Raw genomic sequence first — 57,671 nt, 5'->3', positions numbered from 1 at the left:
ACGCGGGATATGCCGGTACGATTGCGATCGTGAGGCAGAAGCGCGAAGAGCTGCTTCAGTGGTTTACAAAAGGCTACTTAGACCGGATTATGGAAAATGAAGATGGAACACTGAGTGGGAATCTGGAACGGTGGAAAGCATTGGGAGCCACGGAGTGTGAACCGGCAGGGGAGGGCGGAATACTTTCCGCCCTCTGGAATTTATCCGGGGCATACATGACGGGCATCGAATTTTCACTGCGCCAGATTCCTGTCAAACAGGAGACAATTGAGGTCTGTGAGCGGTACGATTTAAACCCGTACCGGCTTTATTCGGATGGCTGCCTGCTCTTTGTCACAGACAACGGCGGTGAGATGGTTCTGGCCCTGGAACGGGAAGGAATCCACGCCGCGGTGATTGGACGGGTGACGGAAGGAATCGGAAGAATCATCCGCCACGGAGAAAGCTCCGGTTACTTAGACCGGCCCGCGGAGGATGAGATTCATAAAGTATTATAAGCAATCATTATAATAAATCATTTTAATCAGGAGGTAAGGTTATGAGAGAGAAGATATTGGCGGTTATTGAAAAAAACAGCAGAATCGACTTGAAGGATCTGGCGGTTCTTTTAGGGGAAAGTGAGGCCGCGGTCGCCAATGAGATCGCCGAGATGGAAAAAGAGCATATCATCTGCGGTTACCATACCCTGATTAACTGGGACAATACCAGTGATGAAAAAGTGGTTGCCTTAATCGAAGTTAAGGTAACACCGCAGAGAGGCATGGGATTCGACAAGATTGCGGAGCGCATCTATCAGTACAGCGAGGTGGAAGCGGTTTATCTGATGTCAGGCGCGTATGACTTTACCGTGTTTATCGAGGGAAGGACCATGAGACAGGTAGCGCAGTTTGTCTCGGAGAAGCTCTCCCCGATGGATTCCGTATTAAGCACAGCAACTCACTTTGTACTTAAAAAATACAAGGATCATGGCACCGTACTCGCTGAAGAGACGCAGGATGAAAGGATGTTGATTACCCCGTGAGAAACCCATTATCTGAAAAAATCGTAGAAATTCCGCCATCAGGAATCCGTAAATTTTTTGACATTGTAAGTGAAATGAAGGACGCGATCTCCCTGGGCGTCGGTGAGCCGGACTTCGAGACTCCGTGGCATATCAGGGAAGAGGGAATCTATTCTCTGGAGAAAGGGCGCACATTCTATACGTCCAACGCCGGTTTGAGGGAATTGAAGGTTGAGATCAGCAGCTACTTAAAGAGACGCTTTGATGTTACATACGATCCGGACCATGAGGTGTTGGTGACGGTGGGCGGCAGCGAAGCCATTGACGTGGCTCTGCGCGCTATGCTGGATCCGGGCGACGAAGTGCTGATTCCGCAGCCCTGTTTCGTCTCCTATGTGCCGTGCACCATTCTGGCGGGCGGTGTGCCGGTTCCGATTCCGCTGGAGGAAAAGGATAACTTTAAGCTGACAAAGGAAAAACTGCTTTCGTATATCACCCCGAAGTCTAAGATTCTCGTTCTGCCGTTCCCGAACAATCCAACCGGCGCGGTAATGACAGCGGAGGAGCTGGCTGTTATCGCGGAGATCGTCATCGAGAAGGATCTTTTTGTACTGACAGATGAGATATACGGGGAGCTGACGTATGGAATGGAGCATACCACCATCGCCTCCTTCCCGGGCCTTAAAGAGCGTACCGTGCTGATTAACGGATTTTCAAAGGCTTATGCCATGACGGGCTGGCGTCTCGGCTATCTGGCCGCACCGGCTGTTATTCTGGAACAGATGTTGAAGATTCACCAGTTCGCCATCATGTGCGCGCCGACCACCAGCCAGTACGCTGCCATCGCGGCTCTGCGGGACGGGGACAAGGACGTGCAGATGATGAGAGAGTCATACGACCAGAGACGCCGTTTTCTCATGAACGCGTTTAAGGAGATGGGACTGGAATGCTTTGAGCCAAACGGCGCATTTTACGCATTCCCCAGCATTAAGCGTTTCGGCATGACCTCCGATGAGTTCGCTACAAGGCTTCTCCAGGAGGAGAAGGTGGCCGTCGTTCCCGGAACGGCGTTCGGCGACTGCGGCGAGGGATATCTGCGTGTTTCCTATGCATACTCCTTAAAGAGCTTAAAAGAGGCGCTGGGACGTATGGAACGCTTTGTAAAGAGACTGGACGGAAAGGCATAGAATCATTATGAACGTTGTATTACTGGAACCAGAGATGCCGGCCAATACCGGCAATATCGGAAGAACCTGTGTGGCCACGGGGACGAAGCTTCATCTCATCGAGCCGCTGGGATTTAAACTGAATGACAAGCTGATCAAGAGGGCCGGACTGGACTACTGGGATAAGCTGGATGTGACGGTTTACTGTGATTACCAGGATTTCCTGGACAGGAATCCGGGAGCAAAGATTTATATGGCTACGACGAAGGGGCTTCATGTTTATTCAGATGTGGAGTATGAGCCGGACTGTTTCCTGATGTTCGGGAAAGAGAGCGCTGGAATTCCGGAGGATATTCTTCTGGAGAATCAGGAGCAGTGTGTGAGGATTCCCATGTGGGGAGACATACGTTCGCTGAACCTGTCAAACTCGGTGTCGATTGTGCTGTATGAGGCGCTTAGACAGAACGGTTTTGAGAAGATGACCATGCGGGGGCAGCTGCACCATCTGCATTGGAAAGAGTAAGTATGACAGCGTGTACAGGATAAGAACAGGTAAGATAAACAGAAAGGAAGGCTGAGTCATTCAGCCCTCCTTTTTTTCTGTTTTATTAAAGATTAGTAGATTTCGGAAGGCTGAATATAAATTCTGTTCCAACGCCCTCTGTGCTGACTACATCAATGTTTTCACCGTGAGACTGGATGATCTCCTTTACGATCGCCAGGCCAAGGCCGGTTCCCTTCTTATCTTTTCCGCGTGATAAATCAGATTTGTAAAAACGTTCCCATATTTTCTTTATGCTGTCCTTCGGGATACCGATTCCGGTGTCCTTTACGGAGATAAAGATCTTTTCGTATTTCCCGGAAGCCTGGATGTAGATGGTGGAATCATGGTGGCTGAATTTGATGGCATTGTCGATCAGGTTGTACATGACCTGCTGAATCTTTCCGAGATCGGCGTAAACCATCTGAATATTGTTGGAGAAGGTCAGGTCGAAGTTGATATTCTTCTCCTCACACGTTCCCTCAAAGGATGCCGCCGTATCCTTGATTACCCGGTTGATGTCGAAATTCGTCCGGTTTAAATAGCCCTTGCTGTCCAGCGTGTTCAGCGTCAGCATTCCCTGCGTCAGCTTGTTTAACCGCTCGGTCTCTGTAATCACCCGTGTTAAATACTTTTCATACATCTCAGGAGGGATGGTGCCATCCAGAATGGCCTCCAAGTACCCTTTGATGGATGTCAGCGGGGAGCGGAAATCATGAGACACATTGGCGATAAACGTCTTCTGGTATTCCTCCATCTTGTTCAGCTCATCCGACATATAGTTTAAGGTGGCCGCTAAATATCCCATCTCGTCTCTGGTATTCACATCAATGTGGTACGTTAAATTCCCCTGAGCGTATTCGTTGGCGCCCGCCGTGATCTTTTTCAGCGGGAAGTATACCGTCTTTGTAAAGACGAGAAGGATGATCAGGGAGAGGCCGAATACCACGGCGAGTGTAATGTATACAATATTCAAAATGCCATCTCTCGTATTCTGCAGAACAGAGAGCGGCATATGGATGACCACATAGCCGTAAGTCGTGTAATTCCCGGTAATGGGGGCGTGGACACTCAGTACATCATAGGTGAACTGGTCATAGAATGTGCCGATGGTATACGACTTGTTGCCGGCCGCCGTGGGATCGAAGCGGTCGATGACCCGGCCGGTCCGCTCTGACTGGTCGCTGTCCACCACAATCTTTCCCTGGCGGTCGATGATCCAGATCTGGGCGTGAAGGTAATGGGCGGATCCCACCAGCTGAGGGTAGGATGAGATCAGATCCATGTCTTTTCCATGGTACATACCGCTGTAGGTGGAGGCGATCTGATTGGCTTCATCGTACAGCGAATCAGCCTGTTCGCGGATCAGGTAGCGCTCCGTCATTCGGGAAGACAGGGTGGCAATTGAGGCAAAACCTAAAAGGCCGAATACCAGGTAGCCGAGAATAAACTTGTAATAAAGGGAATGAGTCATTGTGATTCTCCATTTTTATTGATCTTTAGGTATCGTTCGATATGATAAATTAAGTATAATACTTTTTGGCCATTAAGTCACTACGGATTTTAACAGGACGGGGAGAAAGACTGTTATTAATTTACTTTTCATGGAATAAAACGAATGCTCCGCCCTTCCGGCAGTAAAACCGGTTGGCGGAGCATTAACTCTGTTCTGGAAAATCCGTTTATTTTGCAGGCTGAATATCGGTGACAACGGTATCGAGGTTGTCCGGGGTGGGCAGTCCGTTGGTATAGCTCACGGTTATTTTATCTCCTGACTTGATATCTTTGTACTCTTCACTCTGTGTTTCATCCAGTGGGAAGACGTACGCTTCCTCGCCTTCTTCCGCAACAATGGTAATCATAAAGCCTTTGTTTTCCTCTACAACTCCGGTTACAGTACCTTCGCTGTTCTGGGAATCTCCTGTGGAATCGGAGCCGGAATCGGCAGCACCGGATTCGTCCCTGGTGGTTGTGCTGGCGGAAGTTTCCGTCTTTGCAGATGTAGTCGGGGCAGCAGCTTCCTTTTTCGATGAGCATGCGGCCGCAGATAATGCGAATACCAGGACAGCTGCGATGATTAATAATTTCTTCTTCATAATATTCCTCCATATGATGTTTTTTTTATTACAGAGAATTAGACGTGAAAGAGAAGTAAAAAGTTGCAAAGGATGGAAAAAAATGTTTCAGCCACTTATCGACATGGCGGACAAAGTTATCCACAATAATGTGGAAATGTCTGTGGATTAATTGTTAATATCTGAAAATTGTGTGAACTGGTATGTGGAAAACGTAAAAAAGGGAATGAAGAGTGTGGATAACGGAAAGATATGGGGGAAAGAGGAAAAATACGGAAAGATTTTATTTGAAATAACTTTTTCAAATAATAGTATGGTATTCTTAAAATTGTCTTGCTAAAAAGGAGCCCATATCCCTGGAATCCTGAGCTGCCGCACAGATATCCGACAGTGAATCCCTTGCTGCAGGAACAAAACAGCAAAGGAGGCGGGGAACAAAGAATACATATTGAAATTAAACTACATATCCACGGACCGGCATCCTACATATTGACAGGGAGTTACAAATTGTAAGCGCAATTCTTCCTTGTTAAGATAACAGTAATACAATTGGTCAGATGACTGGAGGAATGGTAACGATGGATATGGAAAAAAATGCAGAGATGGAGAAAAGCGAAAGACAAGACAGACCGGCGATCGTGATGATTACCTGTGATGAACTGAACCGGAAGACGTTGGGATGTTACGGAGGGAAAGCAATTACCACGCCGCATATCGACAGTCTGGCGGAAGAGGGCACAAACTATGAGAACTGCTATACCGTCAGCCCCTGGTGCCTGCCGTCCAGATGCTCGATCCTTACAGGCCGTTATCCGCACAACAGCGGCGCCTACAGCAATTTCCGCAAGTGCGCGCTGGATACGGGAATCAGCAACCTGTTCCAGTCGCTGAGGGAAAGCGGCTACCGCACTTCCGTGTTTGGAAAATGTCATTTTGCACCGGTTCCCTACTCGGAGACGCGGGCGGACCGGACTCTGCCGTATGAGGAGTTCAAAGCATATTACGAGAGTCTGGGGATCGATCATCTGAAACTGGAGGATGACAAACAGGTATCCGTCTGGTTCTGCGATGATTACAGCAAAGAGCTGGATCAGGCCGGATATTTGAAAGCATACCGGGATGCGGTGTGGAATCCGGACTACAGGAAGGTCTTCCCGTTCCCTGGACCGGCAGACTGGCATCCGGATGCCTGGACCGGCAGAAAGGCGGTGGAGTATATTCACAGCTATGAGGAGGAAAAGCCTCTGTTTGCCTGGATATCCTTCAGCGGCCCCCATTATACCTTCGATGCGCCGGAGGAGTATTTGAGTCAGGTGGACATGGCCGGGCTGCCGCCGCTTATTAAGCGGGAAGGAGAACTGGACGGGGAAGACCGTATTCATCACGACAGCTACTTTGGAGGCCCAAACAGCAACATCGATGGCTGCGGCCATGCTGACGGCCATGCGTGCAAAAATTATACCGATGAATACTGGGACCGGCTCAGAAGAAGCTACTGCGGAAATGTAAAGCTGATCGACGACCAGGTCGGAGAGATTATAAAAGCCGTCAAAGCGAAATACGGGGACAATGCCCTGATCCTGTTTTCCACTGACCACGGGGAGATGCTGGGAGATCATGGATTGTGGGGAAAACATAACTGCGCGTACGACGAGGTGTGGCATATTCCGCTTCTGGTAAAGTACCCGGGCCAAAAGACGGGGACGGCGGACCGGCGGCTCGTGAACTCCGTGGACTTCCTGCCGACGTGCCTGGAGGCGGCGGGGGCCGTGATACCGGTCTGCGACGGCAGACCGCTCAGCGATCCGGATTGGGAACGGGATTATACCTTTGCGGAGGGAGAGGGGTATCTGGCTGTCACGGACGGGAGATATAAGTATGTCCACGTACAGAAGGGCAGGGAACACGGAAGAGAGCTGCTGGATCTGCGGGAAGATCCGAACGAGTTTGAAAACCGGATCGCACTGCCCGAATACCAGGAAGCCCTGGCGGCGCTTCGGGAAAAGATGATTGAACATGTGATTCCGGCCATTCTGGCTTAGAGGACGCGGTCAGGGAGAGATATGGAGACAACGCGGTCATCCTGTTTCCGGCAGACCACGGGGAGATGCTGGGCAATCACGGGCTATGGGGAAAAATCATATGTGCCTACGATGAAACCGACGGCCTGAGAAAATACATCCATTTGCAGCGTCAAAATGGAAAGAAAAGAGAATTGATCGATTTGATGAAAGATCCTCATGAGTTTGATAACCGGGTAAGCTGGCCGGAATATCAGGCAGAGGCAGCGCATCTGGAAGAGAAGATGCTTGAACATATGATTCCATCGGTGTTGGCCTGATATTGGGCTGTGGGGGGATAGGAGGGGAACTATGAAAAAAATGAGCTGGAGAAAGAGACTGTTTTATTCCTATATTTTTATCGGGGTGATTCCGCTTCTGGTGTTGGGGGCATTTTTTTATTATGGAAACCGCATGACGGAGAGGAAAGAACTGGAGAAATCCAATTCGGCCATGTTGTCGCAGGTACTCCAGAAGCTGGACTATGTGACAGAAAAGATGAACAGCGCCGCTTACCATTTCTCGGGAAGCGAGATAGAGGACCAGTTAAATGATGTCAGATACGAGCGGACGGAGATCGATGAGGGCCTGGTGGCCTCTCAGCTGATGACATATTCGGAAATCGTGGGGGACACGGAAAATGATGTAAAGCCAATTCTCTATTTAAGAGGGGATAAATCTGTTTACACAATGGATGGGAAGATTCCTTACTCCGAATTTGAAAAGGACATGAACCAGTACGGAGACTTAAACGAGGCTTCGTTTTTCGGAACCATAAATTCGGTTAAGGATGACCGTTCTCTCAAGATTGGGGAAGAGAAGCAGGCGGGGGAAGAATCGTCCATCGTTTATTTTCTGTACCCGATTCCGTATATGAATAATATTCCGATTGCCACGATTGGCTTTGGGTTTGGCTCCGATTCTCTGAATGAGCTGATAAAAACGTATTATACGGCGGATTCTGCCATCTATATTTTCAATGAACGGTATTTAACGCTGTTTCAATGCGGGCAGGAGAACTGTTCCGGGTTAAGCCGGGAGTCGCTTGACAATCTGGCCATAAAGTACAGAAGAACCGGAGGGAAGCTGGTAGAAGAACGGGTGGATGGAGGTTCCTTCATCATTATGAGGGAGATTTCGGCAAATTCCGGGCTGTCAGTGGTGTCGATCACGGACAGTAAGAAATTCTATCAGTCGGGCAGTGAGTTTGCCTCCTGGTATATTTTCCTGATTGCCGTCCTGTTTATAGGTGGAATTCTGCTATCCCTCGTGCTGTCACGGAGCAACTACAAGCCGATTCAGAAGCTGGTCCAGAAAATTGTGGATCAGGACACCATGGCAGATCAGGAGCAGGAAGGAATTAATGAATTTGAGATCATCACAAATAAATGGACCGATGTCCAAAATAAAAATGAAGAGCTGAGCGCACTTTTAAACCGTCAGAGGCCCATGGTGGTGGCCTCCTGTCTGAGGCGGATTCTAAAAGGCAAGTTTAAGACCTCGGAGGAAATGGAGGCGACGCTGAAATCGGCGAATATTAACTTAAGCTACCGCTATAATTTCGTGATCCTGCTTCCGATTCCCGTGGAGGACAGCTTCGAGGAAGATAAAAATCTTCGTATTATGACGGTTCTGGCCGGTTTTATGCAGCCATTTATCCACGTCTACGGCCTCGACATGCTGAAGGACAACGGAATCGCGGTGATTGTCAACTGCGGGGAGCGGACCGCGGGTGAGAAAAATGTGGATATCCGTCTGTCCGTGGCGGACCACCTATGCCGTGAACTGGAGACCCGTTATGAGATTTCCATCCCCTTTTATATAGGAAGAATCTACGAAGATGTCATGGATATAAACCGCTCTTTCTTGGAGTCCGCGGCCATCGCTTCGGATTACCATATGCTGGGAAATCAAAAGATAATTCTGTTTGAGGAGATCGGTTACGAGGAACAGAATATCCAGTATCCCATTCTGGAACAGGCCCTGTTTATCCAGTGTCTGAAACAGGCTAACGAGGAGGCGGCTTTAAAGGCGCTGGACAATATGATCGGGGAGATCGAACCGCTGAAATCGTTTGTCATCACACAGTGCCTCTGCTTCGATATCATCAATATTACGATCAAGACGCTGGACCAGCTAAAGGGCTTTGAACTGAAGAATGTGGATTTAAAGAAGCTGATCACCTTTAAGAGTCTGCCGGAATTCCGCGAAAAGATGGCCGGCCTTACGATCGAGATGTGCCGCCAGTTTGCCGAATTTAAGGACAGCAGAAACAATGAGCGCAAATCAGAAATACTTGATTATGTCAACTGCCATTACGGCGACAGCAGCATGGGATTAGAGAGCGTCGCAGACGAATTCGGCGTATCCTCCAATTACCTCAGCCGGTTTTTCAAGCAGGAGACAGGCTGCTCTTTTATTCAGTATGTCACCATGATCCGGATGGACCGGGCCAGGGAACTGCTGGTGAACAGCAATAAACAGATCAAGGAGATCGTGGCGGAGATCGGATATATCGATGTTGCTAATTTTGTCAGAAAGTTTAAGGGATATGAGGGCGTGACGCCGGGACAGTACAGGGAAAAGATGAGAATATGACATACTGCTTAAAAAGCACATATCCTTGCTGGTACAGGGCTACATATGGAAACGGAATCACAAATTGAAAGGAAGAAGGCAATCCTCTATACTGTGGGCAGAAAGGAGGAGTGAAACGTGAGAGATCAGGAAATGAGAGGGGGAGTATTATGAGGAGGGAAAAGAAACGAAAGCAGGAGGAAGCATTTGCCGTAAGGCTGAAAAAGGACTTTATCCGATACCGCTATATCTATCTGATGCTCCTTCCGGTAGTCATCTACTATGCGGTATTCTGCTACGGTCCCATGAGCAAAATCGTCATTGCATTCCAGAATTTTAAGCCCGCGCTTGGAATTTCCGGGAGCAAATGGGTAGGCATGAAGTATTTTATTGATTTCTTTACCGGGCCGTACGCGTGGAGACTGATCCGGAATACGCTGCTTCTGAATATACTGCAGATTATTCTGGCCTTTCCGGTGCCGATTATCCTGGCGCTTCTTATTAATGAGATACAGTGCCGCCCCTACAAGAAGCTGGTGCAAACGGTCAGCTATATGCCTCACTTCATATCGCTTGTCGTCATGTGCAGCCTGCTCCTAACGTTCAGCCGTTCGGATGGAATCTTTAATGACTTCCTTGCCCTCTTCGGTGTAGAGCGAAGCAATCTGATGGCAAATGCAAAGCTGTTCCGGCCGATGTATGTCTTAAGTGGGATCTGGCAGGAGGCGGGCTGGGGAAGCATCATCTATCTGGCCACTCTTTCCACCATTGATCCCGGCTTATATGAGGCCGCCACCATCGATGGGGCCAGCCGGTTCCAGCGAATGCTTTACGTATCATTTCCCGGACTGGTGCCGATTATTATCGTACAGCTGATTATGAGAGTCGGAAATATCCTGACAATGGGGTTTGAAAAGGTATTTCTCCTTTACAACCCGCTTACATACGACACGGCGGATATTATTTCCACCTATATTTACCGCCAGGGCCTGGAACTGACCAATTACAGCTATGGTACGGCGGTGGGGCTGTTTAACTCGGCGGTCAACCTATTGATTCTCGTGCTGGCGAATCGTCTGAGCAGAAAAGCGACAGGAGAAAGCCTGTGGTAGGGCGGGCTTCCGGAAAGGAGAGAGGAATGAAGAAACAGAAATCTCCGGGAGACAGAATCTTTATTTCTATGGTATATGTCCTGATGGGACTCATGGGGCTGATCTGCCTTTACCCCATGTGGCACGTGGTCATGGCGTCCTTCAGTGATCCCATCGAGCTGATGAGGCACACGGGGGTGATCCTGAAGCCGTTGGGATTCTCCCTGGAGGGGTACCGGGTGGTGATCGAGAACCCCAATATACTGCCGAGCTACTTCAATACAATTGTGTATGTGCTGGTGGGAACGGCCATTAACATGTTTCTCACCATTTTGGGGGCGTATGCGCTGTCCAGAAAAGGGTTCATGCTGGAACAGCCGCTCACGCTGCTGATCGTATTTACCATGTATTTTAATGCGGGACTCATACCGAATTTCCTGCTGGTGAAGGGGCTGGGCCTTTATAATACGATCTGGGCGTTAGTTCTTCCCGGTGCCATTTCCACATGGAACTTAATCGTTATGAAGACGTCATTTCAGTCGATCCCGGTCAGCCTTGAGGAGTCCGCCAGGCTGGATGGCGCCAACGACTTCGTGATTCTGTTTAAGATCATCCTGCCGCTGTCCAAGGCGACGATGGCGGTTATGGTGCTGTTCTATGCGGTGGCGCACTGGAGTTCCTGGTTTAATGCCATGATTTATCTGAGAGATAAGAGCAAATTTCCCCTGCAGCTTGTCATGCGGGAGATTCTGATCGCCAATTCATCCGGCGGAAACAGCATGATGGATACGGATGCGATGTTCCTGGAGGAAATCGTAAAATATTCCACGATTGTGGTTGCGACGGTCCCGATTCTGTTTATCTATCCGTTTGCGCAGAAATACTTTATGTCGGGTGTGATGATGGGGTCTGTAAAAGAGTAAAAAAGTTAAAATTATTGATTGGGAGGTAATCCAAAATGAGAAAGAAACAAATCGTATGTTTGACACTGGCGGCTGCTCTGTTAGGTCTTACCGCATGTGGAAATGCACAGAGCGCAGGTACCGCGGCATCAACTGAAAAAGCGAAAAACGAAGGAACAGAGGGGACGAAGAGTACGGAGACCACGGAAGCGGGAAAAGACGGGGACAGCAGTGAGCCGGTTACCCTGACTTACTGGGTTCCATTTGGCAGCAGCGCGTCAAAATACGTGACCGGTGACAATGACAATGTGGCGTATCAGGAGGCCATGAAACGTCTGGGGATCAACATTGAGTTTATCCATCCGGCGATCGGACAGGAACAGGAAGAATTTAACCTGCTGTTCCTGGGAGATAAGCTTCCCGATATCATCGCCTATGCGGATCGTTATGCGGGCGGTGAATTTCAGGGAATGAGAGACGGGGTGTTTAAAGATCTGACAGAGCTGGTTCCTCAGTATGCGCCGGACTACTATAAGGTATTGACGGAAAATGAAGAGTTTTACAGGGAGTCCACCGATAACAACGGCCATATCGTGAGCTTCAACAACTGCAAGCCCGTTGCCGACCCGCCTTTCCGCAGATGGGTCTTCAAGAAGGACTTATTGAGCGAGCTGGACTGTGATATACCGAAAACGGTGGCGGATTACGAGGCCATGTTTGAAAAGATCAAGGCGAAGGGAATGACTCCTTACCTCCTGGATAAGTTTGGATATGAGGTACAGCTGGAAGGTCTGTTTGATGTTTATTACAATAAAGATAATAACTTCTTCCAGAAAGACGGCGTCGTCAAGTGTGCGCCTCTGGAGGACGGATTTAAGGATTATCTGACCCTGATTAACAAGTGGTATTCAAGCGGTTATATCTCCAAGGATTTCAGCAGCATCAAGGACGCGGAGGCCAATACGCTGTTTGACACGGATCAGATCGGTACCTATCTTGCTCCAACCGTTGCCACCTTTAACCGCGGCGAGAGGCAGGGCTTTGAAGTCGTGTCGGCTCCGTATATCAGGCTGGAAGAGGGACAGCAGCTCCACTGGGAGGAATACAATGTATGGCCGAGAACGCGGGAGCACGAGTCCACGGTGGTCATCAGCAAGGACTGTCAGAACGTAGAAGCCGCCATGAAATTTTTAAATTACGGCTACACGGAGGAGGGCGCCAATCTCTACAACTGGGGCGTGGAAGGTGTCAACTGGAATTGGCAGGGAGACAAGCGGGTGTATAACGACACCATGCTGAACAATCCAAAGTTTGGAACAGAGGAAGCCAGTTTTATTTACAAGGTACATTTTGCGCCGAAGATCAACTACCCCGATGTCGAGTGCCATGCGAACCTCTTAAAGAGTGAGGGAGCTCTGGCAATCCGTATGAAATGGTCGGATGATGATAAGATCGACAGCAGCCTTCAGCTTCCGCCATACCAGCTGGAGGAGGATGAGCAGCAGAGACTGGGTGAAATTATGACTCCGGTCAATACCTATATCGATGAGATGACACTTAAATTTATCACGGGCGCGGAGCCGCTGGATAATTTCAATAATTTCCGTGCGACCATCAAGTCAATGGGAATTGACGAAGCGCTGCAGTTAAAGCAGGATGGACTCGATGCCTATATGGCGAAGGAAGTGAAATAGAGCAGTTCGCCGGAGGAAGCAAAATAGTAGAGAAAGTAGTAAAAATAGTGTTCTGGATTCCATAAAAAATCCTGTTAAAATAGAGTCAGAACTGAAAAATGACACAGGAAAGAGGTTCCAATGAGCAGAGAAAGTAAAAAGCCAAATCTGATATACATTTTTGCAGATCAGCTTCGTTACTCCAGCCTGGGCTATGCAGGAGACTTAAGAGCCCAGACTCCTAACATTGACGCGCTGTGTGCGAAGAGCACGGATATGTGCCGGATGGTCAGCGGCCATCCGGTGTGCGCGCCGTACCGCGCCTCACTGTTTACGGGAAAATATACGACGAGTACGGGAATGGTGATCAATGAGATCCGGATGAATCCGAACCATCACACCTTTGCGGACGTGTTAAATGAAAATGGCTATGAGACCGCATACATCGGAAAATGGCATATGTATGCGTCGGAGCTGGGCAACCATTACAATCCGAAAAACTCCTATATTCCAAAGGGCAGGGACCGGCTGGGCTTTAACGGGTATTTTGCAGCCTATAATTTCCGCCATGAGTATTCCGTGGGGACGGCCTACTATCATCTGGACAGTCCGGAAAAGATTTACTACGACAAATACGAGCCGGACGCCCAGACCGACATGGCCATAGAGCAGCTGGAGCGGCTGGCCCGTGTGGACTCCCCCTTTGCGCTGTTTTTATCCATCGGCACGCCCCACGATCCGTGGGAACCGGATAATGTGCCCGAGGAGTGCTTAAGGCGGTTTGCACATACGGATTTCGATTATCCGCCCAATTACCTTCCGGAAAACGATCCGCACGCCGACCAGTGGGCCCGCTTAAGCGAAGAGGAGAGGAAGTGCCTCCCTGAATGGATGAGGGTATACTATGCCATGACTGCCAATTTAGATGACAACATCGGCCGTCTGAAGGAGGCGGTCAGCCGCCTTGGCCTGGAAGAGAACTCCATCATCGTCTTTACCTCCGATCACGGAGAGCTGTTTGGGGCCCATGGCAGGAGGGCGAAGAATATTTTCTATGAGGAGGCAGTCCGGGTGCCGATGCTGATCCGGTGGCCGGGACATCTGGAGGAACATGTCAGGAGAGACTGTGTCATGAACACGGTGGATATTATGCCGACCCTTCTGTCGCTCATGGACCTTCCCGTTCCTTTGGGGGCGGAGGGAAAGGATTTCAGCATGGCGGTAAAGGGAGAGGAGGTCAGAGACGACGGCGCGCTTATGATGTGTACCGGGCCTACCGCGGCCTGGGGCGACGGGCAGGAATGGAGGGCATTTAGGACCCGGAGGTATAAGTATGCCGTATACCGCTCCGACCAACAGGAGTTTTTATTCGATCTGGAGAATGATCCGTATGAAAGGAATAATCTGGCCGGAGATCCGGAATACCGCGGCCGGCTGGAGGACTTAAAGAGGCAGATGTATTCCAGAATGGAGGCGGTCGGAGACCGTTTTGAGAGCAATACCTACTACCGGGACCACTGGGTAGAAGACAGAATCATCAGACATACCGCAACCATATAGCGAAAGGGGAACTTTAATTATGAAAATAGAGAGAGCAGCGAGTGTACCGCTGATTGTACACGATCCATATTTCAGCATCTGGTCGGGAGGTGACCATTTAAATAACTGCGATACCTCCCACTGGAGCGGAGCACGCCAGGCGGTCCGCGGTTACGTCGTGATTGACGGAACGCCTTACTGTTTTATGGGTGATCCGGAATTCAGTCAGACGATCGGCCAGACCGGGCTGTCCATCACACCGACGTCCACGGAATATCAGTTTGAAAATGAATGGATCACCATGCAGGTACGGTTTACCTCCCCGCTGCTGCTTGACGATCTGCTGCTGGTATCGCGTCCGTGCACGTATCTTGATGTCACCGTTTCCCGGAAGAAGCCGGCCGGCGTCCGCGTGGTATTTGCCTTTTCCTCCGATCTTGTGAAATTTACGGACGGACCGGTAAACGGCGATGTGCAGCAGACAGAGAAATTCCGATATGGCGTCATGGGAAAGGCATTCCAGACCCCACTGGGGCACAGCGGAGACCACACGACCATTGACTGGGGATACTTATATCTGGCCGGCCGTGGCCCGGAGGCCCGATTTGCTTATGACAGCGAAAAGGAGCGGCTGGATGGAATCGTCGAACTGGGAACGGAGTCGGAGAGCGGCGGAATCGTGGCGGCCTACGACGACCTTGTCTCCATCAACTATTTCGGCCAGTGGAGAAAGGCTTATTGGACAAAGAAATATCCCACGATTATCGACGCCATCGGAGCCAGCCTTGATGAGCGGGAGGATGTGCTGAAAAAGAGCGAGGCTCTGGACCGCAGCCTGACCGAGCGGGCAAGGGAGATGGGCGGAGAGGACTATGAGCTCCTGTGCTGTCTCAGCTACCGCCAGGCGGTGGCGGCCCATAAGCTGATTGAGGACGAGGACGGAAATCTGATTTTTCTGTCCAAGGAAAATGATTCCAACGGATGCATCGGTACCGCCGATGTCAGCTATCCGTCAGTGCCGCTGTTCCTCATGTACAGCACGGATTACATAAAAGGGATGCTGCGGCCGGTGTTCCGCTTTGCCTCCTGTGACGTGTGGGAGTATGACTTCGCGCCGCATGATGTGGGCCGCTATCCGTATGCGTGGGGACAGGTCTACGGACTGAATCCGGAGAAAAAGGGAAAGCAGTACCTTCAGGCCAACGGAGCCGTATTTCCGCCCTATTACCAGTATCCGCCGTGTGATGTCTACGATCTGAAGTTTCAGATGCCCGTAGAGGAATGCGGAAATATGCTGATCATGACGGCTGCCTGCTGTGAAATAGACAAAAATGCGGAGTTTGCAAAGCCGTATCAGGGGCTTCTTAAGACGTGGACGGAGTATCTGCTCACCTACGGAGCGGACCCGGGAGAACAGCTCTGTACCGATGATTTTGCCGGCCATCTGGCTCATAATACGAATCTGGCCGTCAAGGCGATCATGGGAATCAAGGCATACGCCAGAATCCTGGAGCTTCTGGGAGAGGACAGTGAGTCGATGAGATACCGGAGCCGGGCGGCTGCCATGGCTGCGGTCTGGGAGACAACGGCCAGTGGAAAAGGCCACACGGCGCTTACGTTCGGAGACACGGATTCCTGGAGCTTAAAATACAATCTCGTCTGGGACCGCTTTTTCGGTGATCCGTTGTTCTCCGGTGATATTATATCCGGCGACCTGGCATGGTATGTCGAAAAATGCGGGGAGTATGGGACTCCGCTGGACAGCAGGAGCAGCTATACGAAGAGTGACTGGATACTCTGGTGCGCTTCCATGGCGGGAGACAAGGAGATGTTTCAGGCGCTGACCGCGCCGGTGGCTGCCTATGTAAGGGACACAGAGAGCCGGGTTCCATTTTCCGACTGGTACGATACGGTGAGCGGCCGATACTGCCACTTTATCGCCAGGAGCGTCCAGGGGGGAATCTATATGCCGATGTTTATGGAGAGATTTAAGAAATAGAAGAACGGAAGCTTTTGCACGTCCCGTGATCGGCGTGCAAAAGCTTTTTGCGGCTTATACCTGTGAGCCGCGATCACAGGGGTAAAGCCACTCCACTAAGCTCGTGAGAAACCTCGCTAAGTGGAGATGACATGTATCGCACGTAAGCGGCCAAAGGACGCCCGCTAAGTGCTCATAACTAGGAGGGAGGATACATATGAGTCTGCATTCCATACAAACAAAAATCATGACGGTCAGCCTGTTGATTGCGGTAGGCACCGCGGTCGCCTCGCTGATCATCTCGTTCTATGCGGAGATCAATACCATTAAATCCACGACAGAGCGGTATACGGAACAGTATATTTCCTTTGCGGACCGGGAATTTAACAGTATGCTGTCCGAGTCGAAGAAAATCGTACTGTCTGTTGCGCTGGCGCAGGAATTTATTTCCCCCAATCTGGTCAGGGCAGGGGAGGAGGCATCCTATAAAGGGTATCAGCAGAAAAAACAGATTAAGAGCTTCCTGGCCGGTTTTCTCTCGCAGAAGGAATACATAGAGGATATTCTTCTGATTACCGGGGACGGACTCATCTATCAGGCGGGATCGGGGATTGTAATGAAGCGGGAGCTGGATACTCCTGCAATGAAGCGGGCGCTGTCCAGCGATTCCATGGAGCTTATCTATGATGCGGAAGGCCAAAGCCTGCTCCTCAGCCATCCTGTTACGTACTGCCAGGGGAACACGAGGGGAGTTATTGTTGTAAAGCTGAATTACGAATTTATCACCAGCGTATACACCATTGACTTCCTGCGGTCGGTCGCCCTCTATCTGTATCTGCCGGATGGACAGCTGTTCTACACCAACAGCGGAGAGGAGGAGAGACAGGGACCGGTGGAAGAGGTCCGTCAGAAGGCGCCCTCTGCCGGCTACGTAAAATGGAAGGGCAATCCCTATTACTATATCCGCTATGTGTCCGACACCAGCCACATGACGCTTATAAGCCTGATTCCGCAAGATGTGCTGCTGAAAGATGCACAGGAACTGAAGACGAAATTTCTCCTGATCGGCGCGGCGGCTTCTGCGGCGGCACTCCTGGCGGCGGCCTATCTATCGAAGCGGATCTGTGCCGATTTGAAATGCCTTTCCGGCGGAATGGAGGCTGTCCGTTCCGGGAATCTGGGCGTGCGCATGAAAATTCCGGCCAGGGATGAGATTGGCGCTCTGGCGGATACCTTCAACGTGATGATGGATCGGATCGAGGCGCTGATGGCCGAGGTGCGGCAGAAAGAAAAGCTGAAGAGAGAGGCCCAGCAGGATGTGCTGGCATCCCAGATTGAACCGCATTTTCTCTATAATTCCATCGACAGCATCCAGTATGTGGCTCACAGCAGGGATGAGAAGGAGATTGAGGCGGTGGCTGCGTCGCTGTCGGAGCTGCTGCGGAGTGTTCTCTCCAACCACAATGAATTTATTACACTGTGGGAGGAAAAGGATTACATAGAAAATTACCTGACAATTGAGCGTTTCAAGTACCGCAGGCCGTTTACCGTTTTGTGGGACGTGGAGGAGGAACTGTGGAGCTATCCCGTGCCCAAGCTTCTGCTGCAGCCAGTGGTGGAAAATGCCCTGATTCATGGCATTGCGGCGATGGATGGAGACGGAGTGATCAATGTGAAGATATACAGGCAGCAGGATACCGTTATTCCCGCGAGCAACGAGCCAAACGGACACGCTGGCGCGTCCATTTGGCGACTGCCGCGAGGGTCACAAACCCCGCCGCGAGCGGCGGGGGTTGTGATTTTGAAGGTGATGGACAATGGAAGGGGAATCAGTGAGGACAAGCTGGGAGAGCTGAAACAACATATGGCCAGTAAAGGAAAACCGGGATTTCGCAGAATTGGTATTACCAACGTGTTTAACCGGATTCAATTGATCTATGGCGACGGATATGGCGGAACCATAGACAGCTGCGAGGGGATGTTTACGTGCGTGGAACTGCGTTTGCCAGCGGGAGGTGAAAAAGATGGCCTTGAAGATTTTACTGGTTGACGATGAGACGGTCTTCAGAACCTGCATCCGGGAGATGAAATTCTGGGAGACCGGGGAGTTTGTGCTGTCCGGGGAAGCGGGAAGCGGGGACGAGGCGCTTGCCGTGCTGGCGGAGCGGGAGATTGATCTCGTGCTCATGGATGTCTCCATGCCGGGAAAGAACGGGATCGTTCTTTCGGAGATCATTTCCCGCAAATATCCGGGAACCGCCATCATCGCCATGAGCAGCTATGATGATTATGATTACGTCCGTGAAATTCTGAAAAACGGCGCGTATGACTATATTCTGAAGAGCCGCCTGTCGGAAGAGTTTCTGGTGCTCACCTTAAAAAACATAGCGACCCGCCTAAAGGGACTCTCCTCCTGGGAGATTAAGGCGGAATTAAGAAGACAGACGCGGGAATGGATCTTCGGGGAAGGGGTCAACCCCTTCACCTCCGATAACAGCAGAAAGGCTGCGGTTATCATCCGGATCAAGGATATGGACCGGACGGCCATGCTTGATGACGGCGGTCTGCTGGAGGGCGTCGCAAAGGCGGCGGAGGCGGCCCGACTGGAGGGCGTAAAGTCTCTGGCCTGCTTAAGAAAGCCGGACTGCATTGTCCTTCTGACCCGGTTCTACGGTGTTATCTCAGAGGCGGAGATAAGAAATAAGCTGGAGTGTATCATGGCCCTGATTCAGGACAGTGTACGCCGCATCTTCCATTTGCGCCTTGATTTTACCCGGTGTCCGCTGTTCTTTAACGACAATTCCCTGAAGAGCTTCCTGCTGCATAAGCTGGAGGAGGCGGGGCCGGAACGGGAAAGCGAGGCCTCTCTTTCCCTGACCATCGGCCAGCATAAACGCCTTCTGGCCGTTGCGGTAGAACACGATGCAGCCTCGGCGGCGCAGCTGATAGAAGAGATATACGGCGGGATTCCTGCCGATCATGCCGGACTCTGCATTATGGTGACGAAAGAGCTTCTGGAGCTGATCGAAAAGATATCGGTGGAATATGAGATTGAACTGGACTTTCTCCCCAGAGAATTCATGCTGTTTCAGTATGCCCGTGTGAAGAGCAGGGAAGCGCTGGTATCCAGTGTATCCGGCCTTTACCGGAATGTGCTGAGAGAGATTAGCGAGAAGGAGGAGAAAAAACGAGGCTATTCTGCCATGGTGCGAAATGCGATTGCCTATCAGAAGGAACATTATAAGAGCCCCATCAGCCTGCGGATGATCGCCGATGGGATCGGCGTGAGCAGTTCCTATCTAAGCCGTATCTTCCATGACGAGACGGGACAGACCGTAACCGATTATCTGAATACGATACGGCTGGAGGAGGCAAAACGCCTGATCCGGGATGGGGTTCCGTTAAAAGAGGTGGTGTCCCGGTGCGGTTTCAGAAACTATGGATATTTTCTGAAAGTCTTTAAGGAATACGTGGGGAAGACGCCGAAGGAGTATCTGGCGAAACAGTAAAAATTGTGGACAGGAAAGTAAAAATAGAAAAGAAAACAGACCATATTCCAATCCTTTTACATGGTAAAATTTTTCTATCAGGAAGTGCTAGTACTGCATTGCGTAATTAACTGTGATAAAACACCCTCTGACGCAGATATCAGGCATTTTATTCACAATTAATTACGCAATGCAGTACTAGAAAGCGAAAGGAGAAGAAGGTATGAAGAAAGCAGCGGTATTATTACTTGGCGGTATCCTGGCAGCAGGGCTGATGACAGGCTGTGGGAAATCTGCTGAAAACGGAAAAAAGGCGGAAACAGAGGGCAGGACGACGGGAGCGGTGACAGAGGAAGCAGGCGGGGAAGAGGCTGCGAATCTGAATATGGAGGGCTTTCCCATCGTAAATGAAAAGATTACCATGACGGTGTACGGCTGCCGGGATCAGAACCATGCGCCCTGGAACGAGGTCCTCACTCTGAACAAATATGAGGATTTAACAAACATCCATATGGACTATCAGGAAGTACCGGCCGATGGATTTGAAGAGAACAAGCAGCTTCTCTTTGCCTCCAATGAGCTGCCGGACATTTTCCTGAAAAGCGATATCAAGATTGACCAGATTGCCACCTATGGGGTGGGGAGCGGACAGCTGATGGTGCTTGACGATCTGATTGAGAAATACGCTCCCAACCTGTCGAAGATTTATGAGGAATACCCTCAGATCAAGCAGGCGGTAACTGCGGCGGACGGTCATATGTATACAATTCCTGCCATCGATATAAGCGCGACGGGCAGCATGGGATTTAAACAGTGGATCAACAAGGCGTGGCTCGATAAGCTTGGAAAAGATATTCCGACGAATCTGGAGGAATTTAAAGATGTCCTGATCGCATTCCGTGACGGAGATCCCAATGGAAATGGCCAGGCGGATGAAATCCCGCTGGGAATTCGCGAACCCGATTCGATCTACCCGCTGGCGGGCAGCTTCGGCCTTCAGTTCCAGATGAAAGATACTTATAATATCGACGAAAACGGAACGGTACATAACTGGCTGTGCGACGATGCCTTTAAAGAATACCTGATTTACTTAAACGATCTCTATGAGGAAAAGCTGTTATGGCAGGATTATTATAAGAACGACAGAGCGGCATGGAGAAGCAATCTGGCCGGAGAGATGTACGGAGCCATGTATATGCCGTATTCGGACGTATTCGTGAACTGCGAGGAAGATTATGTGGGCTACAAACCACTGATCGGTCCGAATGGGGATCAGATGTGGACGGACGCCACCGGCAGTATCAGTATGCTCGGCAGCTTCGCGCTCAGCAATACGTGTTCCAATCCGGAAGCGGCTGTCCGTTGGGTGGATTATTTCTATGGAGCCGAGGGGGAGATGTTTTTCCGTTACGGCATAGAGGGGGAGACCTTTGATTACGATTCGAACCATGTGCCGCATTTCAAAGATGAGATCCTAAACAGTCCGGATGGGTTTATGACGGCTCTTGGCAAGATCAACCTCGTGCCGGGCGGCGGTTTCCCGTGTATGATTACGGATAATACCGACAATGTAGTGGCCAGCGAACGGACCAAGGAGGCAGCCGCCATTCTGGTGGACTACATGCCTGAGAAGGTATATGCAAAGCCGACGGTTTCCATGGAAGATATGGACCGGCTGAACGCCATAGAACAGGATATCATTAACTATAAAAAAGAGGCGGTAGCCAAATTCGTCATCGGTGAGTGGGGCTTTGACAAATGGGCTGAGTACTGCGCTACACTGGAACAGATCGGAATCCGCGAACTGGAGGGAATCTATCAGAAAGCGCTGGATGCCACGAAGTAAGAAGGAGGGCCGGAAGCCGGAGGCAGGGCTTCCGGCCTGTCCGGTATGAAGAGAAAGCTGGAGGTAATACCATGAAACAAAAACAGAAAAAGCTTTGGCTGGATATCCGCAAGAATGCCGGCCTCTACGCGCTGGTGGCGATTCCCATCATCTGGTATATTGTATTCAAATACATCCCCATGTATGGGCTTCAGATCGCGTTTCGCAGATTCAACCCGACGCTGGGAATTACGAAGAGTCCCTGGGTGGGGCTAACCTATTTCAAACAGTTCTTTCAGTCCTATTATTTTAAGGACGTTCTGGTAAATACGCTCTCTCTCAGTGTGTTCACCATGCTCGTCGGCTTTCCGGTACCGATCTTTCTGGCTCTTTTAATCAACGAAATAAAGAGCACAAAATTAAAAAAGGCGGTTCAGAATATCACGTACATGCCTAATTTTCTTTCCATCGTTGTAATTGTCAGCATGCTGAGCCTGTTTTCCAATAAAGAATACGGCCTGTTTAACCAGATTACCGCGTTCTTTGGGGCGAAGCCGGTGGATTTTATGTCGAGGCCGTCGGCCTTCCAGCCGCTCTACGTGTTTTCCAATGTATGGCAGAATATGGGCTTTAACGCGATCATCTATATTGCCGCGCTGAGTGCTATCGACCCCCAGCTCTATGAGGCGGCCTCGATTGACGGGGCTACGAGGATGCAGAAGATTATACATATCTCGATTCCGTGTATCATGGGAACCATTCTGATTTTATTCATCATGAGAATCGGGAATCTGATGAGTGTGGGGTTTGAGAAGGTACTTCTGATGCAGCGCGACGTCACCATCTCCTCCAGCGAGGTAATATCAACGTTTATTTATAAAAACGGTATTCAGAAAGGGCAGTTCAGCTACAGCACTGCGGTAGGAATGTTCAATTCTATCATTAATTTTGCCCTTTTGGCAGGTGCAAATTTTATCAGTAAGAAGACAACAAAAACCAGTTTGTGGTAGGGAGGGGAACGATGAAGATGAAAGGAAAGTATGGTGAGATCGTCAGGAGTGACAGGACCTTTGATGTGATTGCGGCGGTTCTCGGCTGTATTATCATTGTGATTGTCATGGTTCCGCTGATCTTTGTGGTGGCGGCCTCCTTTTCCGATCCGGATCTGGTCATCCGGGGAGAGGTGCTGCTCTGGCCGAAAGGGCTGACGACGAAGGCGTACACCATGGTGTTTGAAAATAAAGACATCTGGAGGGGATTTCGCAATACCATGTTTTACACGGCGCTTGGAACCATAATCAGTGTGACGCTGACGGTCCTGGCGGCTTATCCCCTTTCCAGGAAAAACTTAAGGGGCCGGAATTTTATCATGATGGCGGTGCTGTTTACCATGTATTTCAGCGGAGGCATGGTTCCCACCTATCTTCTGGTGAAGGACTTGGGAATGTATAATACCATCTGGGCGATTCTGATTCCCAATGCACTCTCTACGTATAACCTGATTGTGGCCAAGACCTTCTTTGAAAACAGCATTCCGGAAGAACTATATGAATCGGCCCGTCTCGATGGCTGCGGCAACATCTCGATGCTGCTTCGGATCGTGCTTCCGCTTAGTAAGGCGATTCTGGCTGTTCTTGTGCTGTATTATGCCGTTGCAATCTGGAATTCCTATTTTGACGCGCTGATTTACTTAAAGGATTCGAGCCTGCACCCGCTGCAGATTGTATTAAGAAATATTCTTCTGCTGGGCCAGACAGAACAGATGGGGACAAATGACGTCGGGATGGCGGAAAAGATTAAGATGGCGGAGGCAATTAAGTATTCGGTGATCGTAGTATCCAGCATTCCGATGCTGCTTCTCTATCCATTTGTACAGAAATATTTCGTGAAAGGCGTCATGATTGGCGCCGTGAAAGGATAGGTTTGGAATGGAAAAAAAGAAGAATGTTATTATTATCATGACGGACCAGCAGAGGGCTGATCTGCGTAAGGGCTGTGGATACGAGCTGGACACGATGCCATTTTTGGATGAGTGGGCGAAGGGCGGCGTGGATTTTGAAAATGCTTATACGCCCAATCCCACCTGTATGCCGGCAAGAGTCAGCATGATGACGGGGCGGTACAGCGAATGCCATCAGGTGAGAACCAATCATAACCTCCAGGATGCCCTGTATACAGAGGACCTGCTGGATGTATTGAAGAAGAATGGGTATGTGACGGCTCTCTGTGGAAAAAATCATTCTCACCGCAGTTCAGAGGATTTCGACTTCCATGAGTGTACGGGTCATCTTGGTAATGAAGGGGAAATCAATACGACTCCCGCTGAATGTGAATTTGCCGATTTCTTAAACTCCACGCATCATATGGAGATGCACGTTCCCTCTCCCGGAGGCGTCGAGGTTCAGCATCCCTATCGAAATGTATCGTCAGCGTTTCAGTTCATAGACAGCCTGGATCACGAGCCGTTCTTCGCCTGGGTCTCATTTGCGGAGCCTCATAATCCGTATCAGGTGCCCGAACCTTATTTTAACATGTTCCCTCCCGAGCAGCTTCCGCCTCTCCACAGTACGACAGAGAATCTGGAGGAGAAAGGGGATCGCTATCCATGGATCCGGAATTTGTGGGAGAAGGTGCTGGGGGAATCGGTTGAGGAAAGGATTCTCCGCGCCCGTTCCAATTACCACGGAATGCTGCGTTTGATTGACGATCAGGTAAAACGTCTGATTGAGGGGCTGAGAGAGCGCGGACTGGAGGAGAATACCATCGTCATTTACGTGTCGGACCATGGAGATTTCGTCGGTGAGTATGGATTAATACGGAAGGGGCCGGATCTGCCGGATGTGCTGACTCATATTCCCATGATCTTCAAAGGGCCTGATATTGTCCCTCAGGGAAGGCGTGTTTCGTGTTTCGTAAGTCTTGTTGATATTTTACCAACCCTGTGCGATATGCTCGGACTGGAGGCTCCGCTGGGCTGCCAGGGCAAAAGCTTCCTTCCGATTCTGAAAAACAGGGACATCCCGGAGCGGGAATTCGATACTGCTTATGCGGAGAGCGGATTTTCCGGACAGTATTGGAACGAGCACGATGGACTGACGCTGCCGGCCGAAGATGCGGTATCGCCGGAGTGGGACCGTTTCGACTGTCTCAACACCTGGACCCAGTGCGGGCAGGTGCGGGCGCTGTGGAAGGGGACGTATCACATCCAGGTGGATATGATGGGATCGGGGTATCTCTATAACAGAAAAACGGATCCCTTTGAGCTTTACAATCTCTGGGAAGAGCCGGATATGCAGGGCGTGAAAAACGAACTCCTGACGGAGCTTGCGGCGGCCATGATGAAGGCTGCAGATACTCTTCCTGTGCCCCATAAACGCTATAGGACAAAGGTGCATCCGAAAGGCTACTGGTATCAGGAGTGGTCTTGTGAAGATATGGGAGTGCGAAGGATGAAGGCGATTGGAAGCCGGGGACTGGAATAAGTGAGAATGGGAGGAGGCCGTATCCTGGCATCCTCCCATTAAGTATTTTGCTGCTATACATCAAGTATCTTACTGTTTTACTTCAAATACCCTACCGTTTTACCTCAAATTTATAACCAATTCCCCACACTGTGGTCAATGCCCAGTTGGCGTGATCCTTAATCTTTTCCCGCAGACGTTTGATATGTACATCCACGGTTCTGGTATCTCCGATGTATTCGTATCCCCAGATGTGGTCTAATAGCTGCTCTCTGGTAAATACCTGGTTTGGTGAGGAAGCGAGGAAGTAAAGCAGCTCCAGCTCCTTCGGCGGCATCTCGATGGAGTGGCCCATATAGATGACGGAATAGTTCGTCAGGTTTACAATCAGATCAGGATACTCCACGTAATCGCCCTGCTGGTCGGTCTGGGCGGCCGCCGGCACTGCGGCCTGCTGGTAACGGCGAAGCACCGCCTTGACTCTGGCCACCAGTTCCTTCGAGTCGAAGGGCTTGATCATATAATCATCGGCGCCCAGCTCCAGGCCCAGCACCTTGTCGAAGACCTCGCCTTTTGCGGACAGCATGATGATGGGAACCGGGGACTGAGCCCGCATTTCCCGGCATACCTGATAGCCATCCATGCCCGGAAGCATCAGATCGAGGAGAACCAGATTCGGTTTAAACTCCGGAAATACCCGGAGCGCCTCCTCACCGTCGTTTACAATCATCGTTTCAAAACATTCTTTCGTCAAATAAAGAGAAATCAATTCGGCGATGTTATTATCATCGTCTACGATCAATATTCTCTGTTTTTCTGCCATAGCCAAATCCTCCTTGCGTTGTATTCAAGATTCCCGTTGCTGTTCCCGGCCCCACCGTCCGTTGCTTCCCGGTCTGTCCCGGCCCCGGCTGGCTCATGCGGCCTTTCCTGTGACTTTGCAGGGTATTAGCAATTCTTAACGCGCAAAATTTTTCGTTCAGAGAAAATCCCCACCTGTTTGAGCGCAGCGAGTTTGGGGATTTCCTCTGGTTTTTAGAAAAATTCTGCACGTTTAGAAGTGCTTATACCCGAAACCGGAACTGGAAAGGCCGCATGAGCCAGCCGGGGCCGGGACAGACCGGGAAGCAACGGACGGCGGGGCCGGGAACAGCAATAGATTCCTATTTAAAAGTGACGATCGTTACGCCGGAATCCCCTTCGCCGAATACACCCAGCCGGAAATCTTTGACGTATTTCAGTTTTTTCAAGTGCTTATGGACCGCATTCTTGAGCGCTCCGGTGCCTCGCCCATGTACGACACGAACCTGAGGCAGGTGTGCCAGGTAGGCGTCGTCTAAGTACTTATCCAGTTCCGGAATGGCTTCGTCGGTAGTCATTCCGATCAGATTTACCTCCGGTGAGATGGACAGAGACTTGGACATACGGGTAGAACTGCTTCCGCTTCCTGTCTTTTTCCTGCCGTTGCCGCTTCCAAGAGTCGGGCCTGAGACGGACTGCTCATTTAACAGCTCCAGATCGCTTATATTGACGAGAGAGCGGAGAATCCCCATCTGTACATACAGATCCCCTTTGGGACCCGGAAGAGAACTCACCGTTCCATTTAAATTCATACTGAGAACGCGCACGCCGTCGCCGAGTTTCAGCTTTTTCGGATCGATAGATTTTTGCGGCTCTTTTGCCTGGTTCTTTAAGGACAGTGAGGAATCCACTTCCTTTAATTTGCCGCGGATACGGGCCCGCTCTGCTTCCAGCTCTTTTCCGACACCCGATTCGGAAGCCAGCTTGTTGATCTGGCGGATCGTCTGATCGGCGGTATCTTTGGCGTCACGCAGAATCCGCTGAGCCTCTTCTCTGGCATCGTGGATCATCTTGTCACGCCGCTCGTCAAGACGCTCTTCCTTCTGCGTCAGCCTGGCCTTCAGCTGCTCTACCTCCATCTTGTATGACTCAATCTGGATGCGTTCCTTTTCGATGGTAACCCGATTCTGTTCCAGATGGGTAAGCAGGTCTTCGAAGGTTTCATCCTTGGCCTCTAAGTGGGTCTTCGCATCCTCGATAATGTAATCGGGAAGTCCCAGCTTCGATGAGATGGCGAAGGCGTTGCTCTTGCCCGGGACACCGATCAGAAGACGGTAGGTGGGCTGCAGCGTCTCCACATTGAATTCACAGCAGGCGTTTTCAACGCCCGGTGTGGTCAGGGCAAAGACCTTCAGTTCGCTGTAGTGAGTGGTCGCCATGGTACGGCATTTCATGTTGTGTAAAAATGACAGGATAGCGATGGCAAGCGCCGCGCCCTCGGTCGGATCCGTTCCGGCTCCCAGCTCGTCGAAGAGGCAGAGCGAGCGGCTGTCGGCCTGACCGAGAATCTGTACGATATTGGTCATGTGGGCGGAGAAGGTGCTGAGGCTTTGCTCAATACTCTGTTCATCTCCGATATCTGCAAATACTTCATCAAAAACGGAAAGCTCCGAGCCGTCGAAAGCCGGTATATGGAGGCCTGCCTGTCCGATTAGTGTAAATAATCCGACGGTCTTTAAGGAGACGGTTTTACCGCCCGTGTTGGGGCCTGTGACGACCAGCAGATCGAAATCCCTTCCCAGATGCACGGTGATGGGAACGACCCTTGACGGATCTAAAAGCGGATGGCGGCCATCCTTGATGTGGATGACGCCCTTCTTATTAAAACGCGGCTCGCTGGCCTGATAGTGCCGGGAGAGCGCCGCTTTTGCAAAGATGAAGTCCAGTTTTGTGAGAACCTGGAAATCGACCAGCAATTCGTCCTGATACGGGACCAGCTGATTGCTTAAATCGGCCAGTACCATCTCGATTTCCTTCTGTTCCTGTATTTCCAGAGCGCGCAGGTCGTTGTTCAGCTTTAAGATTGCCATGGGTTCGATGAAAAGAGTGGAACCGGTGGCAGACTGGTCGTGAACCATGCCTGGGACATTGGATTTGTGTTCGGATTTGACGGGGAGACAGTATCTTCCGTCACGCATGGTGATGACTGCGTCCTGTAAGTAAGTTCTGTTGGAATTCAGGATAGAATTCAGCTGTGTGTGAATCTTATCATGAATGTTCTTCATGGAGCGCCGGACGTGGTGAAGACCTGGGCTGGCGTCGTCGCTGACCTCTTCCTCGGAAAGGATGCAGCGCTTGATCTCCGTATTTACCGGAGTCAGAGGTTCCAGTACGGAAAAAAGCTGTTCCAGCGAATCCCCCGAAAGCTGGTCATCCTCATGACGTCCATATGATTTGGCACGGGCCGCGGTAGTAAGTAAGGCGCTGACGGAGAGTAGTTCCACGATACCGAGTGAACTCCCCACCTCCAGCCGTTTTAAGGAGGCGCGGATATCTTTGACGCCTCCGAATGAAATGCCGCCTTTCTGGCGTACCCTGGTCACCGCGTCAGTAGTTTCCCTCTGAGCGGTGACGATCTCATCGTAATCGATGGAAGGTACCAGCTTGCGGCAGAGTTCTTTTCCCGATTCACAGGAAGCGTACTCTACCAGCTGAGCTATAATTTTATCGTATTCTAACGTTCTTAATGCTTTCTGATTCATGATTCCCTTTCTCTGTTTCTAACTAATATCAGACGATGGCAGACTAATTTCTGGCAGACGCCCATATGGGCGGTAGTGATTACAGTATATCATAAACACAGTACGGCCTGCAATCAAATAAATCCCTTAGTTTTGATACAGCAACGAGAAATATACCAGTGAAACCGTGAGTCAGAAAATCCCGCTTCAGGAAGTTATACTCCCGTTTACGACGGGGATTTTACTTGAGAAATGGTGAGAGTTCCACGCGGACGAAATATCCCTGTTCATGATGGCAGACCGGACAGGCCTTCGGGGCCTCAAAGCCGTGCTGGATGTGGCCGCAGTTTAAGCAGAGCCAACCGGTTTCCACGTCGGATACAAAGAGTCTGTTCTGCTCCATGTAATCGGCAAACATCTGGAAGCGGTCTCCATGCACTTTCTCGATCTCAGAAATCAGGGAGAAGGAAGAACTGATCTGGAGGAAGCCCTCCTGCTTCGCCACCTCTGCGAAATTCTTATAAACGTCCTGATATTCCTCATACTCATTGTGGCGTGCGGCCTTTAATAAATCAACGGTCTGATCATGTAAATCCACAGGATAGCCGCCGTCGATAAAAATGGTCTCGCCCTTTAAGTCCTTGAGATAATTATAAAAAATTTCTGCATGCTCTTTTTCCTGGCCTGCTGTATAGGAAAATACGGCCTGGATAACCGGAAGTCCCTCTTTTTTCGCCTGGCTGGCTGCAAAGGTATAGCGGTTTCTTGCCTGGCTCTCACCTGCAAACGCGCGCATCAGATTCTTGACGGTCTCGCTGTTTTTTAAATCGTTCATTGTAAAGTCCTCCTTGGATAAATTTTCATGTGATACCAACAGTGTCCCTCAAATTCCAGATTCTATACCATCAATTGTAACCAGATTGGTACAGTTCACAGCGTTTCTTATCTTTTCCTTGCATAAAACAGAGAAGAAACGTATAATAGGCTTAGGTCTTCTGCAAAGGAGGGTGTGTATGCCGGATAAAAGCGGGCCAGATGATAAAAAGACGGAACCGCGCCGTTTTATCAGCGAGAAAATTGTGAAACAGCCCAGAACAAAGAGAGAGATCATGAGAAGGGCGATTGCCCTTTTATTAACTGCGGCCCTTTTCGGAATCGTTGCTGCAGTTACTTTTGTTGTTTCCATGCCGGTGGCGGAAAAATACCTTGGTAAAGAAACCACAAGGGAGACTACTCCGGTAACAATCCCGAAAGATGACCCGGATACGACAGCGGTGGAAGAGACCGAGACTACTCAGGCTACGACAAAGGAGTCCGAGCCTATTGAGGATCTTTTGGAGTCAGCGATGAAAAAGTATCCGTTCAGCATAGATGATTTGAATACCCTGTACGGGAATTTGAGAGCCGTTTCATTAAAAGCGGATAAAGGAATCGTGACGGTCCATTCCGTTAAGACACAGACAGACTGGTTTAATAATCCGGTCGAGAATTCAGGCCTTTTTGCCGGGGCAGTTATCTCTTCAGCCAATGAAGAACTTTTGGTGCTGACACCGGAAGGCGCAGTAGAGGCGGCAGATTCTATCCGTGTGGCATTTTCAGACGGAACGGAGGTTCAGGGAACGATCAGGCAGACTGATAAGCTGTCGGGCATGGCAATTGTAAGCGTTCCGACTGCAGAACTGGGAAGGGCGCTTTTAGAAGAGGTCAAAGCGATTGAACTGGGGAATTCTTATTCCGTGAAACAGGGCGATCTGGTCATCGCAATCGGCGGACCGGCCGGCATGGTGCATTCTACCGGCTATGGCGCTGTATCCTATATCGCGAAGAATGTTCAGATGACGGATGGAATGACCCGTATCATATACTCCGATTTAAAGAGCAATGCAGGAACCGGAACATTTCTCATGAACACGGCCGGTCAGATCATCGGCTGGGTGACAGATGAATATAAGAGCGAGGGCAGCGAAGATATGACCGTTGCCATGGCAATCTCTGACTATAAGAGCATTCTGGAGAAGATGAGCAACGGCAATGCATTCCCATACTTTGGCATCAAGGGACAGGAAGTCAGCGCGATCATGAACGAGAGCGGCATGCCGCTCGGTGTCTATGTGGTGGATGTGAATGCAGACAGTCCTGCTTATAACGCAGGCATTCAGTGCGGAGATATTATCACGGTCATGGGCGGTGAGAGTATCGTAACCATGAAGGATTTCCAGGTGAAGCTGGAAGCGGCGACACCGGGAGAGGTTCTGCCGGTAACAGTACTCAGAAGCGGCAGAGATGAATATAAAGAGATTGAATATCAGATAACCATAGGAGCCAGATAAGTTTTCCAGTACTGCTTTGCATCAGCCACTGTGCCGTTGTCTGCGGAACAGTGGCTGATGCAAAGCAGTACTGGCTTCTGTGGCGCTTATAAAGAGCACTCATAAAAGGATATGGAGGAGAGCAATGAGATATATAGAAACATTTCGGGAAGGGCTGCATATATCGGATGTATACTTATGCAAGAACAAGCAGATTGCCCTGACCAAAGCCGGCAAAGAATACGGAAATTTAATTTTACAGGATAAGACCGGTACCATCGATGCAAAGATCTGGGACTTAAATTCGCCGGGAGTAGGGAATTTCGAGACCATGGACTACGTCTATATTGACGCGGATGTGACCATGTTCCAGAATTCCAACCAGCTGAATGTGAAGCGTGTCAGAATAGCAGAAGAAAGCGAATACATACCGGGAGACTATCTCCCTGTGTCCTCCAAAAACATCGGTGAGATGTATGAGGAACTGACCGGATTTATCAAATCCATCCGGACACCATATTATCGAAAACTGGCTGAAAGCTTCTTCGTGGAAGACAAGGCTTTTGCAAAGGCGTTTCAGTTCCACTCTGCGGCCAAGAGCGTCCATCACGGATTTGTGGGCGGCCTTCTGGAACATACATTGAGTGTTGTCAAGCTGTGCGACTATTACGCAGGCTACTATCCGCTGATCAACCGCGACTTGCTGCTCACGGCTGCCATGTTTCACGATCTGGGTAAGACGAAGGAACTTTCTGTTTTCCCGGAAAATGATTACACGGATGACGGCCAGCTTCTGGGCCATATCATCATCGGTACGGAGATGGTATCTGAGCGGATTCGTACAATTCCGGATTTCCCGGTGAAGGCGGCCACAGAGCTGAAGCACTGTATTCTGGCACACCACGGAGAACTGGAATACGGTTCACCGAAGAAACCGGCTCTTTTGGAAGCGCTGGCATTAAACTTCGCGGATAATACCGATGCGAAGATGGAGACCATGATCGAGGTGTTAAAAGGCGCTGGAGATAACAATGGCTGGCTTGGGTTTAACCGGCTGTTGGAGACGAATGTGAGGAAGACATCGGAGACTTAAAGAGATATGGAAAGAATGATGTGTACATAAAAAGCATTTCCGAAAGGAGCTGCGGCCGGAGATATGTGGCCGCAGCTCCTTTCTTTTACAGATGGTAATGTTGGAACAGCTGTCTGCGCAGCGATTCATTCCCCGTGATCTGCGCGATTAAATCCAGGCGGTTCTCTTTTAAAAGGATGGAGATAAGGCTGGCCATACGGAGTTCGCCTTCTTTTTCGCCCTCCATTTTTCCATCTGCAATCAGATCATCGATTGCCTTACACATGGTATACTCCTCCTCTCGTCCGGGAGCGGCCAAGAGCCTCATCAGCCGTCGGTTTTCTCCCAAAAGGCCCATGACTGCCGTCAGGGCGTCATCGTCCAGTTGGCATATCTGGCCATGGTTTGACGCGATATAGTTGTAAAAATTACTCTTGTCTGTACTATATTTTAACATACCAAAGACCTGTTGTAAACCTGTTTTGTAATGCTCCAGGTTTTTGATGTTTCGGATATCGACGAGATTGATGCGGTAGTCGGGGAGGGCGGCGAGAAGATCCGGAATACACTCTCCGGGTCCGCTTAAATCCAGCATATCGATGAGACTTTTGGGGCCATCCCATGGATTTTTTCCGCAGTAGAGGACCAGTGTGAGTATGGGGACGAGTTTATCCTGGCGGGTGATACCGGATAAAAACTCCGGACTTTTTGTAATATCTTTCTTTTTCCTGTGTTCTTTTTGAATGTCCGTAAGCTGTTCCGTATAATCCAGCGCATCATAAGTCAGAACCCGGACAGGCATACCGTAGTGTACCTCTCCCTGAGCCTCGCAGCACGCTGCGATAAAGCAGGCTCCTAAGGAGGCTTTCATTGCAATATCACGACGTCTTTGTATCGTTTGCCGTCTGCCATTGCGGTCTGTTATGACGATTCCGGATTCCAAAGAAACCGGCGACAACAGTTCTGCTTTCAGAATCTGCTTTCCGTGAAAGATCTCAGCATTATACAGGTCCGCAAAACGGGCCTGGTCCTGCAGCAGTTTTTTTATATAAAAATCCTGTCTGGCCACACCACCATCCCTTTCTAAAATAAACTGTTTCTTACAGGTATTATCATGGAATTGCCGGCAGATGCGCCAGATATACATGAGTGTTTTAATGGAAATGAATTTCCATATAGAATGTGTTTTTAGTATACCACGATTTGATTATGATGACAATAGAAAAACACTATTATGTGGTAAAAAAGACCTAAAATTATACTGCTGAAAATTCCAGCAGATTATGAAATGGTACTTTCGGTATGTTCAAAAAACTGCCAGTTTATTGTAAAATACCAACATATCATGTAGTGAATATAACTTATATTAATTAGAACTCGTATTAAGTTAGAACAAGAAAGGATCAGATTATTGTATGAAGGATAGGAAAAATATCAATTTGGAGTATGTAATCAATGATGGCACCGCACATGAGGTTGCAGTTGAGATTCAGCAGAATTGTGGAAACAAATATTCTGATTCAGAAAGGTTAAAACGATATATGGAGGGCGTCCAGGACGTGGGTGAGGTGTAACATTAAAAAATTTATTAAGCGGATTAAATGAGCCTGGAGAAGACAGAATATTTCTCCGGGCTCTTTATTTCATGTAGTCTTACTTAGATAGAATCGAATATTACTGCCGCATAAATAGATAAAGATTCCCAAACTGGTTTCTGAACGATGTGTTGAAACCTTCTGTCATCCATGGTAAACTGGTTGAAATAGGGTGAGAAATGGACAGCATAGCAGAGGAATGCAGCATGGAGAGGAGGCACCGCATTTACTCATGACTTTTGGAGAAACATTTCATAAAATAAAGGGCATAGAAAAATTACTGGGGCTCAAGCCGGAGTTTTATGGCTGGAGCTGCTTGAGTAAAATTTATTCGCTGTATCTTTATGGCGATTACGATTATGAGGAGTGGTGGGAAATACAGAATCTCCGGCTGGTTATGGAGTCGCAGGATCAGGAATACCGCGTGACACTTCTTTTTCGTGATGTCACTTCCTTCTTTCTGGCACAGTCGACGTCAATCAGCGGATTTGAGATCGAATGCAGCGGGGATCACGCCTTCGGTGACCGGCGCAATTTCTATATTTTTGACTTCGAGGAGGGCGATATCCGGTTCTACTGTAAGGAAATAGAGGTAGAAGATGTCTTGAACAGAGAAGCAATGAAGGCAAAAGCGAAGAAAGAAGTGAAAGAGAGTGAAAGACAAAGCTGCGGGATGCTGTATCAGATAGAGACCTGGCATGAAGTGAGGGAGCGATTTCGGGAGGAACTGGATGGGGCGGTCTGCCGAATGAAATTTGGAGTAGATGATATCAATGTCCCTGGAACGGCCATGATACCGGTTCCGGATTACGAAGAGTTAAGTGACGAAGAATTGTATTTACGTTTAGCCGGGCTGTGCGAGCCGGACGGGGAACTGTATGTCATCACGGATATCTGTTATAAAGACGGGTTTGGACCATTCCGTCTACAGGCGGAGAAAATGGAAAAGCTTGTGAGCTGCCATCAGCGTATATTCTCGGAACTGTTTTTTGATACCGACGCCATAATCATCAGTTTTCCAATGAAGCGTGTCTGGATGTTTCACCATTCCGGATACATCGGTTTGTTTTGTTATAAGAATGACTTAGAGAGACATCCAGATCAGAGAGGATAGGTAAAAGAGTATGGAATTATTCAGGCCTGTGGGCGAAAAGGAATTGGAATTGATTAAACAGGCGGGCTGGAAAAGCTTTCCGCCCAGACTGCCGGAGCAGCCGATTTTCTATCCTGTGCTTAACGCCCGCTATGCGGGGGAAATCGCAGGAAGATGGAATACGAAGGATGCGAACTCGGGTTTTAAAGGGTATGTTACAAGGTTTGCGGTTGAAGATGAATACATATCCCGTTTTGAGCCGCATCAGGCTGGCGCGTCCTATCACATGGAATACTGGATACCGGCGGAGGAGCTTGCGGAATTTAACCGTCATATTGTAGGTGAGATTGAAGTGATACAGACATTTGAATAGGGAGGCCGGTACAACGGCGGGAGGAGTGGATATGGAGTATGGTATGCCGTTTTTAATGGAGACGGACACTCTGGAGGAGTGTGCCCGGCTGTGCAGCCATTTGGGACTGGATTTCATAGAACTGAATATCTGTTTAAGCGGTATGAAGAGGAGTTTCGGAAACATATTGCGGAATTTGGAGAGATGTGCCGGGGCGCATGAGGTCAAAACTGTCCGGGCAGCCGGATAAAAGGCAGCAAATAAGTTAAGATCCTATATATTTGTATTAAAATTCAGCGGACCGGAATCAGCAGGGTGATTTCCGGTCCGTTTTTGGTGTGCAGAAATGATTCGGACCGATAAGGGGCGCGGTTTGTAAAACGTCGGCGGTACTGGCCGGACAGGTGGAAAATATTAACTTAAGAACCGTTCTTATGACAAGATTTTACTTTTTAAGTTAAGGTCATGTTAAGCATTGCCGTAACGTATTTTCAAACGTTTTTTAATATGGTATGTTTCTTGCGGAACCTGCTGATAAGGCAGTTTGCCAGTGTAAGAGCACTCTCGGAAACTCCTTTGCACTCATCTTTGTGGCTGATTTTCCGCCATATGCACACATCTGACGAAAAATTATCTCACAAATCTGAGCACAAGGAGTTTCCGAGAGTACTCTGTAAAAAAACAGGAGGGATTTATCAATGAGGAAAGAGTTGAAAAAGTTACTGGCTCTTGTATGCTGCGCAGCTCTTACGTGTCTGGCGGTGACCGGATGCGCGGGAAATCAGGAAAAGAGGACGATCAGAATCGGCCACAACCAGTCTACCAATCACCCCACTCATATTGCGCTTACGGCTTTTCAGGATTACATAAGTGGCAAGCTGGGCGACAAGTATGTGGTGGAGGTTTATCCCAGCGAGCTTCTGGGATCCCAGACCGATATGGTACAGCTGACACAGACGGGAGCGATTGATTTCTGCGTGGCCAGCAATGCCATTCTGGAAACATTCAGCAAGAATTATGAGATCTTTAATCTGCCGTATCTGTTTGCAAGTCCGGAGGCGTATCACCACGTGATGGATGATCCGGAAGTGACGGGACCAATCTATGAATCTACAAAAAAAGCAGGATTTACTGCGGTGACGTGGCTGGATGCGGGAACGAGAAATTTTTACACCATTGACAGACCGATTGAGAGTCCTGCGGATTTGAGGGGATTAAAAATCCGCGTGCAGCAGTCGCCTACCAACATCGAGATGATGAAAATGCTGGGCGGCTCCGCGACGCCTATGGGATTCGGAGATGTCTACACGGCGCTTCAGTCGGGAATTATCGACGGGGCGGAGAATAACGAGATGGCTTTAACGGATAACGGACACGGCGATGTTTGTAAATATTACTCCTACGATATGCACCAGATGGTGCCGGACATTCTGATCGGCAACAACGCCTTTATGGAAAGCTTGTCCGATGAAGACCGGGCAGTATTCGAGGAAGGCTTTAAGCTGGTAAATCAGGTTGAGCGGGAGGAATGGATAAAGGCTGTAGCCAATGCCAAGGACCGCGCGCAGAACGAGCAGAATGTGAATTTCATCTATCCGGATCAGAAACCATTTGTGGAGGCGTGTCTGCCGCTTCACGACACTGTGCTGAAAAACAACCCGACACTGCAGCCGATCTATGATGCGATCCAGATGTATAATGCAGAGTATCCTGCGGAAACGAATTAGGGGGAAACGAGATGAAGCAGTTGAGAAAACAATTGACAAAACTATTAAACGGCCTTGCGGGCATCAGTTTTCTGGCTATGGTTATCCTGACCTGCTGGCAGGTATTTACAAGATATATCCTGAAAAATCCGTCCACATGGTCGGAGGAGCTGGTCTCCTACTTATTTGCCTGGATGTCCCTGCTGGGAGCCAGTCTGATCACGAGTGAGAGGGGCCATATGAATATCCCTGTCGTGGTGGAGCGCATGCCGCAGGCGATGAAAAAAGGATTTTCTGTTTTCGCTGAGATCGTGGCGTTCGTATTTTCAGCGGTAATCCTGGTGTACGGCGGTATGCAGATCACCAGCCTTGCCATGGGGCAGATGACCTCCTCTCTGGGTGTGGCCATCGGTATCTTCTATATTGTACTCCCTTTAAGCGGAGTTCTTAACATGATTTATACTGCTATGAACATCTACGATATCGTGAAGGGAAACATTCCTGTGCTGCCGACCAGCGAGGAAGATACCCTGGTAGAAAATCTGGAAAAGGGGGAAGCATAAGCTATGGCAATCCAATCTTTAGCAATTATTATTTTCGTTCTGGCGGTATTTCTGGTTGCAGGAGTTCCGATCTCCTATGCAATCGGTATTTCCGCGCTGGCGGCGATCCTTCAGATGGTGACTATGGATGTATCCGTGCTGACCGCGGCGCAGAGAACCTTTGTGGGTATGAGTAAATTCAGTCTGACCGCGATTCCGTTCTTTGTCCTGGCGGGCAACCTGATGAATCAGGGGGGAATTGCCAAGCGGCTGGTGGATTTTGTGCTGGCAATCCTGGGAAAACTGCCCGGAGCTCTTCTGGTGACCAACGTCGGCGCCAACGCCCTGTTCGGAGCCATCTCCGGTTCCGCATCGGCAGCGGCTGCAGCGGTTGGAAGCATGGTTCAGGAAGGCGAGGACAAACAGGGCTATGAGCGCGCGGTGTGTGCGGCTACCAACGGTGCTTCCGCTCCCTCGGGGCTTTTGATCCCGCCGTCAAATGCTCTTATCACATATTCACTGGTTTCAGGCGGAACCTCTGTGGCGGCCCTGTTCCTGGCGGGCTACATACCCGGAATTCTATGGGCAGTCTGCTGTGTTGTTGTGGCAGTTATCATTGCACGGAAAAAAGGATATAAGGGAACTCCGGGAAAATTTGACTGGAAGAACCTGGGTGCGGCTACCTTAAAAGCCATCCCGGCGCTTTCCCTGATTGTTGTGGTGATCGGAGGCATTATCGCAGGCGTGTTCACCGCCACGGAAGGCTCGGCCATCGCCGTTGTCTACGCGCTGGTGCTGGGCATCTGCTACCGCAATATTACATGGAAGAGCTTTTGGAAGATTCTGGTGGACAGCGCAAAGATGAGCGGTATGATCGTATTCCTCATCGGCGTATCGAATATTCTCGGATGGGTTATGGCATTTACCCAGATTCCGCAGGCGATTTCCGCAGGACTTCTGGGCCTTACCAACAGCCCGATAATCATCCTGCTGATTATGAATGTGATCCTGTTGATCGCTGGTACCTTTATGGACGTAACTCCGGCAATCCTGATCTTTACGCCGCTTTTTCTTCCGATCGTCAAGACCTTTGGCATGCATCCGGTTCATTTCGGACTGATCCTGGTCTACAACCTCTGTATTGGAAATATTACGCCGCCTGTAGGCAATACGCTGTTTGTGGCGATTAAGGTTGGAAAGACGTCACTTGCCAGGGTTATGCCTTACATGGTCATGTATTATGCCTCTATCCTGGTGGGCCTTGTGCTGGTAACGTATATTCCTGCTGTCAGCATGGCGCTTCCGACGATGGCCGGGCTGGTCAAATAACAGAATATAGTATATGGTTTTATGCAGTAAAAAACCGTCTGTCACAGTGCTGGTGTGACAGGCGGTTTCTTTTGGTTCCGTGTCCGGTTATCCGGCGGCAGTGTTAATCCTTTTTTACTGCAAGACGGTCCCGGTTTAAGAAGTAGTAAAGAAGTCCGGCGGCGCTTAAGGAGATAAAAACATAGAAAGCCGGCCGGATTCCGCGTTTTTTGCAGTCACGGCAGATAAAGGCAAGGATTGTGATGAGGACCGGCAGAAATGCGGAGAGAATAAAAACTGCAGATGCCGCCGCACACAGAAATACCGTGATGTCGCTAAAGCCTTGAAACCGTGTATAGAGCGCCGCCGAAAATGCCGCGAGAAACAGCAGAAGACAGCCGGTTATAAACCATTTGAATTTTGCTGCCTGCCCGCGCATACGGTTTACTTCTTCTTTTAGATCAGGAAGAAGACTTACCGTCATGTCAGGAGCTGCCAGATCTTTTGGCGAAATCTGAAAGAGCTCCGCCAGATGGATGAGATGGTCGGTTCCCGGCTTTGACTGGCCGGTCTCCCATTTTGATACGGCCTGGCGGCTGACACCCAGAAGCTCGGCCAGACATTCCTGCGACATATTATGAGACGTTCTTAACTCCTGTATTTTTTCTGCCAGTGACATGTGGAATCCCTCCGTTTCCCTTTGAAGCACTTTTTGATACTTCTGAGTGTAACAGAAATGATAAAAAAACACTACCAACTATCTGTCAACCGGCATATTTTTCCTGCGCAACCAGAGGCTGCAAGCGGTTTAAGGGGCTGCGTACATTTTTAAATAAAAGATTTAGAATTTCTTTCGTTTTACACGTCGTTCATTTTAAGATTGCCCATATATCCTAGTAATGCAGGCAGGAAGGGAAGATATATGCGTGTTTGTGGCATAATACAGGAAGCAGACAGTGTTCTTTTATGCAGTGCCAATCATGATAAAACGTCAGGCGGGTCTTTTAGGAATCTGGCCTTCATGATATACTATAGTTTGAATCTGTATGAACCATAAAATATCCGAAAGCGAGGAGAGATACCATGGAAACAAATCACATTCTGCTGGTAGAAGATGATAAGGAGATTAGAGAAGGAGTCGAGATTTATTTAAAGAGCCAGGGCTATGAAGTATTCCAGGCGGCCGATGGAATCGAGGGCCTTAAGATTCTGGATCAGGAAGAAATACATCTGGCTATCGTGGATGTGATGATGCCGAGAATGGATGGCATTACCATGACTGTCAAGCTGAGAGAAAAATACGACTTTCCGGTTATTATCCTTTCCGCGAAGACGGAGGAGGTCGATAAGATCATGGGACTGAATATCGGTGCCGACGACTATATATCGAAACCATTTACTCCGATGGAGCTGCTTGCAAGAGTTAATTCCCAGCTGAGACGGTACAGAAAGTATCTGGATATGCTGGAGGCAAAGGAACAGAAGGAAAAGAGCAACATTTATATCATCGGCGGACTGGAGCTGAACGAGGATACCGTGGAGGTCACGGTGGACGAAAAGCCTGCAAAGCTGACGCCAATCGAATTTAAGATTCTCGCTCTCCTGATGAAGAATCCCGGAAGGGTCTTCTCCGCGGAAGAGATATACGAACGCGTCTGGAATGAGCGGGCGATCAACACGGACACCATCATGGTACACGTGAGAAAAATCAGGGAAAAGATTGAAATTAACCCGAAGGAACCCAAATATTTAAAGGTGGTGTGGGGAGTTGGATATAAAATTGAAAAACAGGCATAGAATCAGCGCGCTGCTGTCCTTTCTTATCGTAGTGGCGGCGGCTGTTATCATGACGGGATTGTACCCGTTTTTTGAAAAAGAGGCGGGGCGCCATGAGGAACCCGCATATGAGGACCAGGCGTTTTTACGCCACCTCGTCTTTGGCAACTACGTGCTGGATTTAGAACAGTATCAGTATGCCAACGGTGTGGTGATTTCGCCGTTCGAGCATTTCTTCCCGGAAGGAGCCTATGAGCTGAAAAACGGAAGTCTGGACGGATACGCAGAGCAGATGGCTGCGGTGTCGGAAGGTGCAGGGAATCCGGGAGATGAGACGGCACCGGCACCGGAGGCGGCCAGTCAGATTCCGAAGGACAAGGCGCTGGCAGCGGGAGAGGATACCGAATCTTATCTGGAAGATGAGGTTTACGGGAACCTCACAGACGAGGAAAAAAGCTATATGGCCGAGGAGCGGCAGGAATACTTACGCAATCTCCGCCAGAACTGTATGATGGAGTATGAGAGCTGGAACCGGTATTTCGGAAGTATCAGGAATGCCATTGATTTCCAGGTACTGGACGAAAACGGAAGCATTCTGATGAATTATGCAAAGGACAGGAACATCTTAACCGATGACAGCTACGTGTTCCGGGTTGTGATGCATTACGATGAGCATGGCCGCATGGAGGTGATGCAGCTGGGCGGGCAGGATACCTCGTATCTGTTAAACATTCTCCAGAAGTTTGGGGAAGTCGATCCCATGGAAGAGTACTACTGGGAACAGTACAGCAGTAAACCGCAGTTCAAACTGTCAAATCCGAAGAATATTAGCTTCGCCTACGCCATGACGGAACAGCAGCTGGCGGAGTATTCTCTGGCCAGAAGTTCATCCTGGGGATCCTATTATAACTCAGGAAGAGTCGCTCAGGTATTTGCAGGACTGGGAATCTTTGTGGCATTAGCCGCATTCCTAATATCCTGCTTCGATGTGACGCGGGCAGATGACAGCAAGGTGCTGCGTGCGCCGCTGGGGATTGTCCTCGGTGTGGGTGCAGGAGGCATAGGCTTCGGCTACAGTCTGACCAGCCTGGTGGCTGTGACGAACCATGGAAGCCTGTATTCCGGTCTGATCCGTGCGAATTTCCTGCCGAAGGCAGCGGATATTATGGTGAAGCTGTGGAATGTGTTCTGGTGGTGTATCCCGTTTGCGATCATTTACTGGGCCGTTTTGTGTATGAGAGATGTGTTCCATATCGGATTCAGGCGCTACATCAGGGAAAGAACCTTATGCGGGCTGTTCTATGGCTGGTGCGCAGGGCTCTGCCGCAGAATTTACAACTTCCTGGGAAGTATCAACCTGCAGGATAACTCAGACAGGACGATCTTCAAGATCGTCGGTGTGAACTTTGTTATTCTGGCAGTATTATGCAGCTTATGGTTCTTTGGAATCGGGGCGCTGATCATCTATTCGATCGTGCTGTTCCTGGTGCTGCGCAAATACTATCGGGATTTAACCCGGAAATACAGAATCCTGTTAAAGGCAACGAATCAGATCGCAGAAGGAAATTTAGATGTGACGATTTCGGAAGATCTCGGCGTGTTTGAACCGTTTAAGACGGAGATCCAGAAGATACAGAGCGGCTTTAAAGTGGCTGTGGATGAAGAAGTTAAGAGCCAGAAGATGAAGACGGATCTGATCACTAATATGTCCCATGACTTAAAGACGCCGCTGACAGCGATTATTACTTATGTAAACCTGCTAAAGGATGACAATGCGGTGCCGGAACAGCGAAAAGCCTATATTGATGTGCTGGAACAGAAGTCCATGCGGCTGAAATCCCTGATCGAGGACCTGTTTGAAATCAGCAAGGCCAACAGCAATAATGTGACGCTCAATCTGGTGGATGTGGACATTGTAAGCCTGTTAAAAGAGGTGAGTCTGGAACTGAGCGATAAGATTGAGGAGTCCACCATTGATTTCCGGTGGAATCTGCCGGACGAGAAGATCGTCCTGCCGCTGGACAGCCAGAAGACGTACCGGATCTTTGACAATCTTCTGACCAATATCATGAAATACGGTATGCCGAATACCAGAGCGTATATTGATATGAAACGGGACGACGGCGGAGTGGTCATCACCATGAAGAACGTGTCAGCCAACGAGCTTACTTTTAATCCGGAAGAGATAACGGAACGTTTCGTCCGCGGCGACCAGTCGCGCAACACGGAAGGCTCCGGCCTGGGCATGGCGATTGCCAAGAGTTTCGTGGAGCTGCAGAATGGGAAGATGAATGTAGAGGTAGAGGCGGACTTATTCCGCATTATAATCCGGTGGCCGGTGGAGCAAAATCCGGTTGAGGAAGACGACGAAGAAGAGATGTAATCATATAAGTAAGGATATAAGAAGAATGTAAGAAGCCACATAAAAGAGTCTTTGAGTACGCGGTCCGGCACCGGAAAGAATATTCCTGGTCGCTGGACCGCATTTTTTATTTCCAATTTAATTTTGAAAATTATTTTCAAAATGGTCTTGAAATAGAGATGGGAACTGGTTATACTAAGGATAGCCGGACAGATGACTGCCGGCGATAAGAAAGAGAGGGTGTATGGTCATGATAATACAAAGTAAAAAGGTCTGGATCGCAGGCCAGTTTATACCAGCTCAGCTCGAGGTCGCAGAAGGAAAGATCACTGCTGTCCGCGAATATGGCGAAAGATCCGTGGATCAGGATTATGGAACCAAAAGGATTGTTCCTGGGTTTATCGATGTGCATACCCATGGAGCTTATGGATATGATACCAATGACGGAGAGCCGGAGGGCTTACGAAACTGGATGAAACATATACCGGAGGAAGGAGTGACCTCCATTCTTCCAACCACGGTAACACAGATGCCGGATGTCCTGGAGAAGGCTGTGGCTAATGTGGCCTCGGTCGTGGAAGAAGGCTATGAGGGCACGGAGATCCTGGGAATTCATTTTGAAGGACCGTATCTCGACATGGATTATAAGGGAGCCCAGCCGCCGGAGGCGATCGCACAGGCGGCCGTTGACCAGTTCCGGAGGTATCAGGAGGCTGCGAAAGGGCTGATTAAATACATTACGCTGGCGCCGGAGCATGACGTGGATTTTGCTCTGACAAAATACTGTAAGGAGACCGGAGTCGTGGTCAGCATGGGCCATTCCTCTGCAACCTACGAGCAGGCGCTGATGGGCATAGCCAATGGCGCTACCTCCATGACGCATGTATACAACGGCATGACGCCTTACCATCACAGGAAGCCGGGCCTTGTAGGAACCGCATTCCGGGTAAGAGATATCTATGGAGAGATTATCTGTGACGGCTGCCATTCCCATCTGGCTGCGCTGAACAATTACTTTACGGCAAAGGGCCGCGATTTCGTCATCATGGTGACGGATTCCCTGCGTGCAAAGCACTGCCCTCCGGGCGGAAGCTATCAGCTGGGCGGTCACGATATCGAGATCAGTGAGAGTGGACTTGCCTATTTAAAGGGCACCGATACGATCGCAGGAAGCACGCTGTACATGAACCGCGGTCTCCGCATTCTGGTTGAGGACGCGCTTCTTCCCTTTGATCAGGCCCTTAATTCATGTACCATTAATCCGGCCAGATGTCTCGGCGTGGATGACAGGAAGGGAAAACTGGTGGCAGGTTTCGACGCCGATTTCGTCGTGCTGGAAGACAATTACGATGTGGCACAGACGTACTGCAGAGGAACTGCGATGCTGTAAGAGAATGAGATAAGATTGTAAGAAGAGAGGCTGCGGTATTTCAGGATACCGCGGCCTCTTTTTTCTCGCCGTCTGAACTGTTACGTGATATTTCTTACAAATTCCAGAACATTCTGCAAAATCATGACGGTAAAATGACTTTATGGTATGATGGAGAAAAGCAGGGAAATGATAGTTTACGCGAACGAGGTGTGATATGAAGAAAAAAGTTCATTTGCTGCCCGTGGCACTGGCCTTCCTCATTGGTTTGGGAACTGTGGGCTGCGGAAGTAAGCAGGAACCGGCTGGGACGGCCCCGGAGACGGTGACGTCCGGTGTCAGTGAAGAGGAAAGTACGAAACAGGAGACGGAGAGCCAGACCGCCGAAGAGGTCCCAGCCTATCCGGTAGGGAGCTGGGACGATGATTATATTCTTCCGGATGCACAGACTCATATCTATACGCAGGAGGAGCTTTCATCCCTCACCAGGGAAGAACTCCGCATTGCCAGGAATGAGATTTACGCAAGGCACGGACGCAAGTTTAAGAGTGATGATCTGAATACGTATTTTTCAGGGAAATCGTGGTATCAGCCATCTGTCGAGGCGGACGCCTTCGATGACCGCGTGCTGAATGAGTCGGAAACCGGCAATCTGACCGCGGTAAAGGAAGCCGAAGAGAACGCCCCCTCCGAGATGGTGACGTGTCCAAAGATGGGAAGAGAGGAATTTCCGAAGATTGACGGTTCCACCGCGACGATACCACTGTCACAGGCCATTTACCGCCTTGCAACGGGAGCCACGGAGCAGGAGGCGGAACGCTTTATCCGGCATGACAAGACGACCCAGGCGTATTTAAACCTGATTTGGGGTCGGGGAACGGATCTCGTCATCGCCTATGAGCCTGGCGAGAGCGTGAAGAAACGGCTGGAGGAGGTCGACAACCTGATTATCAAACCGATCGGCCGGGACGCGCTGGTCTTTATGGCGAATCAGGGGAATTCTGTAAAATCCCTGACCGGGCGGCAGGTGATCGATATCTATTCCGGTAAAATTAAAAACTGGAAGGCGGTGGGAGGCAGCAGCCAGGTCATACGGGCGTTTCAAAGGCCTGAGGATTCCGGCAGCCAGAATCTCATGGAGAAGCTGGTGATGAAGGGAACCGCCATGGAGGAAGCGCCGCAGGACTATGTGGTTTCAGAGATGGGAGAGCTGATCGAAAAGGTCTCTGCCTACGATAACACGGGAGAAGCCCTCGGTTATTCCGTATACTATTATGCAAAAAATATGTATCAGAAGCCGGAACTGAAGTTTATGGCGGTCGACGGCGTGATGCCTTCCGGTAATACCATACGGGATGGAAGCTATCCCTATGTCAGCGATTTTTATGCAGCAGTCCGGAAAGATGAACCGAAGGACTCAAACGCATACCGCCTCTTTGAATGGCTTACGTCGGATGACGGTCAGGCGCTGATCAATACACTGGGCTACGTAGGTATCCGGGACGTGAAGAAGCCGCTTCCCCAGGGCTTTGAAGAGGAGGGCGAGGTATTTAAGGCGGAAATTCCTCTTTCAAAGGGCGAAGTCATACTTGCAGACGGGGATTACCTTTACGGTGAAAATGGAATCGCCGTGTTCGACCGTTCCATGAATCTGATGAAATTTATCCGTCATGTAAGTGGTCAGGCGGTTTCTCCTTTTATGGTGTGGGACGGCCGCGGCCTGCTCACCATGCAGGATACTCTGACCGGCAATTACGGTCTCTATTCCATCGCAGAAGAACGCTGGGTCTGCGAACCGGTGTACAGCGATATCTTTATCACAAAAGATGGCTATGGGCTGGAACACGCGGTATGGGTAGAATCGGGCGTGTCGGGTGAGTGGCATTATACCTACGACTACGCGGATAAAAATGGAACAATCACAGAAACAGGCGTGCAGTCGGATGAGAAAATATGGGAAGGAGAGGGCTGCGAGGAGCTCTACTACGATGTGAAGGAATTCATGGAGCACAATCCGGAGATTGCGATGAAATTGGATGTGACTTCGGACGCGGTCTCCATAATTGGCACTGAATTCCAGGAAAATATAGCCGTGATCGAGAAAGGCAGCCGTAACTATTATTATGATATGAGGGGAAAATGTCTCTTCGAGTTCGATAAGAGTAAGCTGCCCGGCGGCAGGGAGATTATGATGTTTCCGATTATCGTGAACGATCATATGGCCTATTTATCTGTCAATGATTCGGGGGGAACATCGAGCTCCAGCGATTACATATACCGGGATGGCGTTTTGGTGAAGACGCTGGAATCCAGAAACGCGTTCGGGGCTGTCTCGACTATCGAGGAATGCTTCTATACCCGGACGTCCGGCAATTATCTTTATGTATACAATTATCAGGATGAACCGTGTGCGAAATTCCTTATGGGATACTATACCAGTGACTGACGGCGGACACATGTGGGAGGCATTAATCAAACGCCTATAACTCATAAAAGGTGCCGCCAGTGGCTTTCAATAATTTTAAAGCCACTAGCGGCACCTTCTTCTAATCCACCCTACAGAATCCGAACGTTCTTCAAAGCGCCCGTCTTCGCAAATTCCGTCCATTCGCAGACATTAACGGCGTGATCGCCGATGCGTTCTAAGTATTTTGCGATCATCAGAAGATCGATGCACTGGTCGGCGTGCTCGGCGGACTGCTTCAGGAGATCGATTACATCGTTTTTTACCTTGGTGAACAGTTCATCCACGATATCGTCCTGCTTTTCGATGGTCTTAGCGGCGGTGATGTCCTGGGAGATGAAGGCGTCTATGGCGCTTCGCACCATCTCGCGGGCGGCCATGGCCATTCCCGGAATGTGACGCACCACATGGTAGATGTGCTCCCCACGGATGCGCAGGATAAGTTCCGCGATATCGGAGGCATGGTCACCGATTCGTTCTAAATCCGTGACTACCTTTAAGGCGCTGGATACGACCCGCAGATCGCCGGCTACCGGCTGCTGGCGGAGAATCAGGGAGAGGCAGCGGGCCTCAATGGAGCGCTCTAAATCATTGATGGTGCGGTCGCCCCGGATAATTCCCTCCGCTTTTTCGAAATCCTGATCCTCAAATGCGATAAAACACTGTTCGATCGAAGACTCCACCATGTATCCCATCTGCTTGATGTCATCGTTTAACAGCGTCAGCTCGTGGTCATAATTGATTCTTGTCGTCATTTTAAGTAAATCCTTTCTGAATTAAGTTTACATAAGTTAAAACGGATCAGCCGAAACGTCCGGTGATATAGTCCTCAGTCCTGGAATCCTTTGGAGAGGAGAACAGCTCCGTGGTGGTGGCGTATTCAACCACCTCGCCAACCAGGAAAAATGCGGTATAATCGGCAATGCGGGTGGCCTGCTGCATGTTATGGGTCACGATCGCCACCGTGTACCTGCTCTTTAGCTCATCCATCAGGTCCTCAATTTTCAGTGTGGAAATAGGATCGAGGGCGGAGGTCGGTTCGTCCATCAGAAGTACCTCCGGCTCCACGGCCAGGGCTCTGGCGATACAGAGACGCTGCTGCTGTCCGCCGGATAAGCCAAGGGCGGATTTCTTCAAGCGGTCGGACACCTCATCCCAGAGGGCCGCGCCCTTTAAACTCTTTTCCACGATATCGTCCAGCTCCGATTTGCTGTGAATTCCATGGATTCTGGGACCGTAGGCCACGTTGTCGTAAATACTCATGGGAAATGGGTTCGGCTGCTGGAATACCATGCCTACCTTTTTGCGGAGAAGGGTGGTATCGACTCTCTGGTCGTAGATATTTTCGTTGTCCAGCAGAACCTCACCTTCGATTTTCACATTGGGCACAAGGTCGTTCATACGGTTTAAAGTCTTTAAAAATGTGGACTTTCCGCAGCCAGAGGGGCCGATGAAGGCGGTAATCTTATTGGTATACAGCTCCATAGAGACATTTTTTAAGGCGTGATTGGTGCCGTAATATAAGTCCAGGCCGTCGGTTGCTATTTTTACTGTACTGGTATTCACTATTCTCTAACCTCCGTGTTGAATTTGTGGGATAAATATTTGGCAAGGCCGTTGATGGCGAGGACAATGAGGAGCAAAACCACCGCGATGCCGAAGGCCTGGTCGTACTTGGCTTTCTGCATGGAAAGGTAGAGCTGGATCGTCAGTGTACCGCCGGATTCAAAGATTTTTCCGAAAAAGTCCTTTGCCAGTAAGTAGCCGCTTCCCGCGGTGAACAGGAGGGCGGCGGATTCGCCCACGATACGGCCGATGGCCAGAATGACGCCGGTTACGATGCCGGGCATGGCGCTGGGGAGCAGAATGGTACGGATCATATACCATTTGGTGGCGCCGATTCCCAGTGCACCGGAGCGGTAGCTGTCGGGAACTGTCTTAAGCGCTTCCTGTGTGGTTCTGGTGATCAGCGGCAGGACCATGATGGAGAGCGTCAGGGCTCCGGTTAAAATGGAATAGCCTAAACCCAGTGTCGTACCGAAGAATACGTAGCCAAACAAACCGAAAATGATAGAAGGGATACCGGAGAGCGTCTCCGTGGTGAATTCGATGAGGCGGACGGCACGGCCTCCCTTTGCGTATTCATTTAAGTAAATGGCGGCTCCCACACCCAGCGGGGTGGCGATGAGCAGCGTGATAACGACGATATATAAGGTATTGACGATATTTCCAAGGATTCCGAAGGTGCCCTTTATCGTGCTGGGAACAGTGCTTAGGAATTCCCAGTTGATCTGTGAGATTCCCCGAAAGAACACGTATCCCATGATACCGACCAGAATCAGGATGGATATGGATGCACTCAGATAGATCAAAAACGTGAGTATGGAGTCAGAAACCCGCGTCTGCCTGCGGCAGATGCTGTTTTTTATGACGGTATCCTTGTGAAGAGGAACTGCGATTTCGTTAGTCATGCTGTACATCTCCTTTCTTTAACAGCCTGGTCAGAGAAATATTGATGATCATTATAAAAGCGAACAGGACGAGGCCGATGGTGAAGAGCACCTGTTTGTGAAGGCCCGCCGAGTAGGACATTTCCGAAACAATCGCCGTCGTCAGGAAACGGACGGAGTTGAAAGGAAGGGGGAAATTAACCGAACTTCCCGATACGAGGCTGATCGCCATAGCTTCACCGATGGCGCGGCCGGTGCCCAGAACGATGGCAGTAATAATACCTGATTTCGCCGCAGGGAGCACGACCTGGAAGATTGTCTGAATCTTTGTGGCACCAAGGGCCAGGGAGGCGCTTCGCAGCTCTCTGGGAACAGAGCGGAGAGCGGATTCACTGATGTTGATGACTGTGGGGAGAATCATCAGGGCCAGAACCAGGACGGCGGAGATCAAATTGGCGCCTCCCGTGAACTGGTGGGTCGTGGAGCCCTCGAAAATCTTAAGTTCCAGCTTATACATGAGCGGATTCAGGATCAGAATTCCCAGAAGGCCGTAGATGACGGAGGGGATTCCGGCCAGCAGTTCCACCGCCGGGCGAACGATTCCGGCCAGCTTTGGCGGCGCCACTTCGGCGAGGAAAACGGCCGTCATAACACCGATGGGAACTCCGATTAAAATGGCGAGAGCGGTTCCGGCAATGGAAGTCAGGATAACATAGAGGATACCGAAGGCGGGGACTGCGGCTTCCGGTTTCCAGATGGTGCCGAACAGGATATCGACGATTCCCACTTTAAAGAGAGCGGGGGTACCGCTTACAATCATGTAAATCGTGATGGAAGCGACCGCCAGGACGGCAAAGAAACCACAGACGGTAAAGATAATCTGCGCCGCATGTTCCACCGCGGATTTGCTGCCGCGTCCGGCAAAGATGGAGTAAGATTTCGGGTGCATAAGATGGCTCCTTTCATTATGCGGATAAAAGGAACGTAGTGTCTGATCGCCTTCTACGTCCCTTTTTATGATGTCTGATTCAGCCGTCAGGCTTTTAGTTTGTCGGGATTAAACCAACGGATTTCACTAATTCGGTGCCTTCATCGGAATAGATGTAGTCAAATAATGCTTTTACCAGGTCGTTCTGCTCGGAGATTTCTCCTTTGGTTGCCATAACGAACGGGCGGCTTAAGAAGTAGGTGCCGGCCTTGATATTATCCGCAGTGGCCTCTGTGCCGTCCAGCTTTAAGGTCTTAACCGTGTCGTCCAGAACGTCTAAGGAAACGTATCCGATGGAGCCTGGTGTGGAAGCAACCTTTGCCATAACTGCGCCGGTGCTGTCTAACTCATTGCTGTATTTGCAGGCGTCAGCGACATCGAGGATTTCCTCAAAAGCACTTCTTGTACCGGAACCGGACTCGCGGCCGATGACTACGATCGGCTGGTCTGCGCCGCCTGCGTCTTTCCAGTTGGTGATTGTACCGTTATAGATGGAGGTCAGCTGATCCTTCGTCAAGTTTTCCACGGCATTGGCCGGATCGACAACGACTGCAATGCCGTCGATGGCTACGATGTTTTCGGCGATGCCGTTAGCTTTCTCTTCGTCTTTTAAATCACGGGAAGAGTTGCCGATATCTGCGGAGCCGTTATTCACTGCTTCCACTCCGGCGCCGGAGCCGACGAATTCGGCCTGAACCGTTACGTTCGGATACTTTTCCATGAAGATTTCGCTGAGCGCGGTTGCAAATTTTTCCATGGAGGTGGAACCTACCATGCTGATGGAACCCTTTAAGTCTGCGGAAGCCGCAGGAGCCGCGGTGGTTGTCTCAGCGGAGGAAGTACCTGCTGTGGTCGCTTCAGCCTCTGACTGTGCGGTGGTTGGCGCCGCGGTTGACTCGGTTGTGTTGCTGCCGCAGCCAGCCAGGGCTCCCATTGTTAAAACTGCCATTCCGGCAAGTGCAAGTGTTTTTACCATATTCTTTTTCATAATTGCCTCTCCTCTTTTTCTGATATGATTTCTTACATTTATTTCTGCGAGCAATGAGCTAAACGGTCACGCTTGCGCGTCCATTTGGCGACTGCCGCGAGAGTCAAAAATCCTGCCGCCTGCGGCGGGGGTTTTGACTTTTATCTGACATCTGGAGTATACTAAGGAATGGAAGCAGAAGATATCAGGATTTAGTATAGGTTTTGTAAAAGATGTGTAAAGTCGCCGGATTAGAAGCACTTATGAAAATGTTAAAGAGTTTTTCATACTTTTTAGAAAGGCTTTAGGCATACAACAAATTTTGGACACATTTGCCGTGTATGATAGGTATCAGAAAGCCCGAGAGGGATTGAACATAGAAGAAGCCATGGTCATAAAGAAAAGCGCGCTTGATGTGACCGGCTTCGCCAAATTATTACGAACAGTTTACATAGATGAAAATGCCGCAGGAGATGGTTATGCCGTCTGCCTGCGGCATTTTCTTTGCGCAGCAGGAAGTGGGATTCTATTTTTACTAAGGCGGATTCGTATATATAGTTACAGTTCACTCCTGCGAATGGTGGAATCGGTTGCGGAACAGAATTACCTCTGTTATAATGAAAAAAGAGTTTTGATTGACGGGGAAAGGAAATATGGAATTGGATATACTCGATTATTATAAAAAACTGGTTGATTTTCTGGGAGAGGTGCTGGGAGAAAACGCGGAGGTCGTCTTAAGGGACTGCCGCAAACCAAATCACGATATTATCGCGATCGCCAACGGCCATGTCAGCGGCCGGACGATCGGGGCTCCGATTACGGATTTTACGCTGTCCGTACTGGCCAATGAGGAGTGGAAGGAAAAGGATTACGTGGTGAATTACGAGGGGAAGGCGGCGCCTGATAAGAGGCTTCGCGCCTCGACGTATTTTATCAGAGAGGAAGGGAAGCTGGTCGGACAGCTCTGTATCAACATCGATATGACGCCGTATGAGCAGGCCATGGAGAGTATCCGGCAGCTGAGCGGCATGGGACTGATGGGACAGGGCCCTCATTCGGATATCGTCTGCTCCGGGCCTGTGGAGAATTTCTCTGAGGACGTGATCGGCGATATGATGAAGAAGGCCGTGATCTCCGTGGTTGGATCTTCTGAACCGAAGGTCAGGGAGCGGCTGACGCAGCAGGAGAAGATTGAGATCATCGGCGAGTTAAGCCAGGCGGGGCTGTTTCAGTTAAAGGGCGCGGTGGGCGCGGTGGCGGAGTATCTGTGCTGCTCTGAGGCGAGTGTGTACCGCTATCAGTCCAAGCTGCAAAAGAAATCTTAAGGCCGGAACCGCACAATTAAATAGCAAGATGTATGGATAGGGAGATGTATGGATTAGGAAGATCTATGGAAAAGAAGTCTGAATGACGAAAGTTCAGGCTTTTTTTTGTGTTTTCCCATTGTTTTGATGAAAGAGAAAATAAATTATTATTACAATAAAAAAATATTATTAAATTCATTGACATATCGGTCAGAATAAGATAAAATTTTCTTATAAAATTATAAAAAATACATAAACCAATCGGAGGGAAATCATGGAACGTACCGGAATTCAATATTCGACCTATGTACAGATTCTAAAAGAGGAACTCGTGCCTGCCATGGGGTGTACGGAGCCGATTGCTCTGGCCTATTGTGCGGCGAAAGCCAGAGAGGTGCTGGGCTGCCTTCCAGAACGCTGTGTGGTGGAAGCCAGCGGCAATATAGTGAAAAATGTAAAGAGTGTTATTGTTCCCAACACAGGCGGCTTAAAGGGCATTGAAGCCGCGGCGGCGGCCGGCATTGCAGCAGGGGATGCCTCCAGAATTCTGGAAGTTATCTCAGGCGTGACTGAGGAACAGAAGGCAGAGATAAAAGCGTATTTACAGAATGCGGAGATATCTGTGAGGCCGCTGGAGACGGATGAAATCCTCGACATGGCAGTGACGGTATCCGGCGGCGGTTCCTGCGTGAAAGTGCGGATTGCCGGGTATCATACAAATATTGTGCTGATCGAGAAGGATGGAGAGGTCCTTTACAAAGTGGGAGCCGTGGCTGCCAGGGAGGCGCAGATGGCGGACCGGAGCCTCTTAAATGTAGAAGATATCTACGATTTTGCCAAAACGGTGGACTTGGAGGAGGTGAGAGACGTTATAGGGCGCCAGATTGCCTATAACAGCGCGATCTCGGAGGACGGCCTCCAGAACGACTGGGGCGCCAATATCGGCAGTGTCCTGTTGATGGCCTACGGTGACGATATCCGCGTCCGGGCAAGGGCTGCGGCTGCGGCCGGATCGGACGCCCGTATGAGCGGATGCGAGCTTCCCGTTATTATCAATTCCGGAAGCGGGAATCAGGGTATGACCGCATCCCTGCCTGTGATTGAGTATGCGAAAGAACTTGGCTCCAGCGAGGAAGAACTCTACCGCGCCCTGGTGCTCTCGAATTTAATCACGATCCACCAGAAGACGGGAATCGGCCGTCTGTCCGCCTACTGCGGAGCGGTCAGCGCGGGATGCGGGGCCGGATGTGGAATCGCCTTCCTGCTGGGGGCCGATTATAAGACCATCGCCCACACCCTCGTCAACGGCCTTGCCATTGTGTCGGGCATTATCTGCGACGGCGCCAAGCCGTCCTGTGCGGGTAAGATCGCGGCCGCGGTGGACGCCGGAATCATGGGATACTATATGTATATCAATGGTCAGCAGTTTAAAGGCGGTGACGGCATCGTGTCCAAGGGAGTGGAAAATACAATCACCAATGTGGGCCGTCTCGGAAAAGATGGAATGAGAGAGACAGATAAGGAAATAATCCGTATTATGACGGAATGCTGACAGAAAGGAACGATTCGTCAATTACTCATGTCCAATGCCCGATGAAGCAGGGCGGGCCCGGGCTTGTAACTCAACTACGCGTAGTACGACATGTGGTTCATGTCTCCTACCTCAAACACTGGCTACAATAGGCTGATTGACGGCAGCCCGCCTGTTTTGGTTATGCCTGACAGGCCTCTGCGAACAGAGTATTACACCCTTTATGGTAGATGTTTATGGCTCCGGTTCGGTCGTCATTACTTCGGTAACCGCATACAGTACAGCAAAATTCATGTTTTTTTCTGTTACGGTTAGCCCTTGTCGTATTTCCGCAGACCGGACAACTCTGGCTGGTGTACTTCGGATCCACCGCAAGGACTTCTGACTGCGACAGCGCGGCTTTGTATTCCAGCATCTCCCGGAACTGATAGAATGCCCAGGAGACCATTGTATACCGGGATTTTAAACGGACATGTTCTGTGATAGTGCGTATCCCGGTTAAATCCTCTATAATAAAAAGCGTTCCGGCTCCATACTGTGAGATAAGTGCCTTCGTAACCGCATGATTTACCGCGGTTACGTAACGGGTTTCTTTCTCACGGAGCTTTTTAAGCTTTCGCTTTGCTGATTTTGTTCCACATGTCTGCAGGCGCTTTCGCAGGGCAAGTGTTTTCGCGCGCTTTTCCTTGACTGCGCGGCCGGAAAAGAACCTGGTGTTCCCTTCATCATCAAAGGAAACTGCCAAATGGTTGACACCCAGATCAATTCCAACGATATGGTTTAAGATATTCCTGTTCTCTACTTCCAGAGTGACCGGAATATGCAGATAATATTTCCTGTTTTTTCGAATTAGTTTGGCTGTGCCAAAGCGTCCGCCGGCACAAAACCAGTGTTCCATCCCTTTTAATTCAAAGGGAATATGTAACCTGCCGGAAAGGGTATTTAAGCTGACAGACTGACACGATATGGAGTAATCCCGGTTCCAGACCAGATCATACTCGAAGTTTCGAAAAGATACTTTCGAAAATGGGTGTCCATTGCTTTTCATGGATTGATATTTTGCAAGGACCGTCCTAAACGCACTCTGAGTCATCTGAGAGCGTAGTCCGAACTGCTGTCTGACAGGGTAATATAAGGCATGGTCTAATTCGAGATAGCGGATACCTTCCTGTCCAAAAACGAATGCAGAGACAAAGTTCAGTACATCCCGGATAACAGACAAGGTCTTATTCAAAATAACCATCTGCACTGATGTAGGGTATAGTTTGATTTTAGCAGTAATAGTAATAGTTTTCATAGATTTTTTACCTCATAACAGGTTTATACTTTGAGTATATTTTACCATATATATGAGTAAAAAGCAAACAAATGTTTGAAAAACTAAAAAGGAGAAGGAGCTCGTGATAGAGTCAGGAGGGGTATAATTCCTCTCATGTCTAAAGACACAAGTCTCCATATGCATTTCATGAATATAATAGAGTTTTTAGGATTAACGAGGGTGGAGAGCCTGGCGGGAGTGACCGTATTTTTCGGTCTGCTGTTCGGAATCAGCCGCCTGCCAAAGAAAAAGTTTACATTTGCGGCCCGTGTGCTGATCGGAACAGGGATTGGAACCGTATACGGGCTGATCGTATGGGGATTGTCCGGCCGTACAGGAGCATATGCCGCGGATCTGGGCCGCTGGTTCTCCCTGGTGGGGAACGGATATGTTTCCCTGTTTCAGCTTTTGATCGCTCCGGCCATCTTTGTCGCAGGGGTACGTCTTGTTATCCACACGCCTCTTGTAAAGACAGAGACGCCGCTAATAAAATGGAAAAAATGGGTCAATACGCTGATGCTTGCGGTCAGCGCTCTGATTGGGGCCTGCCTTGGCCTCTGCTTTAAAGTGGGCGCGGCGCCGGGAGCAGATACCGCAGTCTTTTCCTGGGAAATCGGGGAGGGACAGAAGATCACCGACTCGATTGCGCATCTGATTCCATCGGGAATCGGTTTCGATTTTCTTACCGGCAATGTGGTGGGAATCTTTGTGTTTGCCGTATTGATTGGCATTGCAGCCCGGAGAATGTCCGGTAAATATATGGATACGGTAAAGCCGTTTCTGGACGTTACAGATGCCGCTTTCTCTGTAATTACGAGTGTGTGCAAGGCCGTTATCGCCTACAAGCCCATGGGGGCGGCCGCTGTCATGGCGGCGTTTACGGCGGCGTATGGCCCGGCGTTTCTCCTCATGCTGGTGAAGATGCTGGCAGTTCTCTGTGCGGCCTCTCTGGCCATGCTGGCAGTACAGCTGATACTGTGCGCAGTTTCCGGTGTGAGCCCGGCGGCATTTTTCCGGGCGGGAAAGGCGGCGATGAAAAAGGCGCTGGTTACCCGTTCCGGTTCCGCCTGCCTCCCCGATGTGCAGGAAGCGCTTACGGCTGGGCTGGGACTTAAAAAGGAGATTACCGACGAGGTATCCGCCTACGCCATCTCTTCAGGAATGCAGGGATGCGGCGCCATGTTCCCGGCGATGGCAGCGGTATTTGCCGCAGGCTTAAGCGGACTTACCATGACACCGGCGCTGGTGTTCGGCCTGGTGGTGGTTATCGTACTGGTTTCCTATGGAATTACCGGTGTTCCGGGTACGGCCACCATGGCGGAATTCGGAGCCGTGATGGGCAGCGGTATCACCGGCGCGGTGAACGGCCTCGGACCGATGATTGCCGTCGATCCCATCGGCGATGTGCCGAGAACACTCATTAATGTAACTGGCTGTATGACAAATGCGATTATCGTAGAAAGAAGGGTGAGAGAGTGAAAACAGTGATTATCGGGGGAGTTGCCGCCGGAATGTCGGCGGCCTCCAAGTTAAAAAGGCTTCTGGGCGACGCGGTCGAGATCGTGGTTTATGAGAAAGGCGGAGAGGTATCCTTTGGCGCCTGCGGAATTCCGTTTTATATTTCCGATCATATCAAACAGGGGAAGGAACTGATCGCCAGAACGGCGGAAGAATTTGCGAAGAGCGGGATCCCGGTAAAGATTTACCATGAGGTGACGGCCGTGGATACGGATGCCAAGACCGTGACAGTGAAGAATCTGCAGACTGGAGAGGTATTTGACGATATCTATGATAAGCTGGTGATCGGAAGCGGAGCGGGGGTGCGCCATTTTCCGCCGTTCGACCGTTCTTACAGCAATTTATTCGAGATCCGCGACGTGGCGGATGGAACCAGGGTGAAACAGGCGTTATTCGATGAGAACCAGCGCCATGTAGTCATCGTCGGAGCCGGATTCATCGGGCTGGAGCTGTCCGAGGCGTGCAGACATTACGGCAAAGAGGTTACGGTTGTGGAATTGGCTGAGCACGTGCTTCCGGCCTTTGACACCGAGATCAGCGAGGCGCTGGAAGCCGAGCTTGCAGAAAACGGTGTGACCGTGCGCGTGGGAACCATGGTGCAGAGTCTGGTGGAGGAAGACGGCCGCATCGTGCGGGCTGTGCTGCGGCGAGGGGAAGAGACCGAGGAGATCCCGGCGGATCTGGTGATCAACAGCGCCGGAATCGCACCGGCCACATCCTTTATCACCA

The 57,671-nt window shown here is 49.9% G+C and carries 47 protein-coding genes and 1 pseudogene (2 of these 48 cut by a window edge); 35 read left to right on the top strand and 13 right to left on the bottom strand.

Annotated elements, in window-relative coordinates:
* The 4 genes in view from H8S75_RS17275 to trmL are tightly spaced (at most 41 nt apart) and all read left to right on the top strand, a layout consistent with a single transcriptional unit that may run on beyond the window.
* On the top strand, positions 1-497 hold the 3' portion of the coding sequence (locus tag H8S75_RS17275; protein ID WP_002601952.1) for an AIR synthase-related protein. 67 nt of this gene lie to the left of the window's left edge; only the last 497 of its 564 coding nucleotides appear in the window; the start codon falls outside the window, past its left edge; it ends in the stop codon at positions 495-497.
* A 41-nt stretch (positions 498-538) separates the two neighbouring features.
* On the top strand, positions 539-1,021 hold the full coding sequence (locus H8S75_RS17270) for an Lrp/AsnC family transcriptional regulator (protein ID WP_187022705.1): 483 nt from the start codon (positions 539-541) through the stop codon (positions 1,019-1,021).
* Complete coding sequence (locus H8S75_RS17265) at positions 1,018-2,187, top strand: aminotransferase class I/II-fold pyridoxal phosphate-dependent enzyme (protein WP_187022704.1); 1,170 nt, start codon at positions 1,018-1,020, stop codon at positions 2,185-2,187. Before H8S75_RS17270 ends, H8S75_RS17265 begins: the two co-directional genes overlap by 4 nt.
* Before the next feature lie 4 nt (positions 2,188-2,191).
* Positions 2,192-2,689: a tRNA (uridine(34)/cytosine(34)/5-carboxymethylaminomethyluridine(34)-2'-O)-methyltransferase TrmL gene (trmL, locus tag H8S75_RS17260; protein ID WP_187022725.1), complete on the top strand. Its 498-nt coding sequence runs from the start codon at positions 2,192-2,194 to the stop codon at positions 2,687-2,689.
* An 85-nt stretch (positions 2,690-2,774) separates the two neighbouring features.
* On the opposite strand, the gene H8S75_RS17255 is transcribed toward trmL, so the two are convergent.
* Together H8S75_RS17255 and H8S75_RS17250 are read right to left on the bottom strand one after the other, a co-directional pair.
* Entirely contained in the window at positions 2,775-4,181 is a 1,407-nt protein-coding gene (locus H8S75_RS17255; protein WP_002601948.1) for a sensor histidine kinase, read from the bottom strand.
* 208 nt (positions 4,182-4,389) lie between these two features.
* Positions 4,390-4,803 (bottom strand): entericidin EcnAB, encoded by a 414-nt coding sequence (locus tag H8S75_RS17250; protein WP_187022703.1) that lies wholly within the window; start codon positions 4,801-4,803, stop codon positions 4,390-4,392.
* Between the two features lie 557 nt (positions 4,804-5,360).
* Here H8S75_RS17250 and H8S75_RS17245 point away from each other — a divergent pair.
* The 14 genes from H8S75_RS17245 to H8S75_RS17180 all read left to right on the top strand — a co-directional run bounded on the left by H8S75_RS17245 (position 5,361) and on the right by H8S75_RS17180 (position 25,397).
* Complete coding sequence (locus tag H8S75_RS17245) at positions 5,361-6,824, top strand: sulfatase family protein (protein WP_187022702.1); 1,464 nt, start codon at positions 5,361-5,363, stop codon at positions 6,822-6,824.
* A gap of 65 nt (positions 6,825-6,889) precedes the next feature.
* Entirely contained in the window at positions 6,890-7,123 is a 234-nt protein-coding gene (locus H8S75_RS17240) for a hypothetical protein (protein WP_187022701.1), read from the top strand.
* A 31-nt stretch (positions 7,124-7,154) separates the two neighbouring features.
* The gene (locus H8S75_RS17235) at positions 7,155-9,440 is read left to right on the top strand and encodes a helix-turn-helix domain-containing protein (RefSeq protein WP_187022700.1); all 2,286 of its coding nucleotides are present in this window, start codon (positions 7,155-7,157) and stop codon (positions 9,438-9,440) included.
* Between the two features lie 149 nt (positions 9,441-9,589).
* Positions 9,590-10,531, top strand: coding sequence for an ABC transporter permease (locus H8S75_RS17230; protein WP_002601943.1), 942 nt, complete (start codon positions 9,590-9,592; stop codon positions 10,529-10,531).
* Between the two features lie 26 nt (positions 10,532-10,557).
* A complete protein-coding gene (locus tag H8S75_RS17225; protein WP_187022699.1) occupies positions 10,558-11,433 on the top strand; it encodes a carbohydrate ABC transporter permease in 876 nt (291 codons plus the stop codon).
* A 35-nt stretch (positions 11,434-11,468) separates the two neighbouring features.
* Complete coding sequence (locus H8S75_RS17220) at positions 11,469-13,106, top strand: extracellular solute-binding protein (protein ID WP_187022698.1); 1,638 nt, start codon at positions 11,469-11,471, stop codon at positions 13,104-13,106.
* A gap of 120 nt (positions 13,107-13,226) precedes the next feature.
* Positions 13,227-14,645 (top strand): sulfatase-like hydrolase/transferase, encoded by a 1,419-nt coding sequence (locus H8S75_RS17215; protein WP_187022697.1) that lies wholly within the window; start codon positions 13,227-13,229, stop codon positions 14,643-14,645.
* Positions 14,646-14,664: 19 nt separating this feature from the next.
* Entirely contained in the window at positions 14,665-16,623 is a 1,959-nt protein-coding gene (locus H8S75_RS17210; RefSeq protein ID WP_187022696.1) for a glutaminase domain-containing protein, read from the top strand.
* Positions 16,624-16,819: 196 nt separating this feature from the next.
* A complete protein-coding gene (locus tag H8S75_RS17205) occupies positions 16,820-18,652 on the top strand; it encodes a sensor histidine kinase (protein ID WP_187022695.1) in 1,833 nt (610 codons plus the stop codon).
* A complete protein-coding gene (locus H8S75_RS17200) occupies positions 18,627-20,111 on the top strand; it encodes a response regulator (protein WP_187022694.1) in 1,485 nt (494 codons plus the stop codon). The genes H8S75_RS17205 and H8S75_RS17200 overlap by 26 nt, the downstream gene beginning before the upstream one ends.
* Before the next feature lie 202 nt (positions 20,112-20,313).
* Entirely contained in the window at positions 20,314-21,936 is a 1,623-nt protein-coding gene (locus tag H8S75_RS17195) for an extracellular solute-binding protein (protein WP_187022693.1), read from the top strand.
* A gap of 71 nt (positions 21,937-22,007) precedes the next feature.
* Positions 22,008-22,925, top strand: a complete 918-nt coding sequence (locus tag H8S75_RS17190) for an ABC transporter permease (RefSeq protein ID WP_002601935.1) — start codon at positions 22,008-22,010, stop codon at positions 22,923-22,925.
* Positions 22,926-22,936: 11 nt separating this feature from the next.
* Positions 22,937-23,836, top strand: coding sequence for a carbohydrate ABC transporter permease (locus H8S75_RS17185; RefSeq protein WP_187022692.1), 900 nt, complete (start codon positions 22,937-22,939; stop codon positions 23,834-23,836).
* A gap of 7 nt (positions 23,837-23,843) precedes the next feature.
* Complete coding sequence (locus H8S75_RS17180) at positions 23,844-25,397, top strand: sulfatase family protein (protein ID WP_187022691.1); 1,554 nt, start codon at positions 23,844-23,846, stop codon at positions 25,395-25,397.
* 91 nt (positions 25,398-25,488) lie between these two features.
* Here the strand turns inward: H8S75_RS17180 and H8S75_RS17175 are convergent, their stop codons facing one another.
* The 3 genes from H8S75_RS17175 to rbr form a co-directional block, all read right to left on the bottom strand.
* A complete protein-coding gene (locus H8S75_RS17175; protein ID WP_002601932.1) occupies positions 25,489-26,199 on the bottom strand; it encodes a response regulator transcription factor in 711 nt (236 codons plus the stop codon).
* Between the two features lie 340 nt (positions 26,200-26,539).
* Entirely contained in the window at positions 26,540-28,939 is a 2,400-nt protein-coding gene (locus tag H8S75_RS17170) for an endonuclease MutS2 (RefSeq protein WP_187022690.1), read from the bottom strand.
* 220 nt (positions 28,940-29,159) lie between these two features.
* Positions 29,160-29,753 carry a rubrerythrin gene (rbr, locus tag H8S75_RS17165; protein ID WP_187022689.1) on the bottom strand — a complete coding sequence of 198 codons (594 nt, stop codon included), beginning with the start codon at positions 29,751-29,753 and terminating at the stop codon, positions 29,160-29,162.
* A gap of 178 nt (positions 29,754-29,931) precedes the next feature.
* On the opposite strand from rbr, the gene H8S75_RS17160 reads away from it, so the two are divergent.
* Positions 29,932-31,248 (top strand): S1C family serine protease, encoded by a 1,317-nt coding sequence (locus H8S75_RS17160; protein WP_187022688.1) that lies wholly within the window; start codon positions 29,932-29,934, stop codon positions 31,246-31,248.
* Between the two features lie 124 nt (positions 31,249-31,372).
* Complete coding sequence (locus H8S75_RS17155; protein ID WP_187022687.1) at positions 31,373-32,320, top strand: 3'-5' exoribonuclease YhaM family protein; 948 nt, start codon at positions 31,373-31,375, stop codon at positions 32,318-32,320.
* A gap of 85 nt (positions 32,321-32,405) precedes the next feature.
* On the opposite strand, the gene H8S75_RS17150 is transcribed toward H8S75_RS17155, so the two are convergent.
* Positions 32,406-33,368 carry an Rpn family recombination-promoting nuclease/putative transposase gene (locus H8S75_RS17150; RefSeq protein ID WP_187022686.1) on the bottom strand — a complete coding sequence of 321 codons (963 nt, stop codon included), beginning with the start codon at positions 33,366-33,368 and terminating at the stop codon, positions 32,406-32,408.
* Between the two features lie 346 nt (positions 33,369-33,714).
* Here H8S75_RS17150 and H8S75_RS17145 point away from each other — a divergent pair, with 346 nt between their 5' ends.
* The 7 genes from H8S75_RS17145 to H8S75_RS17115 all read left to right on the top strand — a co-directional run bounded on the left by H8S75_RS17145 (position 33,715) and on the right by H8S75_RS17115 (position 38,916).
* On the top strand, positions 33,715-33,873 hold the full coding sequence (locus H8S75_RS17145; RefSeq protein WP_187022685.1) for a hypothetical protein: 159 nt from the start codon (positions 33,715-33,717) through the stop codon (positions 33,871-33,873).
* Between the two features lie 253 nt (positions 33,874-34,126).
* The gene (locus H8S75_RS17140) at positions 34,127-35,008 is read left to right on the top strand and encodes a hypothetical protein (RefSeq protein WP_187022684.1); all 882 of its coding nucleotides are present in this window, start codon (positions 34,127-34,129) and stop codon (positions 35,006-35,008) included.
* 10 nt (positions 35,009-35,018) lie between these two features.
* Complete coding sequence (locus H8S75_RS17135) at positions 35,019-35,360, top strand: hypothetical protein (protein WP_187022683.1); 342 nt, start codon at positions 35,019-35,021, stop codon at positions 35,358-35,360.
* Between the two features lie 31 nt (positions 35,361-35,391).
* The gene (locus tag H8S75_RS17130; RefSeq protein ID WP_187022727.1) at positions 35,392-35,589 is read left to right on the top strand and encodes a hypothetical protein; all 198 of its coding nucleotides are present in this window, start codon (positions 35,392-35,394) and stop codon (positions 35,587-35,589) included.
* Between the two features lie 448 nt (positions 35,590-36,037).
* Positions 36,038-37,066 (top strand): TRAP transporter substrate-binding protein, encoded by a 1,029-nt coding sequence (locus H8S75_RS17125; RefSeq protein ID WP_187022682.1) that lies wholly within the window; start codon positions 36,038-36,040, stop codon positions 37,064-37,066.
* An 11-nt stretch (positions 37,067-37,077) separates the two neighbouring features.
* A complete protein-coding gene (locus H8S75_RS17120) occupies positions 37,078-37,608 on the top strand; it encodes a TRAP transporter small permease (RefSeq protein WP_002601921.1) in 531 nt (176 codons plus the stop codon).
* 3 nt (positions 37,609-37,611) lie between these two features.
* The gene (locus H8S75_RS17115; protein ID WP_187022681.1) at positions 37,612-38,916 is read left to right on the top strand and encodes a TRAP transporter large permease; all 1,305 of its coding nucleotides are present in this window, start codon (positions 37,612-37,614) and stop codon (positions 38,914-38,916) included.
* A gap of 484 nt (positions 38,917-39,400) precedes the next feature.
* Here H8S75_RS17115 and H8S75_RS33610 read toward each other — a convergent pair.
* Positions 39,401-39,574: pseudogene (locus H8S75_RS33610) on the bottom strand (helix-turn-helix domain-containing protein); the annotation flags it as partial.
* A gap of 404 nt (positions 39,575-39,978) precedes the next feature.
* Between H8S75_RS33610 and H8S75_RS17105 the strand changes: the two are divergent.
* The 4 genes from H8S75_RS17105 to H8S75_RS17090 all read left to right on the top strand — a co-directional run bounded on the left by H8S75_RS17105 (position 39,979) and on the right by H8S75_RS17090 (position 46,848).
* Positions 39,979-40,692, top strand: coding sequence for a response regulator transcription factor (locus H8S75_RS17105; protein ID WP_002601919.1), 714 nt, complete (start codon positions 39,979-39,981; stop codon positions 40,690-40,692).
* Positions 40,664-43,054, top strand: coding sequence for a histidine kinase dimerization/phospho-acceptor domain-containing protein (locus H8S75_RS17100; RefSeq protein WP_187022679.1), 2,391 nt, complete (start codon positions 40,664-40,666; stop codon positions 43,052-43,054). Before H8S75_RS17105 ends, H8S75_RS17100 begins: the two co-directional genes overlap by 29 nt.
* Positions 43,055-43,283: 229 nt before the next feature.
* Positions 43,284-44,423 (top strand): N-acetylglucosamine-6-phosphate deacetylase, encoded by a 1,140-nt coding sequence (nagA, locus tag H8S75_RS17095; RefSeq protein WP_187022678.1) that lies wholly within the window; start codon positions 43,284-43,286, stop codon positions 44,421-44,423.
* Positions 44,424-44,619: 196 nt separating this feature from the next.
* Positions 44,620-46,848, top strand: coding sequence for a YARHG domain-containing protein (locus H8S75_RS17090; protein ID WP_187022677.1), 2,229 nt, complete (start codon positions 44,620-44,622; stop codon positions 46,846-46,848).
* A gap of 110 nt (positions 46,849-46,958) precedes the next feature.
* Here H8S75_RS17090 and phoU read toward each other — a convergent pair whose 3' ends face one another.
* The 5 genes from phoU to H8S75_RS17065 form a co-directional block, all read right to left on the bottom strand.
* Positions 46,959-47,621: a phosphate signaling complex protein PhoU gene (gene phoU, locus H8S75_RS17085; RefSeq protein ID WP_002601915.1), complete on the bottom strand. Its 663-nt coding sequence runs from the start codon at positions 47,619-47,621 to the stop codon at positions 46,959-46,961.
* Between the two features lie 46 nt (positions 47,622-47,667).
* Positions 47,668-48,432, bottom strand: a complete 765-nt coding sequence (pstB, locus tag H8S75_RS17080; RefSeq protein ID WP_187022676.1) for a phosphate ABC transporter ATP-binding protein PstB — start codon at positions 48,430-48,432, stop codon at positions 47,668-47,670.
* On the bottom strand, positions 48,432-49,337 hold the full coding sequence (pstA, locus tag H8S75_RS17075; protein WP_002601913.1) for a phosphate ABC transporter permease PstA: 906 nt from the start codon (positions 49,335-49,337) through the stop codon (positions 48,432-48,434). The genes pstB and pstA overlap by 1 nt, the downstream gene beginning before the upstream one ends.
* Positions 49,330-50,265, bottom strand: coding sequence for a phosphate ABC transporter permease subunit PstC (gene pstC / locus H8S75_RS17070; RefSeq protein WP_187022675.1), 936 nt, complete (start codon positions 50,263-50,265; stop codon positions 49,330-49,332). Before pstC ends, pstA begins: the two co-directional genes overlap by 8 nt.
* Positions 50,266-50,359: 94 nt before the next feature.
* Positions 50,360-51,292, bottom strand: coding sequence for a phosphate ABC transporter substrate-binding protein (locus H8S75_RS17065; protein WP_187022674.1), 933 nt, complete (start codon positions 51,290-51,292; stop codon positions 50,360-50,362).
* 632 nt (positions 51,293-51,924) lie between these two features.
* Here H8S75_RS17065 and H8S75_RS17060 point away from each other — a divergent pair.
* Both H8S75_RS17060 and H8S75_RS17055 read left to right on the top strand, forming a co-directional pair.
* On the top strand, positions 51,925-52,596 hold the full coding sequence (locus H8S75_RS17060) for a helix-turn-helix transcriptional regulator (protein WP_002601910.1): 672 nt from the start codon (positions 51,925-51,927) through the stop codon (positions 52,594-52,596).
* A gap of 253 nt (positions 52,597-52,849) precedes the next feature.
* Entirely contained in the window at positions 52,850-54,127 is a 1,278-nt protein-coding gene (locus tag H8S75_RS17055) for an L-cysteine desulfidase family protein (protein ID WP_187022673.1), read from the top strand.
* 160 nt (positions 54,128-54,287) lie between these two features.
* Here the strand turns inward: H8S75_RS17055 and H8S75_RS17050 are convergent, their stop codons facing one another.
* Entirely contained in the window at positions 54,288-55,403 is a 1,116-nt protein-coding gene (locus H8S75_RS17050; RefSeq protein WP_187022672.1) for an RNA-guided endonuclease InsQ/TnpB family protein, read from the bottom strand.
* Positions 55,404-55,538: 135 nt separating this feature from the next.
* Between H8S75_RS17050 and H8S75_RS17045 the strand changes: the two genes are divergently transcribed.
* Together H8S75_RS17045 and H8S75_RS17040 are read left to right on the top strand one after the other, a co-directional pair.
* Complete coding sequence (locus H8S75_RS17045) at positions 55,539-56,903, top strand: cation:dicarboxylate symporter family transporter (RefSeq protein ID WP_243270302.1); 1,365 nt, start codon at positions 55,539-55,541, stop codon at positions 56,901-56,903.
* Positions 56,900-57,671: the 5' portion of a CoA-disulfide reductase gene (locus tag H8S75_RS17040; RefSeq protein ID WP_187022671.1), read on the top strand. It continues 569 nt past the right edge of the window; 772 of the gene's 1,341 nt are visible here — the first part of the coding sequence; it begins with the start codon at positions 56,900-56,902; its stop codon lies off the right edge, out of view. Before H8S75_RS17045 ends, H8S75_RS17040 begins: the two co-directional genes overlap by 4 nt.

The sequence above is a fragment of the Hungatella hominis genome, from assembly GCF_014288005.1.
Lineage (GTDB): Bacteria > Bacillota > Clostridia > Lachnospirales > Lachnospiraceae > Hungatella > Hungatella effluvii.
The sequence above is the reverse complement of the archived record's forward strand: the minus strand, read 5'-3'. Positions and strand labels throughout refer to the sequence as shown.

Bases quoted from the DNA above. Each gene is read 5' to 3' on its own strand.
- H8S75_RS17270 (WP_187022705.1), top strand. From the start codon at position 539: ATGAGAGAGAAGATATTGGCGGTTATTGAAAAAAACAGCAGAATCGAC.
- H8S75_RS17255 (WP_002601948.1), bottom strand. From the start codon at position 4,181: ATGACTCATTCCCTTTATTACAAGTTTATTCTCGGCTACCTGGTATTC.
- H8S75_RS17250 (WP_187022703.1), bottom strand. From the start codon at position 4,803: ATGAAGAAGAAATTATTAATCATCGCAGCTGTCCTGGTATTCGCATTA.
- H8S75_RS17245 (WP_187022702.1), top strand. From the start codon at position 5,361: ATGGATATGGAAAAAAATGCAGAGATGGAGAAAAGCGAAAGACAAGAC.
- H8S75_RS17240 (WP_187022701.1), top strand. From the start codon at position 6,890: ATGCTGGGCAATCACGGGCTATGGGGAAAAATCATATGTGCCTACGAT.
- H8S75_RS17235 (WP_187022700.1), top strand. From the start codon at position 7,155: ATGAAAAAAATGAGCTGGAGAAAGAGACTGTTTTATTCCTATATTTTT.
- H8S75_RS17230 (WP_002601943.1), top strand. From the start codon at position 9,590: ATGAGGAGGGAAAAGAAACGAAAGCAGGAGGAAGCATTTGCCGTAAGG.
- H8S75_RS17225 (WP_187022699.1), top strand. From the start codon at position 10,558: ATGAAGAAACAGAAATCTCCGGGAGACAGAATCTTTATTTCTATGGTA.
- H8S75_RS17220 (WP_187022698.1), top strand. From the start codon at position 11,469: ATGAGAAAGAAACAAATCGTATGTTTGACACTGGCGGCTGCTCTGTTA.
- H8S75_RS17215 (WP_187022697.1), top strand. From the start codon at position 13,227: ATGAGCAGAGAAAGTAAAAAGCCAAATCTGATATACATTTTTGCAGAT.
- H8S75_RS17210 (WP_187022696.1), top strand. From the start codon at position 14,665: ATGAAAATAGAGAGAGCAGCGAGTGTACCGCTGATTGTACACGATCCA.
- H8S75_RS17205 (WP_187022695.1), top strand. From the start codon at position 16,820: ATGAGTCTGCATTCCATACAAACAAAAATCATGACGGTCAGCCTGTTG.
- H8S75_RS17200 (WP_187022694.1), top strand. From the start codon at position 18,627: ATGGCCTTGAAGATTTTACTGGTTGACGATGAGACGGTCTTCAGAACC.
- H8S75_RS17195 (WP_187022693.1), top strand. From the start codon at position 20,314: ATGAAGAAAGCAGCGGTATTATTACTTGGCGGTATCCTGGCAGCAGGG.
- H8S75_RS17190 (WP_002601935.1), top strand. From the start codon at position 22,008: ATGAAACAAAAACAGAAAAAGCTTTGGCTGGATATCCGCAAGAATGCC.
- H8S75_RS17185 (WP_187022692.1), top strand. From the start codon at position 22,937: ATGAAGATGAAAGGAAAGTATGGTGAGATCGTCAGGAGTGACAGGACC.
- H8S75_RS17180 (WP_187022691.1), top strand. From the start codon at position 23,844: ATGGAAAAAAAGAAGAATGTTATTATTATCATGACGGACCAGCAGAGG.
- H8S75_RS17175 (WP_002601932.1), bottom strand. From the start codon at position 26,199: ATGGCAGAAAAACAGAGAATATTGATCGTAGACGATGATAATAACATC.
- H8S75_RS17170 (WP_187022690.1), bottom strand. From the start codon at position 28,939: ATGAATCAGAAAGCATTAAGAACGTTAGAATACGATAAAATTATAGCT.
- rbr (WP_187022689.1), bottom strand. From the start codon at position 29,753: ATGAACGATTTAAAAAACAGCGAGACCGTCAAGAATCTGATGCGCGCG.
- H8S75_RS17160 (WP_187022688.1), top strand. From the start codon at position 29,932: ATGCCGGATAAAAGCGGGCCAGATGATAAAAAGACGGAACCGCGCCGT.
- H8S75_RS17155 (WP_187022687.1), top strand. From the start codon at position 31,373: ATGAGATATATAGAAACATTTCGGGAAGGGCTGCATATATCGGATGTA.
- H8S75_RS17145 (WP_187022685.1), top strand. From the start codon at position 33,715: ATGAAGGATAGGAAAAATATCAATTTGGAGTATGTAATCAATGATGGC.
- H8S75_RS17140 (WP_187022684.1), top strand. From the start codon at position 34,127: ATGACTTTTGGAGAAACATTTCATAAAATAAAGGGCATAGAAAAATTA.
- H8S75_RS17135 (WP_187022683.1), top strand. From the start codon at position 35,019: ATGGAATTATTCAGGCCTGTGGGCGAAAAGGAATTGGAATTGATTAAA.
- H8S75_RS17130 (WP_187022727.1), top strand. From the start codon at position 35,392: ATGGAGTATGGTATGCCGTTTTTAATGGAGACGGACACTCTGGAGGAG.
- H8S75_RS17125 (WP_187022682.1), top strand. From the start codon at position 36,038: ATGAGGAAAGAGTTGAAAAAGTTACTGGCTCTTGTATGCTGCGCAGCT.
- H8S75_RS17120 (WP_002601921.1), top strand. From the start codon at position 37,078: ATGAAGCAGTTGAGAAAACAATTGACAAAACTATTAAACGGCCTTGCG.
- H8S75_RS17115 (WP_187022681.1), top strand. From the start codon at position 37,612: ATGGCAATCCAATCTTTAGCAATTATTATTTTCGTTCTGGCGGTATTT.
- H8S75_RS17105 (WP_002601919.1), top strand. From the start codon at position 39,979: ATGGAAACAAATCACATTCTGCTGGTAGAAGATGATAAGGAGATTAGA.
- nagA (WP_187022678.1), top strand. From the start codon at position 43,284: ATGATAATACAAAGTAAAAAGGTCTGGATCGCAGGCCAGTTTATACCA.
- H8S75_RS17090 (WP_187022677.1), top strand. From the start codon at position 44,620: ATGAAGAAAAAAGTTCATTTGCTGCCCGTGGCACTGGCCTTCCTCATT.
- phoU (WP_002601915.1), bottom strand. From the start codon at position 47,621: ATGACGACAAGAATCAATTATGACCACGAGCTGACGCTGTTAAACGAT.
- pstA (WP_002601913.1), bottom strand. From the start codon at position 49,337: ATGACTAACGAAATCGCAGTTCCTCTTCACAAGGATACCGTCATAAAA.
- pstC (WP_187022675.1), bottom strand. From the start codon at position 50,265: ATGCACCCGAAATCTTACTCCATCTTTGCCGGACGCGGCAGCAAATCC.
- H8S75_RS17065 (WP_187022674.1), bottom strand. From the start codon at position 51,292: ATGAAAAAGAATATGGTAAAAACACTTGCACTTGCCGGAATGGCAGTT.
- H8S75_RS17060 (WP_002601910.1), top strand. From the start codon at position 51,925: ATGGAATTGGATATACTCGATTATTATAAAAAACTGGTTGATTTTCTG.
- H8S75_RS17055 (WP_187022673.1), top strand. From the start codon at position 52,850: ATGGAACGTACCGGAATTCAATATTCGACCTATGTACAGATTCTAAAA.
- H8S75_RS17050 (WP_187022672.1), bottom strand. From the start codon at position 55,403: ATGAAAACTATTACTATTACTGCTAAAATCAAACTATACCCTACATCA.
- H8S75_RS17045 (WP_243270302.1), top strand. From the start codon at position 55,539: ATGTCTAAAGACACAAGTCTCCATATGCATTTCATGAATATAATAGAG.